The organism is Vibrio sp. 10N.222.51.C5, assembly GCF_041474575.1.
Lineage (GTDB): Bacteria > Pseudomonadota > Gammaproteobacteria > Enterobacterales > Vibrionaceae > Vibrio > Vibrio crassostreae_C.
The window spans coordinates 1-57671 of the sequence record NZ_JBFRUJ010000003.1; the positions used below are offsets into that span (position 1 = coordinate 1).

Annotated in this window: 50 protein-coding genes and 1 tRNA gene (1 of these 51 running past the window's edge); 24 read left to right on the forward strand and 27 right to left on the reverse strand. The window is 44.6% G+C overall.

Going from position 1 to position 57671, the window contains the following annotated elements; translation table 11 throughout:
* Positions 1-50: 50 nt before the first annotated feature.
* The 3 genes from AB4558_RS00420 to folB are packed head-to-tail and all read right to left on the reverse strand — an operon-like array spanning position 51 to position 1708.
* A complete protein-coding gene (locus tag AB4558_RS00420; protein WP_010434624.1) occupies positions 51-854 on the reverse strand; it encodes an undecaprenyl-diphosphate phosphatase in 804 nt (267 codons plus the stop codon).
* Positions 855-869: 15 nt separating this feature from the next.
* Positions 870-1352 (reverse strand): 2-amino-4-hydroxy-6-hydroxymethyldihydropteridine diphosphokinase, encoded by a 483-nt coding sequence (gene folK / locus AB4558_RS00425; protein WP_017062921.1) that lies wholly within the window; start codon positions 1350-1352, stop codon positions 870-872.
* On the reverse strand, positions 1349-1708 hold the full coding sequence (gene folB, locus AB4558_RS00430) for a dihydroneopterin aldolase (protein WP_017061412.1): 360 nt from the start codon (positions 1706-1708) through the stop codon (positions 1349-1351). Before folB ends, folK begins: the two co-directional genes overlap by 4 nt.
* A gap of 138 nt (positions 1709-1846) precedes the next feature.
* On the opposite strand from folB, the gene plsY reads away from it, so the two are divergent.
* Positions 1847-2443, forward strand: coding sequence for a glycerol-3-phosphate 1-O-acyltransferase PlsY (gene plsY / locus AB4558_RS00435; RefSeq protein WP_009847793.1), 597 nt, complete (start codon positions 1847-1849; stop codon positions 2441-2443).
* A 43-nt stretch (positions 2444-2486) separates the two neighbouring features.
* Here plsY and AB4558_RS00440 read toward each other — a convergent pair whose 3' ends face one another.
* Both AB4558_RS00440 and tsaD read right to left on the reverse strand, forming a co-directional pair.
* Entirely contained in the window at positions 2487-3302 is an 816-nt protein-coding gene (locus AB4558_RS00440) for an alpha/beta fold hydrolase (protein ID WP_372157657.1), read from the reverse strand.
* Between the two features lie 106 nt (positions 3303-3408).
* Positions 3409-4425, reverse strand: coding sequence for a tRNA (adenosine(37)-N6)-threonylcarbamoyltransferase complex transferase subunit TsaD (gene tsaD, locus AB4558_RS00445; RefSeq protein WP_017061410.1), 1017 nt, complete (start codon positions 4423-4425; stop codon positions 3409-3411).
* Positions 4426-4683: 258 nt separating this feature from the next.
* Between tsaD and rpsU the strand changes: the two genes are divergently transcribed.
* The 6 genes from rpsU (at position 4684) to AB4558_RS00475 (ending at position 10895) form a co-directional block, all read left to right on the forward strand.
* Positions 4684-4899 carry a 30S ribosomal protein S21 gene (gene rpsU / locus AB4558_RS00450; protein WP_004396009.1) on the forward strand — a complete coding sequence of 72 codons (216 nt, stop codon included), beginning with the start codon at positions 4684-4686 and terminating at the stop codon, positions 4897-4899.
* Between the two features lie 25 nt (positions 4900-4924).
* Positions 4925-5368 carry a GatB/YqeY domain-containing protein gene (locus AB4558_RS00455; RefSeq protein ID WP_017061409.1) on the forward strand — a complete coding sequence of 148 codons (444 nt, stop codon included), beginning with the start codon at positions 4925-4927 and terminating at the stop codon, positions 5366-5368.
* Between the two features lie 119 nt (positions 5369-5487).
* The gene (dnaG, locus tag AB4558_RS00460; RefSeq protein ID WP_372054842.1) at positions 5488-7239 is read left to right on the forward strand and encodes a DNA primase; all 1752 of its coding nucleotides are present in this window, start codon (positions 5488-5490) and stop codon (positions 7237-7239) included.
* Positions 7240-7338: 99 nt separating this feature from the next.
* A complete protein-coding gene (rpoD, locus tag AB4558_RS00465; RefSeq protein ID WP_048614894.1) occupies positions 7339-9183 on the forward strand; it encodes an RNA polymerase sigma factor RpoD in 1845 nt (614 codons plus the stop codon).
* A gap of 163 nt (positions 9184-9346) precedes the next feature.
* A tRNA-Ile gene (locus tag AB4558_RS00470) sits at positions 9347-9422 on the forward strand.
* Between the two features lie 204 nt (positions 9423-9626).
* Positions 9627-10895: an O-acetylhomoserine aminocarboxypropyltransferase/cysteine synthase family protein gene (locus AB4558_RS00475; protein ID WP_017061406.1), complete on the forward strand. Its 1269-nt coding sequence runs from the start codon at positions 9627-9629 to the stop codon at positions 10893-10895.
* A gap of 102 nt (positions 10896-10997) precedes the next feature.
* Here AB4558_RS00475 and glmS read toward each other — a convergent pair whose 3' ends face one another.
* Together glmS and AB4558_RS00485 are read right to left on the reverse strand one after the other, a co-directional pair.
* A complete protein-coding gene (gene glmS, locus AB4558_RS00480) occupies positions 10998-12830 on the reverse strand; it encodes a glutamine--fructose-6-phosphate transaminase (isomerizing) (protein WP_017067690.1) in 1833 nt (610 codons plus the stop codon).
* Between the two features lie 107 nt (positions 12831-12937).
* Complete coding sequence (locus AB4558_RS00485) at positions 12938-13708, reverse strand: DeoR/GlpR family DNA-binding transcription regulator (protein WP_017061404.1); 771 nt, start codon at positions 13706-13708, stop codon at positions 12938-12940.
* Between the two features lie 429 nt (positions 13709-14137).
* Here AB4558_RS00485 and pykF point away from each other — a divergent pair, with 429 nt between their 5' ends.
* Both pykF and AB4558_RS00495 read left to right on the forward strand, forming a co-directional pair.
* Entirely contained in the window at positions 14138-15550 is a 1413-nt protein-coding gene (gene pykF, locus AB4558_RS00490) for a pyruvate kinase PykF (protein WP_017061403.1), read from the forward strand.
* Between the two features lie 176 nt (positions 15551-15726).
* The gene (locus tag AB4558_RS00495; protein ID WP_080582236.1) at positions 15727-16398 is read left to right on the forward strand and encodes a GntR family transcriptional regulator; all 672 of its coding nucleotides are present in this window, start codon (positions 15727-15729) and stop codon (positions 16396-16398) included.
* A 580-nt stretch (positions 16399-16978) separates the two neighbouring features.
* Here the strand turns inward: AB4558_RS00495 and AB4558_RS00500 are convergent.
* From AB4558_RS00500 to AB4558_RS00545, 10 genes are all read right to left on the reverse strand, one after another.
* Positions 16979-18862, reverse strand: coding sequence for a diguanylate cyclase (locus AB4558_RS00500; protein ID WP_372073176.1), 1884 nt, complete (start codon positions 18860-18862; stop codon positions 16979-16981).
* 113 nt (positions 18863-18975) lie between these two features.
* Positions 18976-19470: an acetolactate synthase small subunit gene (ilvN, locus tag AB4558_RS00505; RefSeq protein WP_008219984.1), complete on the reverse strand. Its 495-nt coding sequence runs from the start codon at positions 19468-19470 to the stop codon at positions 18976-18978.
* A 1-nt stretch (position 19471) separates the two neighbouring features.
* Positions 19472-21229: an acetolactate synthase 3 large subunit gene (locus AB4558_RS00510; RefSeq protein WP_017062926.1), complete on the reverse strand. Its 1758-nt coding sequence runs from the start codon at positions 21227-21229 to the stop codon at positions 19472-19474.
* A gap of 461 nt (positions 21230-21690) precedes the next feature.
* The gene (locus AB4558_RS00515; RefSeq protein WP_372073174.1) at positions 21691-23499 is read right to left on the reverse strand and encodes a long-chain fatty acid--CoA ligase; all 1809 of its coding nucleotides are present in this window, start codon (positions 23497-23499) and stop codon (positions 21691-21693) included.
* 202 nt (positions 23500-23701) lie between these two features.
* Positions 23702-24661: a transcriptional regulator LeuO gene (gene leuO, locus AB4558_RS00520; protein ID WP_017061397.1), complete on the reverse strand. Its 960-nt coding sequence runs from the start codon at positions 24659-24661 to the stop codon at positions 23702-23704.
* A gap of 346 nt (positions 24662-25007) precedes the next feature.
* On the reverse strand, positions 25008-26063 hold the full coding sequence (locus tag AB4558_RS00525) for an MJ1255/VC2487 family glycosyltransferase (protein ID WP_017068817.1): 1056 nt from the start codon (positions 26061-26063) through the stop codon (positions 25008-25010).
* A 54-nt stretch (positions 26064-26117) separates the two neighbouring features.
* Positions 26118-26642 (reverse strand): phosphatase PAP2 family protein, encoded by a 525-nt coding sequence (locus AB4558_RS00530; protein WP_017062930.1) that lies wholly within the window; start codon positions 26640-26642, stop codon positions 26118-26120.
* Positions 26643-26935: 293 nt separating this feature from the next.
* Entirely contained in the window at positions 26936-30043 is a 3108-nt protein-coding gene (locus AB4558_RS00535; protein WP_372073172.1) for an efflux RND transporter permease subunit, read from the reverse strand.
* Positions 30040-31377, reverse strand: coding sequence for an efflux RND transporter periplasmic adaptor subunit (locus tag AB4558_RS00540; protein ID WP_372073170.1), 1338 nt, complete (start codon positions 31375-31377; stop codon positions 30040-30042). The genes AB4558_RS00535 and AB4558_RS00540 overlap by 4 nt, the downstream gene beginning before the upstream one ends.
* A complete protein-coding gene (locus AB4558_RS00545; protein ID WP_372115725.1) occupies positions 31377-32036 on the reverse strand; it encodes a TetR/AcrR family transcriptional regulator in 660 nt (219 codons plus the stop codon). The genes AB4558_RS00540 and AB4558_RS00545 overlap by 1 nt, the downstream gene beginning before the upstream one ends.
* Before the next feature lie 568 nt (positions 32037-32604).
* Here AB4558_RS00545 and leuA point away from each other — a divergent pair.
* The 5 genes from leuA (at position 32605) to AB4558_RS00570 (ending at position 38464) form a co-directional block, all read left to right on the forward strand.
* Positions 32605-34152: a 2-isopropylmalate synthase gene (gene leuA / locus AB4558_RS00550; RefSeq protein ID WP_017066940.1), complete on the forward strand. Its 1548-nt coding sequence runs from the start codon at positions 32605-32607 to the stop codon at positions 34150-34152.
* Between the two features lie 98 nt (positions 34153-34250).
* Positions 34251-35342, forward strand: coding sequence for a 3-isopropylmalate dehydrogenase (gene leuB, locus AB4558_RS00555; RefSeq protein ID WP_017061390.1), 1092 nt, complete (start codon positions 34251-34253; stop codon positions 35340-35342).
* A 117-nt stretch (positions 35343-35459) separates the two neighbouring features.
* Positions 35460-36872: a 3-isopropylmalate dehydratase large subunit gene (leuC, locus tag AB4558_RS00560; protein WP_372073167.1), complete on the forward strand. Its 1413-nt coding sequence runs from the start codon at positions 35460-35462 to the stop codon at positions 36870-36872.
* Positions 36873-36886: 14 nt separating this feature from the next.
* Positions 36887-37489 carry a 3-isopropylmalate dehydratase small subunit gene (gene leuD, locus AB4558_RS00565; RefSeq protein ID WP_017062937.1) on the forward strand — a complete coding sequence of 201 codons (603 nt, stop codon included), beginning with the start codon at positions 36887-36889 and terminating at the stop codon, positions 37487-37489.
* 192 nt (positions 37490-37681) lie between these two features.
* On the forward strand, positions 37682-38464 hold the full coding sequence (locus AB4558_RS00570; protein WP_372073165.1) for a DUF547 domain-containing protein: 783 nt from the start codon (positions 37682-37684) through the stop codon (positions 38462-38464).
* A 95-nt stretch (positions 38465-38559) separates the two neighbouring features.
* Here the strand turns inward: AB4558_RS00570 and AB4558_RS00575 are convergent, their stop codons facing one another.
* Both AB4558_RS00575 and djlA read right to left on the reverse strand, forming a co-directional pair.
* Positions 38560-39105 carry a DUF924 family protein gene (locus AB4558_RS00575; RefSeq protein WP_372073163.1) on the reverse strand — a complete coding sequence of 182 codons (546 nt, stop codon included), beginning with the start codon at positions 39103-39105 and terminating at the stop codon, positions 38560-38562.
* Between the two features lie 57 nt (positions 39106-39162).
* Positions 39163-40017 (reverse strand): co-chaperone DjlA, encoded by an 855-nt coding sequence (gene djlA, locus AB4558_RS00580; RefSeq protein ID WP_017061385.1) that lies wholly within the window; start codon positions 40015-40017, stop codon positions 39163-39165.
* Positions 40018-40166: 149 nt separating this feature from the next.
* On the opposite strand from djlA, the gene lptD reads away from it, so the two are divergent.
* The 6 genes from lptD (at position 40167) to AB4558_RS00610 (ending at position 46923) form a co-directional block, all read left to right on the forward strand.
* Positions 40167-42488: an LPS assembly protein LptD gene (gene lptD / locus AB4558_RS00585; RefSeq protein WP_372073161.1), complete on the forward strand. Its 2322-nt coding sequence runs from the start codon at positions 40167-40169 to the stop codon at positions 42486-42488.
* A 43-nt stretch (positions 42489-42531) separates the two neighbouring features.
* A complete protein-coding gene (gene surA / locus AB4558_RS00590) occupies positions 42532-43830 on the forward strand; it encodes a peptidylprolyl isomerase SurA (protein ID WP_136979300.1) in 1299 nt (432 codons plus the stop codon).
* Positions 43817-44809 carry a 4-hydroxythreonine-4-phosphate dehydrogenase PdxA gene (pdxA, locus tag AB4558_RS00595; protein ID WP_017061382.1) on the forward strand — a complete coding sequence of 331 codons (993 nt, stop codon included), beginning with the start codon at positions 43817-43819 and terminating at the stop codon, positions 44807-44809. Before surA ends, pdxA begins: the two co-directional genes overlap by 14 nt.
* Complete coding sequence (gene rsmA / locus AB4558_RS00600; RefSeq protein WP_017062942.1) at positions 44806-45621, forward strand: 16S rRNA (adenine(1518)-N(6)/adenine(1519)-N(6))-dimethyltransferase RsmA; 816 nt, start codon at positions 44806-44808, stop codon at positions 45619-45621. The genes pdxA and rsmA overlap by 4 nt, the downstream gene beginning before the upstream one ends.
* An 88-nt stretch (positions 45622-45709) precedes the next feature.
* Complete coding sequence (gene apaG, locus AB4558_RS00605; protein WP_004735899.1) at positions 45710-46090, forward strand: Co2+/Mg2+ efflux protein ApaG; 381 nt, start codon at positions 45710-45712, stop codon at positions 46088-46090.
* A gap of 29 nt (positions 46091-46119) precedes the next feature.
* Complete coding sequence (locus AB4558_RS00610) at positions 46120-46923, forward strand: symmetrical bis(5'-nucleosyl)-tetraphosphatase (protein ID WP_017062943.1); 804 nt, start codon at positions 46120-46122, stop codon at positions 46921-46923.
* Positions 46924-46997: 74 nt separating this feature from the next.
* On the opposite strand, the gene folA is transcribed toward AB4558_RS00610, so the two are convergent.
* The 6 genes from folA to rplU form a co-directional block, all read right to left on the reverse strand.
* Positions 46998-47477 (reverse strand): type 3 dihydrofolate reductase, encoded by a 480-nt coding sequence (folA, locus tag AB4558_RS00615; protein WP_017062944.1) that lies wholly within the window; start codon positions 47475-47477, stop codon positions 46998-47000.
* A 36-nt stretch (positions 47478-47513) separates the two neighbouring features.
* Positions 47514-47987 (reverse strand): threonine/serine exporter family protein, encoded by a 474-nt coding sequence (locus AB4558_RS00620; protein ID WP_017062945.1) that lies wholly within the window; start codon positions 47985-47987, stop codon positions 47514-47516.
* Positions 47987-48754 carry a threonine/serine exporter ThrE family protein gene (locus AB4558_RS00625; RefSeq protein WP_017061378.1) on the reverse strand — a complete coding sequence of 256 codons (768 nt, stop codon included), beginning with the start codon at positions 48752-48754 and terminating at the stop codon, positions 47987-47989. Before AB4558_RS00625 ends, AB4558_RS00620 begins: the two co-directional genes overlap by 1 nt.
* A 164-nt stretch (positions 48755-48918) precedes the next feature.
* Positions 48919-50091 carry an Obg family GTPase CgtA gene (gene cgtA, locus AB4558_RS00630; protein ID WP_017061377.1) on the reverse strand — a complete coding sequence of 391 codons (1173 nt, stop codon included), beginning with the start codon at positions 50089-50091 and terminating at the stop codon, positions 48919-48921.
* 305 nt (positions 50092-50396) lie between these two features.
* Entirely contained in the window at positions 50397-50654 is a 258-nt protein-coding gene (gene rpmA, locus AB4558_RS00635; protein WP_004735905.1) for a 50S ribosomal protein L27, read from the reverse strand.
* A gap of 19 nt (positions 50655-50673) precedes the next feature.
* The gene (gene rplU / locus AB4558_RS00640; RefSeq protein ID WP_004740823.1) at positions 50674-50985 is read right to left on the reverse strand and encodes a 50S ribosomal protein L21; all 312 of its coding nucleotides are present in this window, start codon (positions 50983-50985) and stop codon (positions 50674-50676) included.
* A gap of 268 nt (positions 50986-51253) precedes the next feature.
* Here rplU and ispB point away from each other — a divergent pair, with 268 nt between their 5' ends.
* Positions 51254-52225 (forward strand): octaprenyl diphosphate synthase, encoded by a 972-nt coding sequence (ispB, locus tag AB4558_RS00645; protein ID WP_017061376.1) that lies wholly within the window; start codon positions 51254-51256, stop codon positions 52223-52225.
* Positions 52226-52328: 103 nt separating this feature from the next.
* Here the strand turns inward: ispB and AB4558_RS00650 are convergent, their stop codons facing one another.
* On the reverse strand, positions 52329-52520 hold the full coding sequence (locus tag AB4558_RS00650) for a hypothetical protein (RefSeq protein ID WP_017061375.1): 192 nt from the start codon (positions 52518-52520) through the stop codon (positions 52329-52331).
* A 124-nt stretch (positions 52521-52644) separates the two neighbouring features.
* Positions 52645-53580, reverse strand: coding sequence for a malate dehydrogenase (gene mdh, locus AB4558_RS00655; protein WP_009847834.1), 936 nt, complete (start codon positions 53578-53580; stop codon positions 52645-52647).
* Positions 53581-53912: 332 nt separating this feature from the next.
* On the opposite strand from mdh, the gene argR reads away from it, so the two are divergent.
* From argR to AB4558_RS00670, 3 genes are all read left to right on the forward strand, one after another.
* Complete coding sequence (gene argR / locus AB4558_RS00660) at positions 53913-54383, forward strand: transcriptional regulator ArgR (RefSeq protein ID WP_004740827.1); 471 nt, start codon at positions 53913-53915, stop codon at positions 54381-54383.
* Positions 54384-54725: 342 nt separating this feature from the next.
* Positions 54726-55694 (forward strand): TAXI family TRAP transporter solute-binding subunit, encoded by a 969-nt coding sequence (locus tag AB4558_RS00665; RefSeq protein ID WP_017061374.1) that lies wholly within the window; start codon positions 54726-54728, stop codon positions 55692-55694.
* Positions 55695-55949: 255 nt separating this feature from the next.
* A protein-coding gene (locus AB4558_RS00670; RefSeq protein WP_372073158.1) for a TRAP transporter permease crosses the window boundary here: on the forward strand, positions 55950-57671 show its 5' portion. 858 nt of this gene lie beyond the right edge of the window; only the first 1722 of its 2580 coding nucleotides appear in the window; it begins with the start codon at positions 55950-55952; its stop codon lies beyond the right edge, outside the window.

Sequence of the window (57671 nt, forward strand, 5' to 3'; positions counted from 1 at the left end):
CGTATTTTAGGACGAGACAATTCTTACAGCGAGACCGTTGCCTGTGTCTGTTACTGCATCATTAAGAAAGCAAATAGACCACAACCTAGAATCAGGCGGTAGATAACGAACGGTGTCATGCCCATACGAGAGATAAGCTTCAAGAAAAAGTGGATACAGATGTAAGCACTGATGAAAGACACCGCAACGCCCGTTAGCAAAGTGCCAACATGGATTGGATCACCGCTTGTCACCAACTTAAGACCTAAATAACCACCAGCCAGAGTGATGATTGGGATAGACATCAAGAAAGAGAATCGAGCCGCCGCTTCACGTGTGAAACCAAGGTAAAGCGCCGCGGTAATGGTTGCGCCAGAACGAGACGTGCCCGGAATGATCGCCATTGCTTGAGCAAGACCAATAAACAGCGCCTTTTTCCAACCCGCTTGGTATTCGTCATCGCGCAGGCTTGAGTTCTTGTCCACCCACCATAACAATAGACCAAAGATAATCGTTGTCGTCGCGATCACCCACGCACTGCGTAAGTAAAGCTCAACAATATCTTTCATCAACAAGCCAAAGATACACGCAGGAATCGTCGCGAGAATGATCATCCACGCTAACTTCGCTTCTTTACTACGATCGCCTTTAAACACTGAACCAAAGAATGCGCTCAACAGAGAGACCACTTCTTTACGGAAATAGATAACAACAGCTGCCAAAGTACCAACGTGGACAGCGACATCAAAAGCCAAACCTTGATCTTCCCAGCCTAAAACAGCTGAAGGAAGGATTAGGTGTGCAGAACTGGAAATAGGTAAAAACTCTGTAAAGCCTTGCACCAACGCCAATATAAACGCTTCAAAATAACTCATTACTTACCTTAAAAATTATAGTTTTATATCTACGACAGAGAGCGAGTCTAATTGCTGCATCTTCTGCCATATTTCACTGACGGTTCTTCCGTCTTGCGGGATCACTCGCGCAGGACAAAGATCATAAAGCGGCTGTGTTACAAAAGGATATTTGTAGATATCACTGCGTGGTAATTCTGGTTCACACTCAGAAACCTCCTCTCCAAACAGCACAATATCAAGATCGAGTTTTCGATCTTGTAGTTTGTGCGCATCTTGAGAGCGACCCCATTTAAACTCAATTTTACGCAGCTGCTGTGAAAATTCAGTCAATGAGAGTGACGTGTCGAGCTCTATCACAAAGTTATAAAACGGATGGCTATTAAAACCGACGGGCTCACAGTGATAGATTTTAGAGCATTTAAGGTTAGTCCCTAACGATTGAAGCTCTGTCCATGCCACCCTTGCATGCTTGTCGCGGTCTATGTTCGTGCCAACACCAACATAGGCTACTGTCATGCTTGACCTCGTTCGATGATCACACCAACGGCTTTTGCTTGTGGCACTGCGCCAGGTTTAGCCAATCGGATTTTAATCCACGGCACAGAGAACTGAGTCATAATAAGCTCTGCGACTTCTTCAGCAACACGTTCTACGAGTAGAAAACGGCCATTTGCAATGTGCTCAAGTACTGCAGTGCTCACTTTCGAATAATCCAAAGCATCAACCACATCATCACTCTTGCCTGCTGGGCGGTTGTCATGAGCCATTTCAATATCAAGCACCAGTTTCTGTTTGATCTCTTGCTCCCAATCGTAAACACCGATCGTTGTAATTACTTCTAGCTGCTCAATGAAAACTTTATCCAGTGCCATGACTTGTCCTTTTAGAGGTCGGATACCCAAATTGGGGAAAAAAACGTATTATTTGCGTAATTCGAGATATGATATCAATTACTCTTGGATTGAGCATTATTTTCCCATCGTTAGGCGTATAACCGTTAAAGGACAGACATGACCCCATTGGCACTTATCATGATCATTGCTGCCTACTTACTAGGTTCAATCTCTAGTGCGGTCTTGATATGCCGAGTTTTGAGGCTCCCAGATCCTCGAACAGTAGGTTCTAACAACCCAGGAGCAACCAATGTCCTGCGTGTTGGCGGTAAAGGCGCAGCAGCTGCCGTCCTTTTGTGTGACATGCTGAAAGGCACTATCCCTGTCTGGCTTGGCTACTACCTCAAGATCGACCCAATCATTCTTGGGGTTGTGGCAATTGCGGCGTGTCTTGGCCATATGTATCCGATCTTCTTCCACTTCAAAGGTGGTAAAGGCGTGGCAACCGCACTTGGCGCTATCGCTCCAATAGGATTCGATCTAACCGGAATGATCATGGCGACTTGGTTAGTTGTGGCGTTTTTGTTTCGTTACTCTTCTTTAGCGGCACTGGTTACTGTGCTACTTGCCCCTTTCTACGCTTGGTTAGTCAAACCTCAATACACATTGCCAGTAGCCATGCTGTGCTGTTTGATCGTGTTACGTCACCACCAGAATATCCGCCGCCTACTCGATGGCAGCGAACCAAAACTCGGACAAAAAAAATCGGCTTAAACTGTCACGTCTAAGCCGAACCATAATATTCAGTATTTAAAGCTTATAGCAGATGTTTATCTAAAAACGTCTTCAGCATTGTGTTCACAAACTCTGGTTGCTCTAACGAGCTAATATGACCTGCGCCAGGAATCACCACTAATTCACTGCCCGTAATGCAATCGTGCATTAGGTATGACTCAAGTACCGGACGTGGTTTATCTTCTTGTCCTACCGCAATCAACACAGGTAGCGCGAAGTTCTCTACTGATTCGATCATATCACGACGTCCAAAGACCATTCGACCGATGCGCGCCACTTCTTCCGCTTTATCACCCTTAAGTTCAGATAACTGCTGAGTAAAACCTTCCACTAAAGCTGGCGTGTGGGTTTGAGCATCGTTTGCGAAGAACAGTGGAACCACAGCTTCAACAATCGGTTGAGGAACCATCTTAGTTTGAGTGATGGTATCTAACATGCTGAAGTACTTTGCGTGAGCAACTTCTGGTTCTAAACCCACAAAAGTATCCATTAGAACCAAAGACTTAATACGTGCAGGTGCAAGTTCCGCTAACTCAGTCCCCCACATACCGCCAACCGATAAGCCAACCACTGAGAATTCTTCGATCTCTAAATGATCAAGCAGAGCCAAAACGTGCTGAGCGTAATCTTTCAAGTTACGCATCGAAGTGGGTGCTGCTTGAGATTCACCATGAGACCAAAGCTCTGGAACAATACAGCGATACTGAGTTTTTAACGCTTCGATCTGCGGCTTCCACATTGCACTATCCCAAAGGTAGCTGTGGCCGAGTACAACAACAGGGCCTTGACCTTCATCTAGGTACGCCATCGATTGATTGTCTACTGTGAACTTGTTCATTTTCTTCCCTAATCTCTATCAGCAATTATTTATCGACATACAGTCGGTAAGCTAGGATATAAAAACGGCCGCACAAGGCGACCGTTTATCGATACACTATAGTCAATTACGCAATTGGCTCTAGCTGGTCAATAGGCCAACGCGGTGTGGCATGAACAGACAAATCAGCCGTTTCGCCATTCTTTAGGCGCTGCATGCCCGCATAAGCGATCATCGCACCGTTATCTGTACAGAACTCAGTGCGTGGGTAGTACACCTCACCACCGACTTTCTTAGCAAGCGCCTCAAGCTCAACGCGCAGTTGTTTGTTGGCACTTACACCGCCAGCAATAACTATACGTTTCATGCCCGTTTCAACCAAGGCACGCTTACACTTGATTACTAAGGTTGCACAAACGGCTTCTTGAAACGCGTAAGCAATATCAGCACGAGTTTGGTCATCATTATCGTTATCACGAATGGTATTCGCTGCGAACGTCTTCAAACCAGAAAAGCTCATATCTAGACCCGGACGATCGGTCATTGGACGCGGGAACTTAAAACGACCCGGAGTGCCTTTTTCCGCCAAACGAGATAACAGTGGACCACCAGGGTAATCTAAGCCCATCAGTTTCGCGGTTTTATCAAACGCTTCACCCGCTGCATCATCAATCGATTCACCAAGGATTCGGTATTCACCAATACCTTTCACTTCTACCATCATGGTATGGCCGCCAGAAACCAGCAGAGCCACAAATGGGAATGGTGGTGGGTTATCTTCTAGCATTGGCGCAAGAAGGTGACCTTCCATATGGTGAACAGGCACTGCAGGCACTCCCCACGCATAAGCAATACTGCGACCAATCGTTGCACCAACCAGCAGTGCACCCACTAAACCAGGGCCAGCCGTGTAAGCCACACCATCAATGTCTTTCGACGTTAGGTTCGCTTCAGCTAATGCCGCTTTAATAAGAGGAATTGTTTTTTTCACGTGGTCACGTGAAGCTAGCTCAGGTACCACACCACCGTAATCGGCGTGCAGCTTTACTTGGCTATATAATTGATGAGAAAGCAGCCCTTGCTCATCATCATAAATCGCGATTCCTGTTTCATCACAAGAGGTTTCAATACCAATAATGCGCATAATTTTCTCGGCACGCTTTCGTCTAAAATGGGAAATTAGCGCAATATTACCCTGCCTAAGCTCTTCAAACAAATATTGTACAGACTATAATCGACAAAGTGCTTTACAAAGCCACTGTGATCGGATTAAAATTCCGCACCATTTTTGATCAAGCTGGTTAATGGCCAAACGCGAATAGAGAGTTAGCTCGATGGGTAACTTCTCTGATTTGGTACTGAGTAGCCAGCGATAATGAATAACCCCTGAGGTGAAAGGCATATGCCAATAGTTAAAGTACGTGAAAACGAACCGTTCGACGTTGCACTACGTCGTTTCAAGCGCTCTTGTGAAAAAGCAGGTATCCTTTCTGAAGTTCGCCGTCGCGAGCACTACGAAAAGCCAACTACAGTTCGCAAACGCGCTAAAGCAGCAGCTCAAAAGCGTCACGCTAAGAAGCTAGCTCGCGAAAACGCACGTCGCGTTCGCCTGTACTAATAACTTAATCCATAAGGACTGAGTTATGGCTCTTATTGAACAACTCAAAGAAGAGCAAAAATTAGCGATGAAAGCCAAGGACAAACCGCGCCTTGGCACTATCCGCTTAGCTCTTTCAGCAATTAAGCAACGTGAAGTTGACGAACGGATCACTCTGAACGACGACGACATTCTTGCTGTATTAGTTAAAATGGTTAAGCAACGTCGCGATTCTGTTGCTCAATATGAATCAGCAAATCGTCAAGATCTTGCTGACGTGGAAAAAGCAGAAATTACGGTACTTGAAGGCTTTATGCCTCAACCGCTAAGTGATGAAGAAGTTATTGCACTACTTGATAGCGCAATCGCCGAAGCTCAACCAGCGGGCATGCAAGACATGGGTAAAGTAATGGCTATCTTGAAACCACAAATTCAAGGGCGTGCAGATATGGGTAAAGTTAGTGGTTTAGTTCGTTCTAAACTCGCTTAATCCCAAATCAAATTGCAACAAGCCGTGCAATCCTTCGGAACGCACGGCTTGTTTGTATCTGTAACCTATTCAAACTATTATTATCCACACTCTCAGTTAGTGCATTTTTCTAAGGTTTTATGGCAGGACACATCCCGCGTAGTTTCATTGATGATCTCCTAGCGCGTCTCGACATTGTCGACATAGTGGACGCACGCGTGAAACTTAAGAAAAAAGGCAAAAACTATGGTGCTTGTTGCCCATTCCACAACGAAAAGACCCCTTCTTTTAGCGTAAGCCAAGAAAAACAGTTTTATCACTGCTTTGGTTGTGGCGTACACGGTAATGCTATCGACTTCATTATGGAGTTCGAACGTCTCGATTTTGTTGAAGCGATTGAAGAGCTTGCCTCTTTCTTAGGCCTCGATGTTCCTAGAGAGCAACGTAGCGGCGAGATATCAACAGCACCAAGAGCCAACAGCGAACAAAAACGTAACCTCTACGATTTGATGGGCGGCATCAGTAATTTTTACCGCTCTCAACTGAAAATATCAGCCAACAAACCTGCGATTGATTACCTAAAGAATCGTGGCCTTTCGGGCGAGATCGTCCAGAAGTTTGGCATTGGTTATGTGGCCGATGAGTGGGACTTAGTTCGTAAGAACTTTGGCCAACAGAAAGAAGCCCAAGACATGCTCGTAACTGGCGGCATGTTAATTGAGAACGATAAAGGTAACCGATACGACCGATTCCGTGGACGCGTAATGTTCCCGATTCGCGATCGTCGTGGCCGTGTGATTGGTTTTGGTGGTCGTGTATTAGAAGACGGTACTCCAAAATATCTCAACTCACCAGAAACGCCTATCTTCCATAAAGGTAAAGAGCTTTACGGCCTTTATGAAGTGCTGCAAGCCTACCGTGAACCGCCGCAAATACTTGTGGTTGAAGGTTACATGGATGTCGTGGCATTAGCGCAATATGGTGTTGATTACTCAGTAGCATCACTGGGCACATCGACAACCGGTGACCACGTTCAAATGCTGTTCCGCCAAACCAGCACAGTGGTTTGTTGTTACGATGGTGACCGAGCAGGTAAAGAAGCCGCGTGGCGCGCACTAGAAAATGCCCTTGAGTACCTGAAAACCGGTAACACACTCAAGTTTCTATTCTTGCCCGACGGTGAAGACCCAGACAGCTATATAAGAGAACACGGCAAAGCCGCTTTCGAACAGCTTGTTCAAAATGCGACACCGCTTTCGACCTATTTGTTCGATAACCTGATTGAAATACACAAGTTAAACTTGGGAACAACCGAAGGGAAATCGGCACTGCGCGCACACGCTAGCGCATTGATTAACAAAATCCCTGACAGTTACTTCCAAGAGTTGCTCGAAAAATTGCTCGATGAGCGCACTGGATTTGATAACCAATTGAGACGAGCGCGTGTTCATACACAGAACCCGATACCTCAACCGCATAAAGAGCTGAAACGCACTCCAATGCGTGAAGTTATCGCTTTGCTTATCCAAAATCCGAGCTATGCTGATATGGTACCGGATTTATCAAGTGTCAAAGGCTTACAGCTGCCTGGACTAAGTTTATTCGTCGAAGTACTTGATAAATGCCATGCGCATCCCCATATCAACACAGGCCAATTATTAGAGCATTGGCGACACAATAAACATGAGGCTCTTCTGTCTCGTCTCGCGAGCTGGGAAATCCCCCTCGACGAAGACAATCAAGAAGACATATTTTTAGACTCATTGGACAATATACTTGCCCAGTGCGTTGAAAAACAAATTGAAAACCTGCAGGCCAAAGCAAGAAGCGTCGGTTTATCAGCCGAAGAAAAAAGGGAGCTACTAGCTTTAATGCTAGATCTAAAAGCGTAACCCTGTTTGATTAGTCAGCATTTAATAAATTTGTTAACATAATTGGTTTGCATTTGAGAATGCAACGTCCTTCACCAGACCTGAAGTTGGATATCATCTATGGATCAAAATCCGCAGTCACAGCTTAAATTACTTGTTATTAAAGGCAAGGAACAAGGCTATCTGACCTACGCCGAAGTAAACGACCACCTACCTGCAGAAATCGTGGATTCTGAACAGGTAGAAGACATCATTCAAATGATTAACGACATGGGTATCAAGGTAGTTGAAACTGCACCTGATGCTGATGATCTAGCACTTAATGATGACGATGCCAATATAGATGAAGATGCAGCCGAAGCTGCAGCTGCTGCGCTTTCAAGCGTAGAAAGCGAGATTGGCCGTACTACTGACCCAGTTCGTATGTACATGCGTGAAATGGGTACAGTTGAACTACTGACTCGTGAAGGCGAAATCGACATTGCGAAGCGTATTGAAGATGGTATCAATACAGTTCAACTATCGGTTGCTGAGTACCCAGGCACTATTCCATACATCTTGGAACAGTTTGACCGCGTACAAGCAGAAGAGATTCGCTTAACAGACCTAATCAATGGCTTTGTTGACCCAGACGACGATGGCACAGCTGCGCCAACGGCGACTCACATCGGTTCAGAACTTGCTGAAACTGATCTGGAAGACGAAGACAAAGAAGACGCAGAAGACGACGAGGAAGAGGAAGAAGAAGATACAGGTATCGATCCTGAACTTGCTCTTGAGAAGTTCACAGCACTTCGTACTAGCTACCAGAATCGTCAACTAGCGATCAACGAGTACGGCCATGAAAGCCCGAAAGCAATGCTTGCAACGACAATGATGCAAGACGTATTCAAAGAGTTCCGTCTAACACCAAAACAGTTTGATTACCTAGTAAACGAACTGCGTAACTCTATGGATCGTGTACGTACTCAAGAACGCCTAATCATGCGTCAAACGGTTGAGTACGGCAAAATGCCGAAGAAATCTTTCATTGCTCTATTTACTGGCAACGAATCTAGCGAAGCATGGTTGGATGAAGTTCTTGCTTCAGACAAGCCATACGCAGAAAAGATTAAACGTAACGAGCACGACATCCGTCGCTCTATCCAAAAACTGGATATGATCGAACGTGAAACGTCTCTTACTGTTCAAAGCATCAAAGATATCAGCCGTCGCATGTCTATCGGTGAAGCGAAAGCTCGTCGTGCGAAGAAAGAGATGGTTGAAGCGAACTTACGTCTAGTAATCTCGATTGCTAAGAAGTACACAAACCGTGGTCTACAATTCCTGGATCTAATCCAAGAAGGTAACATCGGTCTGATGAAAGCGGTAGATAAGTTTGAATACCGTCGTGGTTACAAGTTCTCTACTTACGCTACTTGGTGGATCCGTCAAGCAATCACTCGTTCGATTGCCGACCAAGCTCGTACTATCCGTATTCCGGTTCACATGATCGAAACGATCAACAAACTAAACCGTATCTCTCGTCAAATGCTACAAGAGATGGGTCGTGAACCACTTCCGGAAGAACTGGCTGAACGCATGCAAATGCCTGAAGACAAGATCCGTAAAGTACTGAAAATCGCTAAAGAGCCAATCTCAATGGAGACACCAATCGGTGACGACGAAGATTCGCACCTAGGTGATTTCATCGAGGATACAACGTTAGAACTACCTTTAGACTCTGCAACGGCAACAAGCCTACGCGGTGCAACTAAAGACGTTCTTGCTGGCCTAACACCTCGTGAAGCTAAAGTACTGCGTATGCGTTTCGGTATCGACATGAACACTGACCACACTCTTGAAGAAGTGGGCAAGCAGTTCGACGTAACTCGTGAACGTATCCGTCAGATCGAAGCAAAAGCACTGCGTAAACTTCGTCACCCAAGCCGCTCAGAAACTCTGCGTAGCTTCCTAGACGAGTAATCGCACACTCAAGTGTGGTTAGCTTTTAAGCATAAATAAGAAAAGGTGAGCGTTGGCTCACCTTTTTTTTATCTGTGTGATTTAAGTGGCTAAGATGTAAGCGGAATTGCCCCTTATAGTGTCTAGACACCATTGAACGCTTCCCCTATAATCTATGCCCTACGGCCCCTTAGCTCAGTGGTTAGAGCGCACGACTCATAATCGTTCGGTCCCCAGTTCAAATCTGGGAGGGGCCACCAAATTAGAAAAGCCAGAACAGTTCACGCTGCTCTGGCTTTTTGCTTTTCTGATTCAGTACCAATCACACCCTGCACTTCCGAACCAAAAACGAATCGTCCCGCACACAATTCCAATTGCCTCTCTGTGACTAAACATACTTTTCTTTTATAAAAAAATCGGCAATATGAGAGTACATAAATCGCTCAATAGTTCAGGGAAGACTCATGAAAGACGAAACACTCTCGATTCACTTCGGTTACGACACTGATCCAACAACCAAATCGGTTGCCACTCCAATCTACCAAACCGTCGCGTACGAATTCGATGACGCACAACACGGCGCCGACCTGTTTAACCTTGCGGTGCCAGGTAATATCTACACACGGATAATGAATCCAACCAATGATGTGTTAGAAAAACGCATGGCAGCCTTAGAAGGGGGGATTGCAGGCTTAGTGGTAAGTGCGGGCAGTGCTGCGATCAACTACGCGATTCAGACGTTGGCGCAAATCGGTGACAACATTGTCTCAACGCCTCAGCTTTACGGTGGTACTTACACCCTATTTGCTCACATGTTGCCAAACCAAGGAATTGAAGTTCGTTTTGCTAAAGACGACAAACCAGAAAGCTTAGCGGCACTGATCGATGAAAAAACCAAGGCGGTTTACTGTGAAAGTATCGGTAACCCAGCAGGTAATATTATCGACTTAGAGCGTGTTGCTGAACTTGCTCACGCACAAGGTGTACCTGTGATTGTTGATAACACGGTGGCGACGCCTGTACTGTGTAAACCTATCGATTTTGGTGCTGACATCGTGGTGCACTCACTAACTAAATACGTGGGTGGTCACGGTACAACGTTAGGTGGCGTGATTGTCGACTCAGGTAAATTCCCATGGGCACAGCACAAGGACCGCTTCCCTGTGTTTAATCAGCCAGAGCCTTCTTATCATGGCGTGGTTTATACCGAGGCCTTTGGTGAGGCTGCGTTTATTGGTCGTGCTAGAACGGTTCCCCTACGTAATACAGGTGCAGCACTGTCACCAATGAATGCTTTCATGTTGATGCAAGGTTTGGAGACGTTGTCGCTACGCATGGAGCGACACACAGAGAATGCCTTGAAAGTAGCGGAATACCTCAAGCAACACGAGAAAGTCAGTTGGGTAAGTTACGCTGGCCTGCCTGATTCAGAATTCTATCCACTCGCTGAAAAGTACATGCAAGGTAAGCCATCGGCCATTCTATCTTTTGGTTTAAAAGACGGTTATGAAGCCGGTGTTCGCTTCTATGATGCACTGCAAATCTTCAAGCGCTTAGTTAACATTGGCGATGCGAAATCTCTCGCTTGTCACCCAGCTTCGACGACACACCGTCAACTAAGCGAAGCTGAACAGAAACAAGCCGGTGTATCACCGGAGATGATTCGCCTATCAGTAGGTATCGAGCACATTGACGATATCTTGGCTGACCTAGAGCAAGCACTGAGCGCTTAATGACGCTACAGCTAGCTCTAACACTGATCGTTAACTAACAGACATAAAAAAGCCCATCACAGGATGGGCTTCTTATTATCTATATCTTAGGTAAGCTGTCGATTACTCAACTGTTACCGCTTTCGCTAGGTTACGAGGTTGGTCAACGTCGGTACCTTTTATTAGTGCGACATGGTAAGACAGCAGCTGCATCGGTACTGTGTAGTAGATAGGCGCTGTTACTTCACTTACGTGAGGCATCTTGATGATCTTCATGTTCTCATCGCTTTCAAAGCCCGCATCTTCATCAGCGAATACGTAAAGTAGACCGCCACGAGCACGCACTTCTTCAACGTTCGATTTCAGCTTCTCTAGCAAGTCGTTGCTTGGTGCAATAACGACTACAGGCATATCTGCATCGATAAGAGCCAAAGGACCGTGCTTAAGCTCACCAGCTGCGTATGCTTCTGCGTGGATGTAAGAGATCTCTTTCAGTTTAAGAGACGCTTCCATCGCGATTGGGTAGAACTCACCACGACCCAAGAACAGTGTGTGATGCTTATCAGCAAAATCAGGTGCCAGTGCTTCAATTTCTTTATCGAACGCTAATGCTTTCTCGATATCAGCAGGCAGTTGGTGAAGTGCTTGAACGATTTCCGCTTCTTTTTCTTCATTGATACGACCTTGTAGACGACCAATTGACGTTACCATCATCAGCATCGCTGCTAGTTGAGTTGTGAAAGCTTTAGTAGAAGCAACACCGATCTCTGTTCCTGCGCGAGTCATGAAGGCAAAATCAGATTCACGAACCAGTGAAGAACCCGCAACGTTACAGATAGTCATTGCAGACATATAACCCTTCTCTTTTGCAAGACGAAGTGCAGCAAGCGTATCCGCCGTTTCACCAGATTGAGACAGAGTCACCAATAGGCTGTTCGGACGAACAACGAAATCACGGTAACGGAATTCAGAAGCAATCTCTACGTCACAGCTTACGCCAGCTAGAGATTCAAACCAGTAACGCGCTGCCATGCCTGAGTTGTAAGACGTACCACATGCGATGATCTGCACGTGTTCAACCTTGCTTAGGATCTCTTCAGCTTTAACGCCGATCGCGTTAGTGATAACCGAAGTGTCAGAGATACGGCCTTCCATTGTATTGATCAGCGCTGTTGGCTGCTCGAAGATCTCTTTCTGCATGAAGTGGCGGTATTGACCTTTGTCACCTGCGTCGTGTTCAGCGTTTGACTCAACGATTTCACGCTCAACACGCTCACCCGCTACATCAAATACCGTAACATCACGACGAGTTACCTCAGCAACATCACCTTCTTCTAGGTACATGAAGCGACGAGTTACGCTCAGTAGCGCCAGTTGATCAGAAGCAAGGAAGTTCTCGCCGACACCAAAACCGATAACGATCGGGCTACCAGAACGAGCTACAACGATACGGCTAGGATCTTTACGATCAACCGCAACTGTGCCGTACGCACCGTCTAATTGTTTTGCTGTTTTCTGTAGCGCTTCAACCAAAGAAGCTGAAGTGCGAAGTTCCCACTCAACTAAGTGAGCAATAACTTCTGTATCCGTTTGTGAAGTAAATACGTAACCACGCTCTTGCAGCATAGCGCGCAGTGCTTCGTGGTTTTCGATAATGCCATTGTGTACAACGGCAATATCACCAGACATGTGTGGGTGTGCGTTCGCTTCAGACGGCTCACCATGTGTCGCCCAACGTGTATGAGCGATACCTGTACCGCCAATCACTTGTTGCTCTTCTACTGCGTCAGCTAGCTCTTGTACTTTACCTAGGCGGCGTACACGAGTTAGGTTAGATGCAGTATCGACGACAGCGACACCAGCTGAATCGTAGCCACGGTATTCTAGACGACGAAGGCCTTCTACTAAAATTTCAGCTACATCACGCTGTGCTACTGCACCAACAATTCCACACATAGTTTCACTCCATCAATTTTGTTTTATTCCTATTGGCAGCAAGCAAAGGCCAAATCTTCATTAAGATCAATTATAGGAAGGTAAATGCATAATACTTAAATTTGTTTTTACGCTGGATCGGTCAGGATCACTCGAACATCATGTGATTCGATACTTGCTTTGGATTCTTCGCCTAAGTCTGTATCGGTAATTAAGATGTCAATGTGTTCCCATGCCAGCTCTAAGTTCGGGATCTTTCGTCCCACCTTTTCCGACTCAACCATCACGATCACTTCTCGTGACACTTCAGCCATTACTTTGCTCAGGCCAACCAGTTCGTTAAACGTGGTTGTGCCTCTATCGAGGTCGATACCATCAGCCCCAATAAATAGTTGGTCAAAATCGTAAGCACGAAGTACCGACTCTGCAACTTTGCCTTGGAAAGAGTCCGAATGGGTATCCCAAGTGCCGCCAGTCATTAATAACGTCGGCTCGCTTTCAAGCTCATTAAGCGCATTAGCAACGTGCAATGAGTTGGTCATAACAACCAAGCCACGCTTAGCATTAAGCTGCTGAATTAGAGCACCGGTCGTACTGCCACTATCGATCACGATGCGGTTATGGTCGCGAATTAAATCTGCAGCGGCTTTTGCCAATGAAATCTTTCGAGTCGAAACTTGTTGACCCAGCTCTTCGTTGACAACCTCTTTCGGTAACGAAATCGCACCACCATAACGGCGTAAAAGCTGACCGTTTTTCTCTAAAGACGCCAAGTCCTTTCTAATAGTGACTTCTGAGGTTTCGAACTTAGCGGATAATTCATCAACACTAACCTCCCCTTTTTCATTCACTAGGTTAGAAATTGCATGTCTTCTGAGCTGGGTGTTTCGTTTCGACATTTAAAAAAGGCCATTAAGTTTCGATATGAAACATATTATAGTTACAACGAAACTATTTAGTCCATTTATTTTGATCCAAAAAATTAATAAATAGCGATAAAACCTTGTCCTAAGACAATTGTTAAGCAGTGATATTGAACTCATTAGGTGGTAGAATCCGCACCCGAAAAGAAAAAAAATTACAAAACTGACTGTTATTTTTTTGCAACTTACCCCCTATATAGTGGGGTAAGTCACAGAAAACCGATATTGAATCAAAATCTTTTAGTCATAAAATGACTAAAATTGATGAAAGACTTACAACTCTGAAGGACATATTGGAAGTCCCGCGCTTTTACACAACAGGCACAAAATGTTGATGTAGCGGACCAATCTTCAGAACTTAAATAAATTTCAAATTGTAACAATACTTACCGGAGAGTACCTTCCATGAAAAAGACCAAAATCGTATGTACGATTGGCCCTAAAACTGAATCTGTAGAGAAGCTAACTGAACTAGTAGATGCTGGCATGAACGTTATGCGTCTTAACTTCTCTCACGGTGATTTCGCAGAGCACGGCACTCGTATCGCGAACTTCCGTAAAGTAATGGAAAACAAAGGTGAGCAACTTGCTATCCTTCTAGATACTAAAGGTCCAGAAATCCGTACTATCAAACTTGAAGATGGTAACGACGTAGATCTAGTAGCTGGTCAAGAGTTCACTTTCACAACTGACGCAACAGTTGTTGGTAACAAAGACGTAGTAGCAGTAACTTACCTAGGTTTCGCTAAAGACCTAACAGCAGGTAACACTATCCTTGTTGATGACGGCCTAATCGAAATGGAAGTTATCGCAACAACAGAAACTGAAGTTAAGTGTAAAGTTCTTAACAACGGTGCTCTAGGCGAAAACAAAGGTGTTAACCTTCCTGGCGTTTCTGTTCAACTTCCTGCTCTTTCTGAGAAAGACAAAGCTGACCTTAAGTTTGGTTGTGAGCAAGGCGTAGATTTCGTTGCTGCTTCTTTCATCCGTAAAGAAGAAGACGTTAAAGAAATCCGTGAGCTTCTAAACGCTAACGGCGGCGAGAACATCCACATCATTTCTAAGATTGAAAACCAAGAAGGTGTAGATAACTTCGATTCAATCCTTGAAGCTTCTGACGGCATCATGGTTGCTCGTGGTGACCTAGGTGTTGAAATCCCAGCTGAAGAAGTAATCTTCGCTCAGAAGATGATGATCGAGAAGTGTAACCGTGCACGTAAGATGGTTATCACTGCAACTCAAATGCTTGACTCTATGATCAGCAACCCACGTCCAACTCGTGCTGAAGCGGGTGACGTTGCGAACGCAATCATGGATGGTACTGATGCAGTAATGCTTTCTGGTGAAACTGCTAAAGGTAAGTACCCAGTTGAAGCTGTTACTATCATGGCTCAAATCGCGAACCGTACTGATTCAGCTCTTAAAGCTGAGCTAGGTTCTCGTCTAGACAGCCCACGTCTACGCATCACTGAAGCAGTATGTAAAGGCGCTGTAGACACAGCAGAGAAGCTAGCTGCTCCTCTAATCGTTGTTGCAACTGAAGGCGGTAAATCTGCACGTTCAGTACGTAAGTACTTCCCAACTGCAAACATCCTAGCTCTAACAACTAACGAAAAGACAGCTGCACAGCTAGTTCTTACTAAAGGTGTTAAGCCAGTTCTTGTTGACTCTATCGAGAACACAGACGCGTTCTACATCAACGGTAAAGAAATCGCTCTACAATCTGGCCTAGGTAACAAAGGCGACATCGTAGTTATGGTTTCTGGTGCTCTAGTAGCTTCTGGTACTACAAACACGGCATCTGTTCACGTTCTATAAGAATGAACCGATTCGCATAAAATATAAAAGAGGGCTTCGGCCCTCTTTTTTTATGAAACAAAATCTTGCCTAACTTTTCAGTACGCTGTATTATCAATCACAATAGAACTACGTACTGTTAACCTCCAACTGACTCTTTCTAAGAGACGGATTAGCAGACTAGAAATCATATATAGATGAGGTTTGTAATGTCTAGTCCTACGCTCACTGACAAAGTATCAAAGATGATTCGCCAAGATATTCTTAATGGTGAGTTAACCCCAGGCCAAAAGCTTGTTGTTGCTGATCTAAAAGCACGCTACAACGTTGGCGCATCCCCTATTCGCGAAGCCTTGGTACAGTTATCTTGGAGCAAATACGTAAAGCTAGAGCCACAAAAAGGCTGCTGGGTATCTCCTGTATCAAAGAAAGAACTGAATGACCTATACGAAAGCCTTCGTGTTGTATCATCGGTTCTGCTTAAAAAAGCGATTGCAGCAGGTGATGAGAGCTGGGAACTGGATGTACTAACGTCTTACCATAAACTATCGCGAGTACAGTACGTATCTGAAGAGTTTGACTGTGTAGAATGGGAAGAGCGCCACCAGCAATTCCATGTCGCACTGCTTGAAGGTGCAGATTCAGAGAACATGTTTAAGTTCTTTGATGACCTAATTAACCAAGTGAAACGTTACCGCTTCCTCGCTATGTCTGCAGAAAGCGCATCAGATGATCTGTTCAATATTGATGAACACGAAATGATCATGAAACTAGTACTGTCTAAGAATGTAGAACAAGCGACTGAACTGCTTGATCAACACCTGCTAGGTTCAATGAAACGAATTGAAGAAGTTATCGAAGCGGCATAACGCTAAAGTAGCTTCTAACCAAATAAAAACGGAGCCCAATGGCTCCGTTTTTTGTTTCCAGTATTACGACTGAACTACCACCCAAAAAACTCTTTGTGATGAGTATTGAGTAGCACAACCATAGGTAAAAAATACAAAGCACTCAATTGAAAGCCAAGAATGGCTAATGTGCCTATGGTTAACCTCACTAAAAAATCGACAAACATACCACGCCTCTTTTAACCAGACTGTATGATCCCCAAACTCTTGCTCCAGCTAACCTAATTCTACTGCTGCCTTTCAAACCATTGAAAAGGCTAGCTAATCAGTTGAATTAAGTTAACGGTGTCATCCTTTTACATCTGGTAAACACTCTATTTATTACACCGTTAAGCACGATGTAATCTGAAGCAAGGTAGTTTACTTATTGTTCATTTTAGCTCAAATTTCCACCAGCATTAGACTTTAGTCTAACTGTATAGATTTTGTGACATAGATCGCTCAAAAGTGAGATTCCTATAAAAAGGGGGAGAGATAAAGTGAGTCGGGGCCAGCTTGAAGAGGTGAAGCAAAGAGAAGACAGGACTAGATAGAAGCGAACCTAAGCGACATCATCGTAGCTAGGACACATAGAGACCGTATTACGACCAGACGATTTAGATTCGTAAAGCGCAACATCGGCACACTTGTATGAGCGAGTACTGTTACTTGTTAAATCAGTAAAGCCAACACTCACCGTTACCTTAGTTCCGGCTGCCAGTTCAATCTCTATTCGCAAGCGATCCAATACGCGCTTTGCTTCTGGCAGAGACGTGTGTGGCATCAAGAGTGCAAACTCTTCTCCTCCGACACGTGCAACAAAGTCCGTCCCACGAAGGCTATCTTGCAGAAGTTTAGCAACACCAGCGATCACACGGTCACCTTCGTCGTGGCCAAGCTCATCATTGATTCGCTTGAAGTTATCGATGTCCACCAAGGCTAAGCAGGTGGTCGCTTCGATCGGGTAACGCTCAACTAAGCGAGAATAGTAGGCCAGCTGCTCTTCGAATTTTCGTCGGTTCCAGAGATTACTCAAAGAGTCACGTTCACTTAAAATCCTCAAACGTACCTCAAGCTCCTTCCTTACGGAAATATCAACCAACGAGGTGATGTAGTAACTGACTTTGCCTGAATTGTTTTTGACCGCATGCACTCGCATGATCGCAGTAAAAGGAATACGCAGCTTGTTCTTACACTGAACCTCCCCTTCCCATACTTCTTCTTGCTCTAAATGACTCCAAATAGCCGAGCTTGAGAGCACTTGGTCGGTATTATCAAGCAGCAACTGCAATGCATTCTGACCGATAACTTGTTTTTTGCAGTACCCAGTCATGTTCTCAAATTCGTTGTTGATCATCATTGTGCGGTGCTGCTTGTCAGAGATCATCACTGCAGACATACCATTCAATGCGGCGCGTGCCAATTTACTCTCTAGGCTTCGGCGTCGGCAGTGCGTCACCAGGTAAGCAAACGGGAAAGCGAATATCAGCACCGTAATCAGAACAATGATCTCTTCATGGGCCAAATCATCTAGATCACGCTCAGCCCGATCCATCAGTTGCTTTTGATTAAGTTGAATCAGTAAATGGACCTTTTGACTGTTCGCGAGCATAACCGTGTTAAAGGCAAACAAATTACCATCTTCAAAAACGTATCCCACCTGATCATTGGAGATCGCATCCCACGTCTTCGGCGCGATATTTTTCAGGTTATAGCCTTTTCTTTCAGGAATAGAGTCTCCGAACAACTTACCGCTGTTGTTACTCGCGATGAAGTAACCCGCGTCATTGAGAACTTCTGCTCTAAGATCGTTATCTGGTGAAAAGCTCAGACGCGACGATAAGCCCCATACATCAAGATTGATGACGAGGTAGCCTACTCTTTCGTCAGGGGTTTCTACTGGGGTAAAGACACGGATTACCGGCGAATAAGGGAAGGTGACTTCACCATGCTCAGTTTCAAGCTCAATACCCCAACCGCCAATCTGTTCGGCTTCTAGTTTTTGAGCGTATTGGAAGTAGTTAGAATCCGACCTATCTTGCAGCTGTTGAGGAAACGTCACTCTACCGGTATCAGAGGAATAGTTAACACGCACCAATTCTTTGCCAGTGACATCTAACAGATGGATTTGTGTATACCACTTCTGGTTCACGAGAACAGATTGCCAGACCTCTTCAAGTAGATGTTTGGTTTGGTCTGAGGGAGAGGAAGCAAAGTTAACCAAGCTCTGGCTATGACTGAGTAGCTCCATGACCGAGACTAACTGAGTCTTGAGAAGATCATAATCTCGCTTGGCATACACTAACTGATGAACGGCTTGCTTAGCTGAGTAGTCAAAGCTCTGCTGTTTTACTTCTTTGTAGCGCTGCAAATAATACAGACATACTGCAGAAGACAATATGATAGAGATAATCAGCAATGTAATTATTGATTTTTTATTTCGCATTGCTAACTCAGATGAATGGAAGTGCAGCGCGGGATTATAGCACTCTAAAAAATTAACAAAATAAAAGCCGCTTAAAAAAGCGGCTTTAAAGTTATTTTTTAAAGACTTATCGTCTAGGCTTTCAACGCACGTTCGCCTCGTGCGATGCCAACAACACCACTTCGAGCTACTTCAAGCACTTCCGTCACTTCAGACAGCGCCTGAATGAAGGCATCCAGTTTCTCGCTAGTACCCGCCATTTGAACCGTATATTGAGAAGCCGTAACATCAACGATCTGACCACGGAAGATATCCGCTGTGCGCTTCACTTCCGCACGAGCAAAGCCGCTCGCACGTACTTTTACCATCAACAGCTCACGTTCAATGTGTTCAAGTTCAGACACTTCTTGTACTTTAAGTACGTCGATTAGCTTATGCAGTTGTTTCTGAATCTGCTCAAGCTGCATTTCGCTCGAGTTAGTAGTGACGTTCAAACGAGACAGCGTCGGATCATCGGTTGGAGATACGTTCAAAGACTCGATGTTGTAGCCACGCTGAGAAAACAAGCCAACCACACGAGAAAGCGCACCAGGTTGGTTTTCCATTAGTAGTGAAATAATGTGTCTCATATTATGTTCTCTCCGTTTTGCTTAGCCACATGTTATCCATACCCTCGCCTTTGATCTGCATTGGGTATACGTGCTCGGTGTCATCCACACTAATATCGACAAATACCAAACGGTCTTTCATCGCCAGTGCTTTTTCCAAACCTGATTCCAATTCATCCGGAGATGAAATGCGCATACCAACGTGGCCATAAGCCTCAGCGATAGCAGCAAAATCAGGAACAGAGTCCATATATGAGTTAGAGTAACGGCCTTGATAAACAATGTCTTGCCACTGTTTTACCATGCCTAGGAAACGGTTGTTAAGGTTAATAATCTTAACCGGGATATTGTATTGCAGCGCAGTCGACAACTCTTGGATATTCATTTGAATGCTGCCGTCACCGGTTACCACAACCACCTCTTCATCTGGCTTAGCAAACTTAACGCCCATACCAGCAGGCAGGCCAAAGCCCATCGTGCCTAGACCACCAGAGTTAATCCAACGACGTGGCTTGTTAAACGGGTAGTATAAAGCAGCAAACATTTGGTGTTGACCTACGTCAGAAGCAACATAGGCATCGCCATTGGTTACTTTATGCAGTGTTTCAATTACTTGCTGTGGTTTGATGCGCTCAGACGATTTCTCGTAAGCTAGGCAGTCACGCTCTTGCCACTGCTTGATTTCACTCCACCAGCTTTCAATCGCTTCTGCATCGTTAGTGCCGCCTTGCTCAACGAGCAAGTTCACCATGCTCTCTAGAACCTTTTCAGCAGAACCTACAATCGGTAGATCCACTTTTACGTTCTTAGAGATCGAAGATGGGTCGATATCAATGTGCATGATCTTCGCATCAGGGCAGTACTTATCTAGGTTATTAGTCGTTCGATCATCGAAACGTACGCCAATACCAAAGATCAAATCCGCATTGTGCATCGCCATATTGGCTTCATATAAACCATGCATGCCTAACATACCCAAAGAGTTCTTATGGGTGCCAGGGAAAGCGCCAAGCCCCATTAGGGTGCTTACCACAGGTAAATTCAGTGCCTCTGCTAATTTTAACAGCGGCTTATCTGCCTCAGAAATAACCGCACCACCACCGACATAAAGTACCGGCTTCTTCGCTTCAAGAAGGGCTTTTAGCGCCTTTTTGATCTGACCTTTATGACCCGTAACCGTTGGATTATACGAACGCATTTTGAGCGTTTCTGGGTATTCATAAGGAAGCTTGATTTGTGGGTTTAAGATGTCTTTCGGCAGATCAATAACCACAGGACCGGGACGTCCTGTCGTTGAAATATAGAATGCTTTTTTAACGACTTCAGGGATATCTTCCGCTTTCTTAACTAAGAAGCTGTGTTTAACGATCGGGCGTGATACACCCACAATGTCACACTCTTGGAAGGCGTCGTTACCAATAAGGTTATTTGGTACGTTACCAGAAATAACAATCATTGGGATTGAGTCCATGTAGGCTGTTGCAATGCCAGTAACGGTATTGGTCGCACCTGGACCAGAACACACAAGTACTACACCCGGTTTACCGGTAGAACGAGTATAGCCATCTGCCATGTGGGTAGCGGCTTGTTCGTGTCGCACTAATACGTGTTTAATTTCAGCAGTTTTAGCATGCAACGCATCGTAGATATCAAGTACAGAACCACCTGGGTAACCAAAGATTTGTTCTACACCCTCTTCAATTAGAGACTGCACCACCATCTCAGCGCCGGATAACATTTCAGCGCCGGATGACATGGCTGTTTCAGGTTTTGTTGTCATATTGCTCTCCTCACCAGTTTCCAATCATATTTGGTGAACATGTTGGGCTGGTTTTTTCATAGTCTAGGGCTTATTCGTAGCCTAATTCGAAATACTTCCACTTTTTCGGCTATGGCTGTCTGTCGTGATAACAACAAACAGTAATACGAAACAACTTTAACGCTTTATTATCATCTGGTCTAACACCTGTTATTCGGCAACTGTGCCAAAAAACCAACTATTAGCTCAAAGCATTAAATAAAACCCAACCCAGACCCCCACACTAGGCTTAAACACTAGTTAACGAACAAAAAAAAGCACTTAATATTTCAATAGATCACTATTTATCGATAAACAGCGAGTCTGCTGGTGTGCGCTTTCGCACATTGTGCTGTGTCATTAGATACAAAAAATCCCCCTAAAAATGCAATCACATTCGTAGGGGGATTTTTAAACAACTGAAAATTTATCTAAGCAGAAAACTACTTATCTTTCGGCTTTTCAGTGTACATTTCTTCGATTTCGTCTTGATACTTATCGTTGATAACCTTACGGCGCAGTTTCTGGGTCGGCGTCAGTTCGCCATCATCCATAGAAAACGCTTTTGGTAGCAGTTTGAATTTCTTCACTTGCTCAAACTTAGCCAGTTCTTGCTGTAGGTCATTCACACGCTTTTCTAGCATCTCGACGATTTGGTGGTGCTTAACAAGTTCAACGCGATCGTGATACTTGATATTAAGCTCTTTGGCGTACTCTTCTAGCGAGTCATAACAAGGAACAATCAGCGCAGAAACGAATTTGCGTGTATCAGCGATAACAGCAATCTGTTCGATAAAGTGATCTTTACCAATCGCACCTTCAACCACTTGCGGGGCAATATACTTACCACCAGAAGTTTTCATCAGCTCTTTGATACGATCAGTAATGAACAGGTTACCATTTTCATCAAAATGACCCGCATCACCGGTTTTCAAGAAACCGTGCTCATCGAATGTCTTAGCTGTCTCTTCTGGCATCTTGTAGTAGCCACGCATCACCATTGGACCGCGAACAAGAATCTCGTCCTTAGCACCAATCTTAACTTCTGCGCCCGGCATCGACATACCGATAGAATCAGGGTTAAAGCAGCGGTCATCCCAGCAAGACACCGTTGCTGTGGTTTCTGTCATGCCGTAGCCAAGTTTTACGTTGATGCCGATAGCATGGAAGAAACGACCAATCGTCTCATCAAGCTTCGCGCCACCACAAGGCATGAAGTTGATATTACCGCCCAGCAGCGCACGCAATTTAGAGAGTACTAGCTTATCTGCTAATGCATGGCTCTTCTTCAGCATTAGCGAAGGAGTGCGACCTTCTTGGTGACAAACAGAGAGTTTCGCTCCCATGTTCACCGCCCAAGTAAATAGAACCTTGCGGATAAACGGCGCTTTCGAAACCTTCTCGTGAATCGCAGAGAAAATCTTCTCGTAGAAACGTGGAACCGCACACATTACGGTTGGCTTCACGTCGCTCAGCGCGTCACGCACCTGCATGGTATCTTGCAAGTAACAGTTGGTTGCGCCTTTATAGAGAACGTAGAACGTCCACGCACGCTCAAATACGTGAGATAGAGGTAAGAAACACAATGAGATATCGTCTTTGCTTAAACTTAGACGCTCATCGTGGCCTTCTAACTGGTAGCCAATGTTGGTGTAATCAAGCATTACGCCTTTTGGCTGACCTGTGGTACCAGAGGTATAGATAAGAGTTAGTAGGTCGTCCATGCTTGCATCTGCAAGACGAGCATCAAGTTCAGCTTGCTGAGCTTCAACACCGCGCGCCATGAAATCAGCCCAAGATACCGCAAAGCTATGGCCTTGAAGATCGATATCATCAGACATCGCGACAACCACTTCTAGCTGTTCACACTCTTCGAATAGGCTCACCGCCGCGTCAAATTGAACTTGCTCACCAACGAATAAGATCTTCACATCCGCATTTTGGATGATGTAAGACGACTGTGCTGCTGTGTTGGTTGGATAAATCGGCACAGTCACAAGACGAGCTTGTAAAGATGCAAAATCTGCCACGGTCCATTGAGGCATATTATTTGAATAGATACCGATCTTATCTTGAACTCTCAGTCCCTGAGCCAATAGTGCTAATGAAAGCGTATCGATTTGTTGTCCAAACTGTTCCCAGCTAATGCCTTGCCATACATTGTCTACTTTGTGCTTCAAAGCTGTACGGTTGCCGCCTTGGGCAATTTGGTCACGAAGTCTTTTTACGATATGAAAATCTAAATTGGCCATCTCTTTACCTTTAGGCTTACACCTGTAAGCTTTTTTGAGCGCACAAGTGTACCTCTGATCATGGAAAAGGCAACTGATGAAGCTCAAAGTTATAAGTAATAGTACGTCTAACGCTTAGTTTTCTACCTACTAAAATAGCGCGCATAAAAAAGCCCTAAGCCAGTCTCCTAGCTTAGGGCTTATAAATCATAGGGATTAGTGTCTAGTTAAGTGCCACTACTTCGCCACAGATCATCATTAACTGATCTCGTAACCAAATGTGTCCTTTATCCTTTTCACTTGATTCGTGCCAGCTTAGGAAGCCAGAAATCGCCGCATTATCGAATGGGAAATCTAGAATCTGAAGCTGCTCTTTGTTTGCTGCATGTTCTACCATCCAACGAGGAGCAATTGTTACTAGTTCAGATTGGCCTACAACGTAAAGAACGTTGCTTAAACTCGTACCTTCGTAGAAAGGCGTGCAATCTAGGTCACGGTAAGCTTGCTCAGAGAAGCTACGTTGACCATGGATGCGAGACAGTTTTGCGTGCTTTTCGTTAAGCAGCTCTGCCGCAGAAACTTCACCGTTGATACGTGGGTGAGAAGCAGAAGCAACCACAACTAATTCGTCTTGGAAGATTTCAGTGCTTGAGAAGCCTTGCTCATCAAAACGAGCGTAATCAATAACGAAGTCGATTTCTTGGTAGCGCATACGCTCAGAAAGTTGACGATCGAATTCAGCATCCATGTGCAGTTTCACGCTAGGTGCTTGCTCGTTGATTGTCGACATAATCTTAGGAGCAAAACGCATATCACAAGGGCTGCAAATCGCTAGTTTGAACAGGCGAGAAGACGACTCTGGAGAGAACACAGAACTTGGTAGTTCGTTGCGTACTAACTGTAGCGCTTGGCGGATTGGACCAAACAACTGACGAGCACGTTGAGTCGGTTGAATACCACGACCTTGACGCATGAATAGTTCGTCGTTAAACATCACTTTTAGACGAGCAACAGCGTTACTTACAGCAGGCTGAGACATACCCAGATTGTGAGCTGCACGTGTAATGTTTTGCTCTTGCATAACTGCATCAAATACAGTCAAAAGATTTAAGTCGACTCCACGAAGTGTGCTTTCCATTCTGTAGCTTGCAATAGCACTCATTGCGTCTTTCTTATCTAACATTCAAGTTGCCTCTTGTCGGTTCGACAGCGTTAAATTGGTAATGGTATGAGAATAGATAACCACTAATTCTTATATTTATCAGACCGATGTTTTTCGGATTGACATTACTATTAACCAATGCATCTCGAGCTACCAACAAGATTGATAAAGAATAATTTTATTTTACCTTAATGATTAAACAACATCTAAAAATCAATTATTTATAGAGTTATAAAAAAACATAAAATGCGTTACTTATGAGTTTAATTTCGACTTATTTAGCTGTTCTATCGTTTGGTTACATTTGTTACAATTTATTGAACTCGTGAATTATTCAACCGGCCAATTCAGAAATAGCACTTATGAGTTAGGTGAGCGATGCATAACTTGGAAAGTCGACCTTGTCCCAAAGTTGCTTTCTTAAATCATCTTGATTAGACCAATTCCCTGCTAATACCCACTCAACGAGTGCACTTGCCACGTCTGGATAGGTGACCACTTCGGCCTGTTTTTCACTGAGCCAAGCGCGCAAGATAGCCGCATCTAAAAACGTCATGGTTTGAGCTAACCCAAGGGCCTCTAGCGTCGCCACATTGCTCTGTTGTTCGAACTGTCCTTCGAGTGGTTTGAGAAGCAATTTCTTCCCCAAAGTTAGGGCTTCAGATGGCAATTCAAAGCCGCCATTTGCGACCACACCAGAGCACTGATTGAGGTCGAATTGAAAGCCCGCATGACTCAGTGGTTTGAACTCAATATTTTCAACTCGGCTATGCTCAATCACATCCGGGTGGTAACAGACAAAGTTTTGCGAAATGAACTTCATCAGCAGCTCTGAGATCGACTCAAGATCCTCAAATGGCAAATAGACCAACGTAAAGTCTTGTGCTGTTTTGGTTTGTTGCTCACCAACCAGCGTGTGAACGATAGGCGGCAAAATCGGCTGTTCAAAGTGATACCAGTGCAAGCCAATAGAGTGCTCGGTTGGGGCGAAATGTTGAATCACTGAATGTTCAATCCAGTTGCCCCCTTCTTTGGGTACATCATAACGAAACGCATTCTGGTGGCTTATCCCAATGCATGGCACACCTTGTCTCTTAGCCGCCCATGCAGTGACAGGCTCAAAATCATTAATCACTAAGTCATAAGGCGTAAGATCGATCTGGTTAATCTCACGGAGAAATCGCCAGATGTTGTTCTTCATGAATGTTTTGCCGTATTTAACCTGCCCCTGCTCGCTGTAAAAAGTTAAGCCGCTGCGGGTCTGATAGTTGCCAAACGCTTCCATCGAAAAGTATTTGCTCTCATCTCGCCCAGAGAACAGAAAATCGACATCAATATTTTGCTGACGAAAAGCGACGGCCATTGCTCTCGCTCGAGCGATGTGCCCATTTCCTGTGCCTTGTACGCCATATAAAATTTTCATGCATGTTCCTTTAAATTTACCACTTAAGCTCGGCAGTGGTTGCCAACAAAATAATTACAGGATGAAGCTGATAGCGAGGCTGGTACAAGCGATGCCCAAGGCTGCGCCAATCAGTACGTCCGTTAAAAAGTGCACACCGAGCAGGATTCGAGAGCCTGCAATCGCAGTTGCCCACACCAAGCTAAAGAGGTACAAGCTCGGATAGAAATGCCCGATTAGGGTCGCCATAACAAAAGCAGCAGCGGAATGCCCTGAAGGCAGACTGTATTTATCGGATGGCACAATATGAGAGTGAAGTAGTGAAGAGAATTCAGCTGGTCGACGGCGCTTGAGGGTATTTTTAGCAAACCAGTAAATAGGCAGTTCGATTGCGAAGGCGGTTAAGCCCACCAAAAGAAAGTCTCGACCGGTGTTGCTATCGACCAGCAGTGCAATCAAGGCAATCAAAACATAAAGGTGTCCATCTCCAGTATGAGACACCGCTTTACTGAGCGTTGCATGTTGCCCGCCATAGCGGTTGTTTAAACAGAAAACAGAAAATGCCACATCCCAGCGGACAATAGGTTCGATAGTACGCATACGATCTCCTTAACAATCCTTATTCAGTTAAGGCTCAAGTTATGCCCAACAAATGACAGTTAAGTGACGTTTTGAATGAACTAAAATGAAATTTCCCATGCTTGATAGACAGGTCAATGGATCAAGTCAAGATGGCGATAGAAGTGACCGATAAAAATAAAGCGACCCAAGGCCGCTTTATTCTTCTATGTTTTCAATTCTTTATATAAGCAAGCAAACGCTACTTCTATCGTGTCAATGGTTATAGCGTTCGCTAATGATAATAGAGCTCGCAAATAATTAAACGCTAAAGGCTATAGCGCTAGTGGCTCGTGCTTTTTAACCAAACCGAAATCCGCCAATATCGCGTAAGCAGCAGGGATCATAAACAGCACCAGTAAGGTCGAGGCAAATATGCCGAATACGATCGAAATAACCAATGGCTGGATAACCTGAGCCTGTAAGCTAGTTTCCGTCAACAGCGGTAGCAAACCTGCCGCAGTCGTCATTGAGGTCAAGAATACCGCTCGGAAACGCTCACGACTGGCTTTTACCACCGAGTCATGCACGCTATCTCCCTCATCGACATGGTGACGAATGTACTGCACCAACAAGATGGAATCATTAACCACAATCCCGGCAAGCGACACAAAGCCCATCATGCTTGGCATACTCAAAGAATGGCCAAGTATCCAGTGACCAACGACCACCCCAATAAAAGCGAGTGGAATCGCTAACATCACGACCACAGGCTCTAAGTAGCTTCGGAATTGATAACTAAGAATCGCAAACACGCCGAATAAGCCGAGCAAGAACCCTTTGCCCATCGAAGCCCCCGTCTTGGCTGCATCCTTGGCCTCCCCTTCGAAATCAAAGCGTAAACCCGGGTACTTCTGAATAAGTTTGGCGGCTTCATCTTTTTGGAACTGAGCCAGAATCGCGGATGAACTCGCTTTCTTATTATCAATATCACCAAAGATACTGATGGTTCTCAGCCCATCAATACGCTGAATTCGCACGTAGTTACGCTGGAAATCTAATGTCGCCAACGTTGCTAGCGGGATCTGACTGCCATCTGCGGTAATGATTGGGAAGTTAGCTAGCTGCTGTATGTCGCCCGCTTGCTCCTTATCAAGACGCACTTCAATCGAGATATTTTCAACGCCGATTTGAATCTCATCCGCCGTTTGCCCAAAGAAAGCCGCTCGTAACTGAGACGCAATCATCTGCCCATTCACATTGTAGGTTTCGGCTCCAGGGCGCAGCTTAACCAAAATCTCTTCTTTACCCATGCGCATATCATCAAGCACGCCGTGCACCCCATCGAACTGATTAAGGTACTCCTGAATATCCAAAGAAGCGGATTTCAATGCGCTCAGGTCATCGTGTTTGGCGCGGATTTCAATAGCACGACCGCCCGGCCCCATAGTCGGTTGCTTGAACACCAATGAAATAGGATCCGCTAAATCGCCAATATCCTCTCGCCACGCATCAATGAAATCATCGATAACCGTATTACGGCTCTCTGCTCCGCGTAAGTCTAAACGCACAGTGGCTAAATGTGGGCCTGATTCATTGGCGTCTGCGTTGGCATTGAATTGGCTGGTGATATGCTCAACCAATTTATTACCGTCCTCAGCCTCTTCGCTCCATTGCTCATTCAAACGCTCAGCAGAAGCGACAATTTTGTCGACGACTCTCTCGGTTTGAGACAATGATGCGCCCGGCGGAAGAATGATACGCGCCTCGGCAATATCACCATCCAGCTCAGGGAAAGGTTGGAACTTAACAACGCCACCAGCAATCAAGGCTACCGAAAGCAACAGCAGGGTCAGCACTCCGCCCATAAAGGCGTAGCGGAATGTCACCACTTTCTCAACCATGTTCATCAAGGTGGTATTACGAAAGTTCTCAAACTTCTCTAACAACACAACTTTGAAGCGCAGCGCTGGCTTGTCATTCTTTTCTTTGTGTAATGAATGAGACAAGTGATTAGGCAGAATCAGGAAGGCTTCAATCAAGCTCAACGAGAGCACTAATATCAATACTTGAGGAACAGCCTTAAGCACCGCGCCCATTTCCCCATCGAGAAACAGCAAGCTACCGAAAATACACACCGTAGTTAAGAAAGAAGATAAGACTCCGGGAAGCACTTTCTTAACGCCGTTGTACACCGCATCATCAACGTTTTGCCCCCGATCTAAATGGGACGCTATCGATTCGGCAATCACGATGGCGTCATCCATCATGATACCAATCGCCATCAACAGTCCGACCAGCGACATAATGTTAATCGACAAACCTAAGTTCGCCATTAAGAACAAGCCACCAAGGAAGGCAACAGGTAAGCCAGCTGCAACCCAGAATGAATAGCGTAAACTGAAGAACAGCCACATGGTGGCAAATACCAGCACAATACCTTGCCAGCCATTGCGAACCATCATGGTAAGGCGATCCCACAGCACAGAGGAGAGATCGTTGGTCATTTGTAGCGTCACACCATCAGGGGCAATCGCGCTTTGATCTTCAACGAATCGTGTTACGTTCTCTTTGATTCGCAGCGCATCGTCTTCTTTGTTCTTACTGATCTTAAGCAGAGCCGATGGCTTGCCATCAAACAACACCTTCTGTTCATCAAGCTCAAAGCGGTCGGTTATTTTTGCAATGTCCCTCAGACGGATCACTGATCCATTAGGCGCAGAGCCAACCACGATGCTTTCCAGCTCAACCGGTGTAATTCGTCTTTCATCAAAACGAATCAAAAAATTCTTGTCTGGTGTTTCAACGTTACCGCTTGGCAGTTTTACATTCTGACGGCCAATCTGGTCTGCGATATCACCGACACTCAAACCCAGCTGGCGAATGGCTTGGGTATCCAGTTCAACACGGTATTGATGATCAGAGAAGCCGCTAACATCGACCAGTGAAACATCATAATCAAGCTTCATGATACGTTTGAGGTCTTCAGCGTAGGCCTTAAGCTCCGGCCACGACGTTTCTGCTGTGATGGCGATATCAACAACCGGTTCATTCCAATCTAGCTCTTGAACAACAGGCGATTCAATCTCAGTAGGGAAGTCATTGATCGAGTTGATTTGAGTTTGCACATCCACCAGCATTCGACCGATATCCGCTTTCTCATTCAACTTCAGGATTAGACGTGCGCTACCTTCGATGGCTTCACACTGAGTCTCTTCAATGTTAGCGAGGCCATCGACGGCATCTTCCATTCGTACACACAAGCTTTCTTCCACTTCTTGTGGTGATGCACCGGGATAAACGATGGCAGCCATAATATAAGGCGGATCATAAGCGGGGAAGGTTTCACGCTTGATGGTTGATAATGAGCTTATACCCATGATCAATAACCCAAGCATCAACAAGTTTGCCGCTGTTGGGTGCCTAGAAAAGAACTTGATCATGACGCACTCTCCTGAGTATCCGATTCAAGCTTAACTTCTGTAGAGTTCGACTCTTTCAGTAACATGCCTTCGATAGCTGGCAGGACGTCATTAAGAACCAATTTATCTCCCGTTTGTAGCTCGCCACTCACAACCACTTGGTTATCTCTGCGATAAAGCACTTCAACACTCACCACTTGCAAGCGCTGATTGTCATCCATCAGGTAAACCTTATCACCGTGCAGTGCTCGCTCAGGAACCACCCAACTCAGATTGGCTACACCCTCAATCTCAGCTTTTACGAACATACCGTTGACCAAAGGGGTCGCATTGCTTGGCTGCAGTTGTGAATAGTCTTGAGCGATCTCGAGAATAATTCCGGCTGTCGCTTGGTTTTCATCAACCGTCTCACTGATTCTTGCCACCTTCGCAGGCCACCTCAGGTTCAGGTTACCGCTGTTAAGTTGAATCGTCGCTTTGATTGGCGCTTCATAAGGATTAGGGATACCTGCAGCATCGCGAGGGAATTGATTAAAGCTCGAGGCTAAAGTTTGCATATCGTGAATAGAAAGTTGCGCCTCCACTTCCATGACATTAATTCCGTGAGCAACAAACATCTCTTGCTGAAGGTTAACAACTTGGTTTTGTTCGATATCAACCTGAGCAATTCTCATCGCTCTTGGCAAAATGATGGTGGTCTTATCGAGAGAGCGCTGCGCCTCTTTTACTTTAGACACATTGACCTTTATCACCGCTTCCGCAACGCGTTTTTCATCAGGCATTAAAGCGATTTGGTTCGCGATATCTAGCACTAGCTTTTGTTGAGATAAAGCACTTTGTTGTTGCAGGTCGACATCCGATTGAGAAGTCAGCCCTTTCTTACGCAGATCTTGTTTACGTTGTAGCTCTTTATTGCTGATCACCAAACGATTCTTTTCGATCTTAAGAGTCTGATTAAGGTTGTCTTCTTCTTGATTCAATTTCGCTAATGAGGTTTGGCTTGATTTTAGATCCGCCTCTGCTTGTATCAGTTTCAATTCGTAATCCAATGGATCAACCTTGAGCACGACCGTTCCTGCAGGGATCACCTGGCCTTTTTCAAGATCTGGATGTCGATACACGATCTGTCCTGTCACCTCAGCAATCGCTTTCCATTCAACTTTAGGCACTACTTTGCCAAAGCCGACCGCTAACGGCGCTATCAGTTGTTGTTCTAGGCTCACAGTATCAACTAAGCGAGCCCTATCACCCGCAGGTTTGGTTGGAAGATCCGGCTTCAAGTTAATCGCGGCGACAAGGCCAATAACACCAACCGCAAGTGCTGGAAAGAAGAGTAGTTTTTTATTTATTTTCATTATCTTTGGTCCTGCACGGAAGAAGGGCTCGGTGCGTTAATAAAGCCTTCAGCCATCAATTGAATGTTGTGTTCGATTAAACGATTAAGAAATTCTTCATTAATCTCAATCCCATGAATTGCCAATAAAGGCGGCGGAGCGATGAAAGGAAACACCATCAAGCTTACATACGAAATACGGCACAATTTTGGATCCATGTTCTGTTTTAAGATGCCTTGTTCAACCAACTTTTCAAAAATGACATCTTGGGCTGGCTTTGCAACATCGAGGAAAACCTTTTCGAGCAACTCTCTTTGCACTTCAGAGGGAGGCATATTCATCACTTGGGCTATCAAGCGAGGAAACTTCGGCACTTTGACCATCTCTTTGTAGTAAGTCCGCATTAAATCAAGAAAGTTCTCATGACTGCTTTCATCAACGAGTCTCTGCATTTGTAATTGCATAGGGCGTAATGTTTCACGCAGCATCGCCTCAAACAATCCGGCTTTACTGCCAAAGTAATAGCGAATCATCGCAATATTCACACCCGCTCGCTCAGCAACTAAGCGAGTCGATACCTTGTCGTACGGTTGAACCACGAACAGATCTCGAGCGTGCTCAATGAGTAACTGCCGTACATCTAGATTCTGTTGAGGTCGCCCTGCTTTACGCGCTGCCATCACTGAGACCTATCCCTATAATTAATCACACGATTAATTATAGGGATAAATCGACATGGTTGTAGAAGATTAATTACTCACTATTTAATCAAATGATTAATTAATTTAGCCACCCTTTTAATTTTATTGGTGAATCGTTCCATCAAAAAGATTTACTACAAAGTTTTAACCTACACATCAGCCAAACGATAAACTAACCGCCCAGTACAAAACACTCAATCAGCTGATAACACCAGCAAACAACACGCAAGCAGCACAAACCAAAAAAAAACACCGCCAAAGCACGCTGATATTGGATTTTCTTGTTTGACGCTCAGAATAAATTGCGGTAAATATGGTGTTAACAGTTTATTTACGGATATTTGTGTAATGAGTTTTTCTTCTTCTCGACTGCTGAAACTTCTCCTTATCGTGAACCAATCGCGCGGGTAAGTTGTGGGTCAAGAACTACACAAATATTAAAACCCGCGCTGAGCGGGTTTTTTTGTAACTGGCACTTTTAAAAGAACATCATTCTTAATAATAATTTGGATAGCAATCGATTCATTATCGATATAAGGAAGCACCCATGAACGATCAAGTGATAATTTTTGACACGACCTTACGTGATGGCGAGCAAGCGTTGGCTGCAAGCTTAACGGTAAAAGAGAAATTACAGATCGCTTATGCACTTGAACGACTGGGTGTAGATGTTATTGAAGCGGGCTTTCCGGTGTCATCACCAGGCGACTTTGAGTCAGTACAAACCATCGCAAAAAATATTAAAGACAGCCGAATCTGTGCACTTTCTCGTGCTGTAGCGAAGGATATCGATGCCGCTGCAGAAGCGTTAAAAGTCGCTGAGCAGTTCCGTATTCACACCTTCATTTCTACATCAACGGTTCACGTGCAAGATAAATTACGCCGTAGCTACGACGATGTTGTCGATATGGCAGTAAAAGCGGTAAAGCATGCGCGCAACTACACAGACGATGTTGAGTTCTCTTGTGAAGATGCAGGTCGTACGCCTATCGATAACCTATGTCGTATGGTTGAAGCGGCAATCAACGCGGGCGCGAAAACCATCAACATTCCAGACACAGTGGGCTACACAGTACCTAACGAGTTTGGTGGCATTATCAAAACGCTATTTGATCGCGTTCCAAACATCGACCAAGCAATCATCTCTGTTCACTGTCACGATGACTTGGGTATGTCGGTTGCTAACTCAATTGCTGCGGTACAAGCCGGTGCTCGTCAAGTTGAAGGTACTATTAACGGTATCGGTGAGCGTGCGGGCAACTGTTCTTTAGAAGAAATCGCAATGATCATCAAAACTCGCCAAGAGTTACTAGGTGTTCATACTGGTTTGGATCATCAAGAGATTCACCGTACCAGTAAGTTGGTTAGCCAGCTTTGCCACATGCCAATTCAAGACAACAAAGCAATCGTCGGTGCTAACGCATTCAGCCACTCTTCAGGTATCCACCAAGACGGCATGCTTAAGAACAAGAACACTTACGAGATCATGACTCCTGAGTCTATTGGCTTGAAAAACAAAGCATTGAACCTAACCAGCCGCAGTGGTCGTGCAGCCGTTAAGAGCCACATGGACGCAATGGGCTACAAAGACAATGAGTACAACCTAGATTCATTGTACGAAGACTTTTTGAAACTGGCTGACCGTAAAGGCCAAGTATTCGATTACGACCTAGAAGCACTAATGCACTTCGCAAATCTACGTGACGAAGATGACTTCTATAAACTTAACTACCTAAGCGTACAATCTGGTAGTGTTATGTCTACCACCAGCATCAAGCTGCAATGTGGTGATGAAGAGAAATGCGAAGCGGCTGTCGGTAACGGCCCGGTTGATGCTTTATACCAATGTATCTACCGCTTAACGGGTTACGAAATTGCATTGGATAAATTCGACCTTACCGCGAAAGGTGAAGGCGAAGATGGCTTAGGCCAAGCTGATATTATTGCGAACTACAAAGGCCGCAAGTACCACGGTACAGGCGTTTCAACGGATATCGTTGAGGCCTCTGGTCAGGCGCTACTGCACGTTATTAATAGCATTCAACGCGCAGACACCATTGCTGAAATGAAACAGCAAAGAATCGCAACAGTTTAAACACCCAATAACAGAGCCCTAGAGCCGATGTTATTGGCTTTAGGGACAAAATTTAAAACGAGCTAAATAGCTCAGTAACAAAGAATTAAAGGATTAACATGACTGATAAATCATACAAAATTGCCGTACTACCTGGTGATGGCATTGGCCCAGAAGTAATGCAACAAGCGCATAAAGTGCTAGACGCGATCGAAAAGAAGCACGCGATTAGCTTTTCTCGCGAAGAGTATGATGTTGGTGGTATTGCAATTGATAACCACGGCTGTCCACTTCCAGAAGCAACAGTCACTGGCTGTGAAGAATCTGACGCAGTACTTTTTGGTTCTGTTGGCGGTCCTAAATGGGAACACCTTCCACCAAACGATCAACCAGAGCGTGGTGCCCTACTTCCTCTACGTAAGCACTTCCAACTGTTCTGTAACCTACGTCCTGCGCAAATCCACAAGGGTTTAGAGTCTTTCTCTCCTTTACGTGCTGACATTTCAGGTAATGGTTTCGACATCGTGGTAGTCCGTGAGCTAACAGGCGGTATCTACTTCGGCCAACCTAAAGGCCGTGAAGGCGAAGGCGCAACGGAGAAAGCTTTTGATACCGAGGTTTACCACCGCTACGAAATCGAACGTATTGCAAAGATTGCTTTTGAATCTGCACGCCTACGTAACAAAAATGTTTACTCAATCGATAAAGCGAACGTTCTACAGAGCTCTATCCTATGGCGTGAAGTCGTTGAAGAGATCGCAAAAGATTACCCAGATGTAACGCTAAACCACATGTACATCGACAACGCGACCATGCAGCTAATCAAAGACCCATCTCAGTTTGACGTAATGCTATGTTCAAACATCTTTGGTGACATCATCTCTGATGAGTGCGCAATGATCACTGGCTCTATGGGTATGCTTCCTTCTGCAAGTTTAAATGAAAGCAACTTCGGCCTATACGAACCAGCAGGTGGCAGCGCACCAGATATCGCAGGTAAGAACATCGCAAACCCAGTCGCGCAAATCCTTTCTGCAGCCCTAATGCTTCGTTACAGCCTAGGCGAAGAAGCGGCAGCACAAGACATCGAAGCAGCGGTTTCTAAAGCACTTTCTGCAGGCGAGCTAACGGCAGACCTTGCTGGCAAAAACCAAGCGCTGACTACCTCTGAAATGGGTGACAAGATCGCTGAGTACATCTTAGCTTCATAAGCTAAAGGCTCCGATTAGAAGCAAGTACATAAGAATAATATCAAGCCAAGTCAGCGTAAACCGCATGACTTGGCTCGAAACAAACACTGGGACTGATGCTCCCAAGGAAGAAAAGCTATGTCGACAAACCAGCACGCAAAAACCTTATACGAAAAAGTTTATGACGCTCACGTTGCGGTTGCAGCGAAGGGCGAAACACCAATTCTTTATATCGATCGTCACTTAGTTCACGAAGTAACGTCACCTCAAGCATTTGATGGCTTGCGTGAGAAAGGCCGCAAAGTTCGCCAAGTTGGCAAGACTTTCGCGACCATGGATCACAACGTATCGACACAAACTAAAGACATCAACGCTTCTGGTGAGATGGCTCGTATCCAAATGGAAACGCTATCGAAGAACTGTGAAGAGTTTGGTGTCACGCTTTACGACCTAAACCACAAATACCAAGGTATTGTGCACGTAATGGGCCCTGAGCTAGGTATTACTCTGCCGGGCATGACCATCGTATGTGGTGACTCGCACACGGCGACACACGGTGCATTTGGTTCACTAGCATTCGGTATCGGCACTTCAGAAGTGGAGCACGTTCTAGCTACGCAAACGCTAAAACAAGCTCGCGCTAAAACCATGAAGATCGAAGTAAAAGGCAAGGTTACTCCTGGCATCACTGCAAAAGACATCGTGCTAGCGATCATCGGTAAAACAACGGCTGCTGGCGGTACTGGCTACGTAGTTGAATTCTGTGGTGAGGCAATTACCGACCTTACGATGGAAGGTCGTATGACAGTATGTAACATGGCAATCGAGCTTGGCGCTAAAGCAGGCTTAATCGCTCCAGATGCAACGACATACGAGTACATCAAAGGTCGTAAGTTCTCTCCAGAAGGCGAAGACCTAGAAGCAGCAATCGAATACTGGGATACGTTAAAAACCGATGCTGATGCAGAATTCGATGCAGTTGTTACATTAGAAGCGGCAGACATCAAACCACAAGTCACTTGGGGTACCAACCCAGGTCAGGTTATCTCAGTAGACACACCAATCCCTGCACCAGAAAGCTTCGCAGACCCTGTAGAAAAAGCATCAGCTGAAAAAGCGCTGGCTTACATGGGTCTTGAAGCCGGTAAATCTCTATCTGATTACAACGTAGATAAAGTGTTCGTGGGTTCTTGTACTAACTCTCGTATCGAAGACATGCGTGCAGCAGCAGCGGTAGCGAAAGGCCGTCAAGTAGCAAAACATGTGCAAGCGCTTATCGTTCCGGGCTCTGAGCAAGTAAAAGCTCAAGCTGAAGCTGAAGGTTTGGATGTTATCTTCAAAGAAGCCGGTTTTGAGTGGCGCCTACCAGGTTGTTCTATGTGTCTTGCAATGAACAACGACCGCCTAGGTCCACAAGAGCGCTGCGCTTCTACATCAAACCGTAACTTTGAAGGTCGCCAAGGCCGTGATGGTCGTACGCACCTAGTTAGCCCTGCAATGGCTGCCGCGGCAGCGATCGCTGGTCACTTTGTCGATATTCGTGAACTTTAATTAGAGGATTTAACATGTCAGGTTTTCAACAACACACCGGATTAGTCGTTCCTCTAGATACGGCCAACATCGATACTGATGCGATCATTCCAAAGCAGTTTCTACAGAAAGTAAACCGCATCGGTTTTGGTAAGCACTTGTTCCACGATTGGCGCTTCCTAGACGATGCAGGCCAACAGCCAAACCCTGATTTTGTAATGAACGAAGCTCGCTACCAAGGCGCTTCAATTCTTTTAGCTCGTGAAAACTTCGGTTGTGGTTCATCTCGTGAACACGCACCGTGGGCGCTTGCCGATTACGGTATCCAAGTAATGATCGCACCAAGCTTTGCCGACATTTTCTACGGTAACTCGATCAACAACCAAATGGTGCCAGTTCGATTGACTGAGCAAGAAGTGGATGAGCTATTCCAATTCGTTGAAGCGAATGAAGGTGCAGAAATTACGGTTGATCTAGAAGCAATGAAAGTCAGCGCGAACGGCAAAGAGTACTCGTTTGAAATTGATGAGTTCCGTCGTCACTGCTTACTGAATGGCCTAGATAACATCGGCCTAACACTTCAACACGCCGATAAGATTTCAGAGTTTGAAGCTAAGATTCCTAGCTTCCTAAAATAAGAAGTCTTGAAATAGAATCGCACTGTTTTGTGTACACATAAAAGGTTGGCCTAATGCCAACCTTTTTTATTTGGCTGAGTTTTTAGCTTAACTTAATGTGTTTATTAAGCTCTGCTCTGTTATTTAACTGAAGAGCCATGAAAGAAAATCGCAAAGCATAAGGTCTTAGTAGTCAGTCATCAGGAGAATGCCATGAAACAACTACTCGTTATTATCAGCCTACTTTTCTCAACCTTAGCTTGGTCTGCGCCTAAATCCGATCTTTGGTCATACTGGAAGCAAAGCGACGAAACCAACCTAGAACAGGTATCTCATCAAGATTGGCAGCAATTCCTCGATAGCTACTTGGTTAAACAGGGGCAAAATACGTTAGTTAGCTATAAAGCGGTGAACACTGCCGATAAGACCAAACTTAAGCAATACATCAAGCAACTCGAACAGGTGAATCCGCTCAACTATTCAAAAGCGGAGCAGTATGCCTACTGGGTTAATCTATATAACGCCGTGACTGTCGATTTGATTCTTGATGCCTACCCGATCAAATCAATAACTAAACTTGGCGGACTATTTAGTTTCGGTCCGTGGGGGGATGATGTGGTAGTCGTTAATGGGAAATCACTGACACTCAATGACATTGAACACCGAATCCTAAGACCAATTTGGCAAGATCCTCGCACGCATTATGCAGTGAACTGTGCCAGCCTAGGTTGCCCTAACTTACAACCTGACGCTTTTACCTCTAAAAATACTGAAGCCTTGCTAGAGCAAGCTGCAACTGAGTTTGTAAGCAGTGACAAAGGCGTGATGGTTACAAACAATAAGCTTCAACTATCATCGATTTACGAATGGTTTGCTGTGGATTTTGGTACGAAGAAACAGCTTATTCAGCACTTAGAACAATATCGAATTGAAGCAGTAACCAATACTCAAAACATCAGTTATGAATACGATTGGTCGCTCAACCAAGCAAACTAGCTCTAAGGCTAAAGTTGATCACTAAAGTAAAAAAGAGGCGAGAGGTTTTTATTAACCTCTAGCCTCTTCTCAATTCTTTGACCGTATATCAACAATTAAAAGCTTGAGTCTGGTTGCTGTAAGAACTCAATCTCTTCGGGAGTCGAAGCTCGCCCTAACACCTCATTACGGTGCGGATAGCGACCAAAACGCTCAATGATCACCTTGTGCTTAAACTCAAAATCAAGGTTATTCTCTAGCCCTGTCTGGGAAAAAAGCAGCACCGCTTGTTCATGCATCAGCAAAGATTCGCTGTGCATATAAGGCATGTAGAGGAAGCTTTTCTGTTGTTGATTGAGTTGGTGATCAAAGCCACTCGCTACCGCTTCTTGAGCTAGAACCAACGCCATAGGATCTGCAGTAAACGCATCTGGACTATTTCTACCAAGATTCCGAGAAAACTGGTCAAGCACGATAATCTCAGCCAAGCGACCCTCTGCTGTCTGACGCCATTCAAATAACTCACCTTGAATGGCGGCTTTGTGCAGTTCAGAAAAACGAGACGCTATCAAAGCGTCAATCTCGGCGCCGCCAGTAAACCAATCTTTAGGCGTCAATTCATCGAACCAAAACTCTAGAACATTCTGATACGTTAACGTCATATAATTCCCTTTAATAAAAAACCGAGTAACTTTGTTATTACTCGGTTTGGTGTTCGATTACTTAAAACCTTTGACCTTCTTTATCAGGTCATAAGCATTTTGAATTTCTTGCGATTTTTCTTTCGCAACATTCATCATCTCAGGCGGTAAGCCCTTCGCCATCAGTTTATCTGGGTGATGCTCATTCATCAATTTACGGTAGGCTTTCTTCACCTCTTTACCATCAGCACTTTCACTCACACCAAGAACCTTATATGCATCGCCAAGCTGGTTCTGTTGCGAAGCCTGTTGCCAACCTGATGATTGCCCATGGCCTTGATGCCCCCCAAAGCTTCCACCTTGCTGTTGGAAACGGAACGCAGCTTCTTGCATCTGCAAGCGGCGTTCTAGTTGTGCTGCCGAAAACCCAAGCCCTTGCGCTATTTTATGCAGAACTTGACGTTCACTCGGGTGCAAACTTCCATCCGCAAATGCGGCAGATACCTGAAGCTCTAGAAAGAACTGCAGAAGATCAAAACGACCACCCGATGAGATTTTAACTCGCTCAAGTACGTCGTTCAGAGGGAAGTCGCTCTCTTTGCCGTCACGGAATGCATCTTGCGCTGCTTTACGCTGTTCGCCATGCAGGTTCATACGCTCCATCATGGTAGAAGCGAGTTGAATCTCTTCTGGCGTTACCTGCCCTTTCGCTTTAGCAACGTGCCCCATAACCGCAAAAGCGGATTTAAAAAACTCGTTCTGTCTTTCTGCTTGGCTTGGACCTCGACCAAAACCAGAGCTATTGAAGCCTGATTGGTTCAATCCGCGAGCTTTATCGAATTGGTGTCCTAAAAACAGACCAAAAACTAAACCGAGTGGCCCTCCAAATAAAAAGCCAAAAAACGCGCCCAAAATTTTGCCAAATATTTGCATTATGTGTTCTCTATCTATGAATTTTATCTGAGTAATGCTGTCTGATGATGCTGAATGCTATTATTTCCTTTATCATAAGGAAAATGCTTTATTAATTGGATTGATACTAGATCAACCCTTCATCTAGTGACACAGGATAGTTCAACTTCATGCAATCTTTTTCCCGCACCTTGTTAGCCGCGTCTATAAGTACGGCGTTATACGTGTCGACAACTCAAGCTGAAACAATCACCGATAGTAGTGTGCAGGAAATGCCCTCTATAGATCAATGCTTGATCGAGCCCGCTGCAGAAAACGAGACACAGCTACCCGCTCATGTTGAGTCAGATCGCTTAGAAGCTATCAATGGTGACAAAGCAATATATTCAGGTGACGTAGTCGTTACGCAAGGGAACAAGACCATCCTTGCCGATAACGTAACCCTGCACCAACAAGAAAATATCGTTGTAGCTGAAGGCAACGTAAACTTTAGTGATGGTCAAATCAAATCTATCTCAGACAGAGCGACCAATAATCTGACTACAGATGAAATGACGCTTGAGAACACCGATTACGAATTCCTTTGCGAGCCCGGTCGCGGAGATGCTGTTTATATTGCAAAAACAGGTAAAGCGGTTTATGAGATTGAAGATGGCTCCATTACCTCTTGCCCTATCGGCGATAATGCTTGGCGTCTAAGAGCATCGAGCATCAGTGTCGACCAAGACGAAGAACAAGCCACTTTTTATAATCCACGTTTTGAAATCCAAAGTGTTCCCGTCTTTTACTTACCTTACTTAACAGTACCGGTGGGTGATACACGTAAAACCGGTTTCTTGTACCCAACAGTTTCGTATGGTTCAAGCGATGGTTTTGAAGCTGAAATTCCTGTTTATTGGAACTTAGCACCAGACTACGATTTGGAAACTACCTTCAAGTACATGCAAGAGCGTGGCACTCAACTCAACAGTAAATTCAGATATTTAAGCGATTTTGGTTCCGGTAGTATCGAGTCTGAATATTTACCAGACGATCAAAAGTACACTGATCTAGGCGATCGTTGGGGTTTCCAACTAGAACATTCAGGAATATTCCAACAATCTTGGTTATTCGAAATTGATTACTCTAAAGTCAGTGATATTGACTACTTTTCGGACATGAGCTCAAATATCGGTAACCGTGAAGATGGACAACTGCTTCAAGAAGGGCAAGCAACATACCGTTCTCAAAATTGGGATGCGTCTGTACTTGTTCGAGACTTCCAAGTTCTTACCACCAGCAATAACTTGCCTTATCGTCTAATGCCACAACTCGAGTATAACTACTATGCTCCAGAGGTAATGGATTACCTAGATTTTGACTTAATCAGTCATATATCAATGTTCGATACCGACGCATCAGGTAAACCTTCTGCGACTCGTGTTCATGTTGAGCCTGGTATCACCATCCCTCTAGGCAATACTTGGGGCACATGGACAACAGAAGCTCGACTACTTGGTACATACTACCAACAGGATCTGAATGACATTGATAGTGAGTATGAAGATTTAGAGGAATCAGTAACACGTGTAATACCTGAGTTTAGAAGCCACGCAGGTATCGTTCTTGAACGTGATACAAAAATTGTAGGTAATTACACTCAAACACTCGAACCTCAAGTTCAGTACCTTTACGTGCCAGAAGAAGATCAAAGCGAAATTGGTCTTTACGATACAACACTACTACAGACTGATTACTATGGCTTATTCAGAAGCCGCAAATACAGTGGCGTAGACCGTATTGCTTCAGCAAACCAAATCAGCTACGGCGCCTCATCTCGTTTCTTTGATGATGAATATAAAGAGCGCCTCAATATCTCTTTCGGTCAAATTTTTTATATCGACAAAGATACAAAACAGACTTTAGACAACGACGATTCAGGCAAAAAAACTAATTACTCGTCTTGGGCTATTGAAATGGATTTCAACTATGATGACTACCTGTTCTACCATGGTGGCGTGCAATACGATATCGATACTACTGCAATGCAACTTGCAAACAGCACATTAGAATATCGCTTCGCAGGCGGTTACATACAAACCAACTACCGCTATGTAACAGAAGAGTACATAAATGAAACTGTAGATTTTGACGTATCATCCATAACAAGAGATGGTATTTCGCAAGCGGGTTTACTTGGTTCCTACCAAATTTCACCGAAATGGAGCACCAGTGCTCAATATTTCTATGACTTAACCACACAAGAAGATCTAGAGTGGTTAGCTCGTTTAAACTATAGATCGGATTGTTGGTACATCGGCTTTACCTATAGTAACCGTTTGACAAATAACATTAGTGACCCGAATACCACACCTGAATACGAAAACAACTTCAGTGTGAACTTCGGTATTGTTGGCTTTGGTACCAATATCGGATCTGATTCCGGCGCTATTGGTGATAGCAGTTCAGATAACTCTTTGAGCTACGGTCGCCCATTCTTCTTAAATAACTAATTTTCTTTATTGATAAAACGTCAGTAAATTTAAAGGATTACACATGACATTGTGGAAACGCACATTAATTGCTATCGCAGCGACTTGTACTTTATCAACAAGCTTTGCAGCGCCAGTCGAGCTAGACAGCGTAAAAGTTATCGTTAACGAAGGCGTTATCTTACAAAGCGACATCGATGCCTCGATGAAGACGCTGCGCGCAAACGCTAAGAAAAGCGGGCAAACATTGCCATCGCAAGATGTGCTCAATGAGCAAGTACTAGAAAAACTGATCATCGATACTATTCAAACTCAAGAAGCAGAACGTATCGGTGTTCGTATTGATGATGCTCGACTTGATCAAGCAATTGAAGGTATCGCTAAAGACAACAACCAAACGGTAGAACAACTTACCGCATCGGTTGCTGAAGAAGGCCTTAGCTACAATGCATTTCGAGAGCAAGTAAGAAAAGAGATTGCAGCAAGTGAAGCTCGTAACGCCTTAGTTCGTCGCCGTATCAATATTCTTCCTGCGGAAGTTGATAACCTAGCAGATATCTTAGCGCAAGAGACTAACGCGACCGTTCAATATAAAATTGGCCACATTCAACTGCGCTTTAATGATGACCAAACCAAAGAAGAGTTAGAAGCTCAAGCTACTGAACTGGTTGAAGAACTGAACTCAGGCAAAGATTTCAGCACCATGGCATATACTTACTCTAAGGGTCCTAAAGCGCTGCAAGGTGGTGATTGGGGTTGGATGCGTAAAGAAGAGATGCCAACCATTTTTGCTGACCAAATCAAAATGCAAAATAAAGGCAGCATCATCGGTCCTTTCCGTAGCGGTGTAGGTTTCCACATTCTAAAAATTGAAGATGTGAAAGGCTTAGAAACCGTAGCAGTAACGGAAGTGAATGCTCGTCATATCTTGATTAAGCCAACCGTAATCTTGAGTGACGATGGCGCGAAAGAACAACTTGAAAAGATCACGCGCCGCGTAAACGCAGGTGAAGCGAGCTTTGGCGACCTTGCACAGCAATACAGCCAAGATCCAGGTTCTGCAGTACAAGATGGTGAGCTAGGCTACCAAACACCAGATTTGTATGTACCAGAATTCAAACACCAAGTAGAAACGCTACCAGAAGGCAAAATCAGTGCGCCATTCAAAACCGTACACGGTTGGCACATTGTTGAAGTACTAGACCGTCGCGAAGTCGACCGTACCGATTCAGCTTTGAAAAACAAAGCTTACCAAATTCTATTTAACCGTAAATTCAACGAAGAAGCTGGTGCTTGGCTACAAGAAGTAAGAGCAAGTGCCTTTGTTGAGATGGTTGAGGACGACCAAGATGACAACAACTAAACGTATTGTCATAACCGCAGGTGAACCAGCAGGGATAGGCCCAGATTTAACTTTGGCTCTATCTCAAGAAAGTTGGCCTCATCAACTCGTGGTTTGTGCTGATAAAACACTGCTATCCGAGCGAGCTAAAATTCTTGGTATCGAAGTCGATCTTCTGGACTACGATGCAAATGCAGCTAAGCAACCGCAACGCGCTGGCACACTGGTAGTGAAACACGTTCCACTTGCTAAAACGGCAGTTGCAGGTCAACTCAATGAGGCTAATGGTCATTACGTATTAAATACTTTAGAAACCGCAGCAATTGGCTGTATGAATGATGAATTTGATGCTATTGTCACCGGCCCCGTTCACAAGGGTGTAATTAACCGAGCTGGCGTTGCTTTTAGCGGCCATACCGAGTTCTTTGCAGAGAAGTCCAATACACCACTGGTGGTGATGATGTTGGCAACTGAAGGGCTGCGTGTTGCGCTAGTAACAACGCACATCCCACTAGCTTATGTATCTCAAGCTGTGACCGAAGACAGATTAGAGCAAATTATTGCTATTCTAAATAAAGACTTGGTTGAAAAATTTGCTATTGAGAAACCAACTATCTATGTGTGTGGCTTGAATCCACATGCTGGTGAAGATGGTTGTTTAGGGCGTGAAGAGATTGAAACTATCACCCCGACGCTAGAAAAAATTCGCCAAAAAGATGGCATCAATTTAGTTGGCCCATTGCCAGCAGACACCATCTTTAATGAAAAATATTTGCAAGATGCAGATGCTGTTTTAGGTATGTATCACGACCAAGTACTCCCGGTATTGAAATACAAAGGGTTTGGTCGCTCAGTGAACATCACGCTTGGCTTACCGTTTATTCGCACATCAGTCGACCACGGTACCGCCTTAGACTTGGCAGGGAAAGGCCAAGCCGATACAGGGAGCTTTAGAACAGCGCTCACGCACGCCATTGAATTAGTAGAGAAAAAGCAATGAGAAATGATGTCCACTTAGGGCACAAAGCGCGTAAACGTTTTGGTCAAAACTTCCTTAACGATCCATACATTATTGATGGCATCGTATCGAGTATTAACCCACTACCAGGTCAAAACTTGGTAGAGATCGGTCCTGGTCTAGGCGCAATTACTGAGCCTGTGGGTAAGCTTGTCGATAAATTTACTGTTATCGAATTGGATAGAGACCTTGCAGAACGTCTTCGTAACCATCCAGATCTTGCGGACAAGCTAACGATCCGTGAAGGCGATGCGATGAAGTTCGATTTCCAAGAACTGGTTAAGCCAAACAATAAGCTACGCATCTTTGGTAACTTGCCATATAACATCTCTACACCATTGATGTTCCACCTTTTTGAATTCCATAAAGACGTGCAAGACATGCACTTTATGCTTCAAAAAGAAGTGGTTAACCGTCTAGCTGCTGGCCCTGGCAGTAAAGCTTACGGTCGTCTTACTGTAATGGCTCAATACTACTGTAAAGTAACGCCTGTGTTAGAAGTTCCACCAACGGCCTTCGTTCCGCCACCGAAAGTAGACTCAGCAGTCGTGCGCCTACAGCCATACGAAGTGCTGCCTTATCCGGCAAAAGATCTGAAATGGCTAGATCGCGTATGTCGTGAAGGCTTTAACCAACGTCGTAAAACAGTTCGTAACTGCTACAAGAGCTTAATCGATAAGGAAGTGCTTGAAGAGCTAGGTATCAACCCAAGCATGCGTCCTGAGAACTTAACGCTCGAGCAGTTTGTCGACATGGCAAACTGGTTGTACGACAGTCATAACGCTGACAAATAAATAAAAAAGGCTCCTACACTTCGGTTAGGAGCCTTTTTTATGTAATACTTTAATTACATTAAGTATATCAACAACAAAAGGTGCGAATATGGATATATCTACGCCTTGTATCAAATGCCAGGTTCACTCTAAGTACATAGAAGAACAATCTGAGCCAACGAAGAATCGTTATGTCTTCGCCTACATTATTACCATCAAAAATCTAAGTAAAACAACGGTGCAACTTATGTCTCGCCGCTGGTTAATTACCGACTCTAACGGCAAGCAGCTCACCATTGAGGGTGATGGTGTAGTTGGCCAACAACCCGTGATTGAAGCCAACGACGAGTACACCTACACAAGTGGTACGGTCATCGAAACCCCTGTTGGCGTTATGCAAGGTCACTATGTGATGACCGATAACAAGGGCATTGATTTTATTACCGAAGTTGACCCATTCAGACTCGCAATCCCTAATATTCTTAATTAGCCGTACATCCGTATCTACAGGAAATTATTGTGTCGAATTACATTGTCGGAGACATCCAAGGGTGCTTCGACGAACTTCAAGGACTACTTGAAAAAATTAACTTTGATAAACACCAAGATACTTTATGGGTCGCCGGAGACTTAGTTGCTCGAGGCCCTAAATCATTGGAGACGTTACGCTTTATTCGTAACCTTGGTGACGCAGCTAAGGTTGTATTAGGCAACCACGACTTACATCTTCTGGCGGTGTCCTTAGGACTATTTCCAGCGAAACCAAAAGATAAGACTCAAGCGATTCTTGATGCTGAAGATCGTGAACTGCTAATCGAATGGTTAAGACAACAGCCTTTGCTTCAAGAACACCCAGAGTTCGTGATGTGCCATGCGGGTATCTCACCGCAGTGGAATCTAGAAAGAGCACGTGTTGAAAATCGAGAGATCGTATCCTTGTTAAAGTCCGATAAATGGCAATGGCTAATCGAAAACATGTACAGCAACGCGCCTGATTTATGGCATCAGGATTTACATGATATTGAGCGCTATCGCTATGCGATCAATAGCCTGACAAGAATGCGTTTCTGTTTTGAAGATGGCCGTCTCGACATGGCATGTAAGCTACCACCGAATGAGATTACCGATGAACCATTAGTGCCATGGTTTGACCTTCCGCAACGCATAAAGCTCGATAAAACCGTTGTTTTTGGACACTGGGCTGCGCTTGAAGGCTATAACGGAAAAGACGTAATTGGACTTGATACTGGATGCGTCTGGGGAGGTGAATTGACAATTCTTCGCTGGGAAGATAAACAGTTTTTCACTCAGAAAGCGCTATAAAGATACGAGAAACTTGCGCTACCTTGGTAGGGTAACGCAAGCATTTTTCAGAGACGAGCTATTGATAACCACAGTTAACGCTCGAGAATCACAAACTCCATGTTGTGTTTGTTTTTCTCGTCAGCTTGATAGCTCTCGTTAAAGCTCTGCTTCCAACCTTCACCCCAGTCAGGAAATTGTGTATCTCCATCGACGGCGAAATCGATGTAAGTCAGATACAACTTGTCCGCTTTAGGTAAGCAGCTCTCATAAATAGAGCCGCCACCAATGATCATCACCTCTTCAACATCACTGAGTAGCTCTAGAGCCTGTTCAATAGAAGTTACCGTCGTTACACCTTCAATCTTTAAACTCTCATCACGGCTGATTACGACATTCAACCGACCCGGCAAAGGGCGTCCAATAGAATCGTAGGTCTTACGTCCCATCACGACTGGTTTACCCATAGTCGAGCGTTTAAACCATGCAAAATCCGCAGGTAAATGCCAAGGCATCTGATTGTCTTTACCAATTATACGGTTGTTTGCCATTGCCGCTATCATGCTGATGATCATAAATCGAAAGTCCTGTCCCTAAAAAGAAAATTAACGCTAAACGATAGGTCTACGGCGATAGAATAACAGCCCTGGCACAGCTAAGCCAACCGCCAACCCTGCGATAATGAACATCGATTTTAAAAAGTTCTCCATCAACATTGCCAACAACTCAGGCGTGTAGCCTGCCCTGTTAATCTCCACCATCGCAATCATCGCCTTGAAGGCGAACACACCTGGCACCATAGGAATTAGAGCTGCAACCGTAAACACCTTCGGATGTGCTAACAGTTTATGTGACCAATGAACCCCTATCATACCAACCACGGTTGCGGCGAAGAACGTCGCCCATTCGATTGGAATACCAAAGTGCATCATCAGATACCGGCTACCATGACCGATAGAACCACCGAGTGCACAATAAATTAAAGCACGTTGCGGAACGTTAAACACCAATGCAAACCCAACCGCAGGAATAGCGGCGAAAAACATATCGTTGAGCAGACCTAAAAACAGTTCGAAAATACTCATTAGCTTGCCCACCCCCAAACATCTGATAGACTCATCGCCGCGACAATGCCCAAGCTCGTCGCCAGAGTTAATAAGCTGGCCATGGTAAAGCGCGCTAACCCCATATTAATATGGCCTTTAAGCATATCAGCGACGGAGTTAATCAGAGGAAAACCAGGTACTAACATTAATACAGATGAAGCCATCACGATCGTGGGTTGGCCGCCAATATTGTAAAGTACGGCTTGAGCTGAAATGGTCGTGGTAACGAATGCTGTGATAGCAAAGTTTAATAGCGGATTGAAATGGCGGTGCCCAATCTCTTGCCTGACGATCATACCGCAAGCTGAAGCAATAAAAGTCATCATGAAGACTTGCCAGTCTCCGCCCGCAAGGTGGCTAAAAGAGGCGCACGACAACCCTATCATCACAACCACTAACCAACGGTTGTAGCGCTCGGGGCTGATGTTTTGAATCTTTTTATACGCCAAATCATAATCGAGAATTCCCTTCTCCATCATGATGCAAATGCGTTGAATGTCGGTGATAACCTGCATGTTAATGCCACGATCAGCACAACTTCGAGTAGTGGTAATACAGTGATCATCCATTACGGTAGTTACAACAAGCGCATTGGCTGACAGTGCGACTTCAACCTCATTCACCCCACAAGCAATACCGATGCGACGCATGATATCGCCGACCAGTGTGCTCTCTGCCCCGTGCGCCAATAACATTTGTCCTGATTGAGCGACGAGTCTTGAGATCGCTCTTTGCTTTGATGCCATGATTTCCTTCCCATAGGCGTTAATTATCTAAAGATAAATTTTGCATAAAAAACAGTAAGACGTCATGATTTAGATACAAAAAAACCGCAATTTTCATTGCGGTTTAATAAAACTATCAGTGTACTCGTAAGAAGCGACCGATGCGTTATGAGAAACTAAGAGGATTAGTCACGAACATAGATAACATGGCCGTCATCCTCTTCGTCATCCCAATCGTCCCAATCGTCGTCATCTTCAGTAACGACATTCTTACCGCTCATCGCATCTTTATGGTAGTCATCCCACATAAAGTCTACTTTTTCTTCTTCTTCAACTTCTACAACTTCACGAGGTAGGTTTTCCATAAACTCACCTAGTTTGAAGCAAAGATCTTTGGTGCCGATTTTATTCACAGCAGAGATCTTGAAGTACTCGCCTTCCCAGCCCAAAGCATCGATGATTTCTTGAATCTTTTCGTCTGCTTCGTCTTCTGGCATTAGGTCAACTTTATTGAACACTAACCAGCGAGGTTTTTGTGAAACTTTTTCACTGTATTGCTCAAGCTCATCGATGATCGTTAGTGCATTCTGAATAGGATCAGATTGATCGATCGGCATAATGTCGATCATATGCAGAAGAACACGACAACGCTCAAGGTGCTTAAGGAATCGGATACCAAGGCCAGCGCCATCAGCTGCGCCTTCGATTAGTCCTGGGATATCGGCAACAACGAAGCTCTTTTCAGGGACAACACTTACCACACCCAAGCTTGGGATCAAAGTAGTGAACGGGTAATCAGCCACTTTTGGTTTCGCAGCAGATACTGAACGAATAAAAGTAGATTTACCTGCGTTTGGTAGGCCAAGCATACCAACGTCAGCTAATAGAAGAAGCTCTAAACGCAGTTCACGAACTTCGCCTTTAGTACCCATTGTCTTTTGACGAGGAGCGCGGTTAACAGACGATTTAAAACGCGTGTTACCAAGACCGTGCCAACCACCTTTACCAACCATTACTTTCTTGCCGTGTTCAGCAACTTCAGCAACGATTTCGTTGGTGTGGATATCAACTGCACGCGTACCAACTGGTACTTTCAGCGTAATGTCTTTACCACGTTTACCAGTACAGTTACCGCCGCGACCATTCTCGCCACGCTCTGCATTGTAAAAACGTTGGAAACGGTAATCGATCAGTGTGTTTAAGTTCTCATCCGCTTGGATGTAAACATCACCGCCGTCACCACCGTCGCCGCCATCAGGACCACCTTTAGCGACGAATTTTTCGCGCCAAAAGCTAACTGTACCATTACCGCCATCACCGGCTTCTATTTTTACTACCGCTTCATCAACGAATTTCATTTTTTAACTCCGCACTTACGTTGCGTTACCACTCATCAAGGAGTGATATAAATTCTAGCAGATCCGTGTTTAGATCGATCACCTAAGATCTAGGCCGACCTGCAACCAAGGAACAAATAAGGAGAGGTTCTTTGCTTCTTATTTCTTAAAAACTAATCTGTTTATCAAAAAATAAAACGGCTTCTCAAAACCAAAACAAGAGCGTCTGCTTTTTTATTCTTGCTATAAATAAAAAACCCTGCCGAATCGGCAGGGCTTTTGAATTCAGCTTGAAAGCTAATAAAATAATCTAGTTAAAGATTAAATTACTCAGCTTCGATGCTTACAAACTTACGGTTTTTAGGACCTTTAACAGCAAATTTCACCTTACCTTCAGTAAGAGCGAAAAGAGTGTGGTCTTTACCGATGCCAACGTTTGTGCCAGCGTGGAACTTAGTACCACGTTGACGAACGATGATGTTACCTGCAAGAACAGATTCACCACCAAAACGCTTAACACCAAGACGTTTGCTTTCTGAATCGCGGCCGTTATTAGTAGAACCGCCAGCTTTTTTATGTGCCATTGTTAAACTCTCCTAATACTTAAGCGTTAATGCCAGTGATTTTCACTTCAGTGAACCACTGACGGTGACCAGCTTGCTTACGCGAGTGCTTACGACGACGGAACTTAACGATTTTTACTTTATCGCCACGACCGTGTTGTACTACTTCTGCAGTAACCTTGCCACCTTCAACAAGAGGTGCACCAACAGCGATTTCTTCGCCGTTAGCAACAAGAAGAACTTTATCAAATTCAACAGTTGCACCAGTTTCAACGTCTAATTTCTCTAAACGAAGTGTTTGACCTTCGCTTACTCGGTGTTGTTTGCCACCAGATTGGAAAACAGCGTACATATTTTACTCCGCTTTTTCCGCACAGCCTATGGTTGTTAATTGTACAACTCGGGTGTGCGCTAAACTAATCAATAGGGCGCAGATTCTACGGGAATCATGGCGCTATGACAAGCCATATTTTTAAAAAATTGGCGAAAACCTGTTCGCCAAAGAAAAGTGCGGCAATCATGCCCTTTAGCGATGTATTAATCAACGTTTTTTAGTGTATTATTCAACAATTAAATACAACGTATAAGCCTTACAGGGTCTAACTTCAGCCGGATGAACAATGGATTTTAAAGCTATCCAAACGCTTACTGCCAATGATATGGCAAAAGTGAATGAAACAATTCAAGCCCAACTTAATTCTGACGTAAGTTTAATCAACCAGCTTGGTTTTTATATCGTTAGCGGTGGTGGCAAACGCCTACGCCCTTTGCTTGCTCTTTTATCTGCTCGCGCACTTGGTTATCAAGGTGAAGCTCATATCACCTCTGCAGCCTTTATCGAGTTTATTCACACCGCAACCCTGCTTCACGACGATGTTGTCGATGAATCAGACATGAGACGCGGTAAAGCGACGGCCAATGCCGCTTTTGGTAATGCCGCTAGCGTTTTGGTGGGTGACTTTATCTACACACGCTCATTCCAAATGATGACAACGCTAGGATCTTTAAAGATCCTTGAGCTAATGAGTGAAGCGGTAAACGTGATTGCCGAGGGTGAAGTTCAACAATTAATGAACTGCAATAACCCAGACACCACAGAAGAAAGCTACATGCAGGTGATCTACTCTAAGACTGCTCGTTTGTTCGAAGCTGCGACCCAAATCGGTGCGATTCTTACTGAGTCATCACCAGAGATCGAAACAGCAATGCAGAACTATGGTAAATACCTAGGCACCGCTTTCCAACTGATTGACGATGTGATGGATTACACTGCAGATGGTAAAGAGATGGGTAAAAACGTTGGTGACGATCTAGCCGAAGGCAAACCAACACTGCCTCTACTTTACGCAATGCATAATGGCTCTCCTGAACAAGCAAGCATGATTCGTGAAGCGATTGAGAAAGCGAACGGCATGGAACGTCTTGACGATATTATGGCTGTAATGAAAGAGACAGGCTCTTTAGAGTACACAACAAATAAAGCCTACGAAGAGGCCGATAAAGCCATCGCTGAGCTTTCTGTACTTCCTGACTCAGAATATAAGCAAGCGCTAACCACGCTCGCACACTTAGCTGTTAAACGCAGTAAGTAAGCAGGTTAATAGACAACTCGCTTCTAGCTTCTATATAAATAACAAAAAGAGCCTCAGGGCTCTTTTTTTTGGTTTTCAACAAATATTTGTAGGTGAGCCAAATTCAATATCGACTGGCTTCTAATGATAACGGCAGTTGTGCTTCAATCTCTTCAAGCTCTTCCATTGGCACCGCGTACTGCTCATGCCCGTTGTAAGTCTCTACTAGCGCGTACTGCTCTTGCTCATCAATTACCAATACTTTTCCTAAGTGCCCCAAATATTCGACATTCATACCCTTCTGAACAGTAGCCATAACATTTACCTTCACATTAATTGTAAAGCTAAATACGAGTAGCTTGAACTTCAGGATCAAAAAAGCCGATCATAATGACCGGCCCTTATTAATTAGCTTAAGTCTGAGTTAAATAGCGTTTCGCTTATTTAGCGAATTCAACACCAATCTCGATGTCACCATTTAGCGTTTCAAGCATGCTATCTAAAGCGTTACGTTCGAAGTCACTTAGCTCACCGTAGCTAAGGATCGCTTCAGCGCCCTCTTTGCCTAGTTTAACTGGCTGTGCGAAGAATGGAGCGTGCTCGCCTTCACCTTCAACGTATGCACATTCAATCACGTTTTCTTCACCTTGAAGTGCTTTAACTAGTGCAAGACCGAAACGACAAGCCGCTTGACCCATAGACAGTGTCGCACTGCCGCCGCCAGCTTTAGCTTCTACTACTTCTGTACCTGCATTTTGGATGCGAGTCGTTAGTGCTGCGATTTCTTCGTCAGTGAACTCTACACCTTCAACTTGAGAAAGTAGAGGAAGAATCGTTACGCCTGAGTGGCCACCGATAACAGGAACACGGATGTCGCCTGGATCTTTGTCTTTTAGTTCAGCAACGAACGTTTCAGAACGAATCACATCAAGAGTCGTAATACCGAATAGACGACGCTTGTCGTAAACGCCCGCTTTCTTCAGTACTTCAGCCGCGATTGGCACTGTTGTGTTTACTGGGTTAGTAATGATACCAACACAAGCAGTCGGACAAGTAACTGCGATTTTCTCTGCAAGAGACTTAACAATGCCAGCGTTCACATTGAAAAGATCCGCACGATCCATACCAGGCTTACGAGCAACACCCGCTGAAATAAGTACAACATCCGCACCTTCTAGTGCTGGTGTTGGATCTTCACCCGCGTAACCTTTGATCGAAACAGGCGTTGGGATATGGCTAAGATCGGCAGCAACACCCGGTGTTACCGGAGCGATGTCGTAAAGTGCAAGATCTGAACCAGCAGGTAGGCGGTTCTTAAGTAGTAGGGCTAGGGCTTGACCGATGCCACCAGCGGCACCAATAACAGCTACTTTCATTGTTATTCTCCTTGAGAGCTTTCTCTTATAGATTCTTTGTAGGGTAATTCTTGAGCTAAATCTAAGTTAAAAAACTATATTAATCACAAAGTGATTACAATCAATTAACGCTAGCTTTGCGACTTCGCGCAAGTCAATAAAACCGTGCTACACAGCAAGTTCGCATTATGGCGATAATCGACTGAAATAACAAAATAAGTCGTCGCAAATAACACATTATTCTATTAAATATTTACAGTGATATGACTAACAAATTACAGGGATGTTTTGGCTAAAATTGAATATGTATGCGAAAATATGCAAACATCTTTGTTAATGAATAAGAATGACATATGCGCAATACAGAAAAGCAAGACAACTTAGTTCGTGCATTTAAAGCCTTACTAAAAGAAGAACGTTTTGGCTCACAAGGCGAAATTGTGGATGCCCTAAAACACGAAGGTTTTGAAAGCATCAACCAGTCTAAAGTCTCGCGTATGTTAACCAAGTTTGGTGCCGTTCGAACTCGTAACGCAAAAATGGAGATGGTTTACTGTCTTCCTGCTGAGCTAGGTGTTCCGACCGTTTCTAGCTCTTTACGAGAATTAGTACTAGATATTGACCACAACAATGCATTGGTGGTGATACACACAGGTCCTGGTGCGGCGCAGCTGATTGCTCGTTTATTAGACTCACTAGGTAAGTCGGAAGGTATACTGGGCGTAGTCGCAGGTGATGATACTATCTTCATTACCCCAACGTTATCGGTTACCACTAAGCAACTGTTTGATTCAGTGTGTGAACTGTTTGAATACGCAGGATAATTGATCGCTGTTTCATAACTATCAGCCTTATTAATGGATCACGAGTATCTATTTGCTTCGTGATCCAAATCACATCCTAGAATATCCATACCTCCCTTCCAAAATCACACTAAACTATTGATTTTAAAAAATTCAGTAGTAAATCAAACACGAGATCCAGACATCATTTGTTAGATTTTTCAGCTATATCTTTTAACATTCGAGTAATTTTCTGCCAATTTTTGATATTATTCAGCCACTTTTTCATCACATGGATTGAAAAAGGTGCCGTTTCCAAATAGGAAACTCCTGAAGCAACTACACTTGTTTCAGGGTTAATAATGAATAAAGGAAGGGAAATTCATGGCATTTACCAAACTTATTAAAGTTGGTGCTATTGCAGCTGCTGTAATGGGCGCTGGCGCTGTTAACGCTCAAGAGTTCATCACGATTGGTACTGGTTCAGTTACGGGTGTTTACTACCCAACTGGTGGTGCGATTTGTAAGCTAGTGAACAAGGGCCGCAAAGACCACAACATTCGTTGTTCTGTAGAGTCTACTGGTGGTTCAATCTACAACGTTAACACCATCCGTGCTGGTGAACTAGATTTCGGTGTTGTTCAATCGGACTGGCAATACCACGGCTACAACGGTACAAGTAAGTTCAAAGATCAGGGCGAATACAAGAAACTTCGCGCGATGTTCTCTCTACATACAGAACCGTTCAACATCATCGCTCGTACTGATGCTGGCATCAACAATGTGTCTGACCTAGCAGGTAAGCGTGTAAACATTGGTAACCCAGGTTCTGGTGACCGTGCAACGATGGGTGTTGTAATGGACGCTATGGGCTGGACTAACGACAGCTTCAAACTTGCTTCTGAACTTAAAGGTTCTGAGCGTTCACAAGCACTTTGTGATAACAAGATTGATGCATTCATCTACATGGTTGGTCACCCGAACGGATCAATCAAAGAAGCAACAACGTCTTGTGATGCAAAACTGGTTTCAGCAACAGGTCCACAGATCGACAAGATCGTAGCTGAAAACCCATACTACGCTTACAGCACAGTTCCTGCTGGTATGTACCGTGGTACTGACGCTGACGTAAACAGCTTCGGTGTTGCAGCTACTATGGTAACAACTTCAGACGTTTCTGAAGAAGTTGCATACAACGTTGCTAAGGCAGTATTTGAAAACTTTGACACTTTCAAACGCCTACACCCAGCATTTGCTAACCTGAAAAAAGAAGACATGGTTAAAGCGGGTATCTCTATCCCTCTTCACCCAGGCGCAGCAAAATACTACAAAGAAGTGGGCCTTCTAAAGTAACTCTACTTTAAGCCTACTACACCAATAAGGAGGCTAGCCCTCCTTATTGGCTTTTCACGTTTTATAAAAATAATTTAAGTGAAAAGAACAGCCCTTTAAGTTTCTCCAATTTGGAGGACTTACCTTCGTATCAAGCCTAAGACAAAGACGAACAAAAAACGCATTTCCCTATCCATTCACTACACTAGATAGGAAATAAATAACGTTTGGTTGTTCGTAAGAAAAGGCAGACCATCAATAATAAGGATAAAGTACATGACGCAGACAACATCACCGTCTCCAGATGTGCAAGAAATGGTGGCACAATCAGATACTGGTGCGCGTAGCCCTCGTGGTATCCAAGGCCGTATTTTATGGTTTGTGCCTCTATGTTGGTCACTGTTCCAACTTTGGTATGCATCTCCGCTGCCGTTCATTTTTAACTTCGCAATTTTAAACGACACTGAAGCTCGAGCAATTCACCTTACGTTTGCTATTTTCCTAGCCTTTACCGCTTATCCAGCCATGAAGAATTCGCCTAGGGATCGCATCCCCGCAGTCGATTGGATATTAGCGCTTGTAGGTAGCTTTTCAGCTTCTTATATCTATATTTTCTATACTGAACTCGCTGAGCGATCGGGCGCACCAACAACATTCGATATTGTTGCGGCTGTATTCGGTATGGTTTTACTGCTTGAAGCAACACGACGCGCTTTGGGTCCACCTCTTATGGTTGTGGCAGCAGTATTCCTACTTTATACCTTTGGCGGCCCTCACATGCCGGACGTTATTGCCCACAAAGGTGCGAGCCTGAACAAGGCAATGTCGCATCTGTGGCTAACAACTGAAGGTGTATTCGGTGTGGCACTTGGCGTATCAACGTCATTCGTATTCTTGTTTGTACTGTTTGGTGCAATGCTAGAACGTGCTGGCGCCGGTGCTTACTTTATTAAAGTTGCATTCTCACTGCTTGGTCACATGAAAGGCGGCCCAGCGAAAGCAGCCGTTGTCGCATCAGGTCTGTCTGGTTTGGTATCAGGTTCATCTATCGCGAACGTGGTAACCACGGGTACCTTTACTATCCCGCTAATGAAGCGTGTTGGTTTCCCGGGCACAAAAGCCGGTGCGGTAGAAGTCGCGGCTTCAACCAATGGTCAATTAACACCACCTATCATGGGTGCAGCAGCCTTCTTGATGGTTGAGTATGTGGGCATTTCGTATGTAGAAGTAATCAAAGCCGCGCTACTGCCCGCTCTGATCTCTTACATCGCTCTGATTTACATTGTTCATCTAGAAGCATGTAAAGCAGGTATGACTGGCCTACCTCGTCGCCACACACCAACTATCGTACAAAGCTTACTGTCTTTCACGGGTACCATTTTAGGTCTGTGTGTCATCAGCGCTGCGGTTTACTACGGTGTGGGTTGGACGAAAGATGTATTTGGCGATGCGGCAACACCAATCGTAACTGTGGCGCTATTGATCGCTTATGTTGCTCTGGTTCGCGTATCTGCAAAATACGCAGCTGAAGGCGGCATGGAAATCGATGCTGATCTAAAAGAAGTTCCGGATCCAGGCCCAACGATTAAATCAGGTTTACACTTCCTACTGCCTATCGTAGTGCTAGTTTGGTGTCTGACGGTTGAACGTTTCTCTCCAGGTCTGTCGGCATTCTGGGCGACCGTGTTCATGATCTTCATTCTGATCACTCAGCGTCCGTTAATGACTCTGATGAACAAATCAGACGATCTTGCAGAGCAAACTAAAGCTGGCTTCGTTGATCTCGCAGAGAGCTTGGTTTCAGGCGCACGTAACATGATTGGTATCGGTGTCGCGACAGCGGCTGCAGGTACGGTTGTAGGCGTGGTGACTCTAACGGGTATCGGTCTAGTAATGACGGACTTCGTTGAGTTTATCTCAGGCGGTAGCATCATTCTTATGTTGCTATTCACTGCAGTAATCAGCTTGATCTTAGGTATGGGCTTGCCAACAACGGCG

Coding starts and splice junctions, on each gene's coding strand:
- AB4558_RS00420 (WP_010434624.1), bottom strand. CDS start 854: ATGAGTTATTTTGAAGCGTTTATATTGGCGTTGGTGCAAGGCTTTACA.
- folK (WP_017062921.1), bottom strand. CDS start 1,352: ATGACAGTAGCCTATGTTGGTGTTGGCACGAACATAGACCGCGACAAG.
- folB (WP_017061412.1), bottom strand. CDS start 1,708: ATGGCACTGGATAAAGTTTTCATTGAGCAGCTAGAAGTAATTACAACG.
- plsY (WP_009847793.1), top strand. CDS start 1,847: ATGACCCCATTGGCACTTATCATGATCATTGCTGCCTACTTACTAGGT.
- AB4558_RS00440 (WP_372157657.1), bottom strand. CDS start 3,302: ATGAACAAGTTCACAGTAGACAATCAATCGATGGCGTACCTAGATGAA.
- tsaD (WP_017061410.1), bottom strand. CDS start 4,425: ATGCGCATTATTGGTATTGAAACCTCTTGTGATGAAACAGGAATCGCG.
- rpsU (WP_004396009.1), top strand. CDS start 4,684: ATGCCAATAGTTAAAGTACGTGAAAACGAACCGTTCGACGTTGCACTA.
- AB4558_RS00455 (WP_017061409.1), top strand. CDS start 4,925: ATGGCTCTTATTGAACAACTCAAAGAAGAGCAAAAATTAGCGATGAAA.
- dnaG (WP_372054842.1), top strand. CDS start 5,488: ATGGCAGGACACATCCCGCGTAGTTTCATTGATGATCTCCTAGCGCGT.
- rpoD (WP_048614894.1), top strand. CDS start 7,339: ATGGATCAAAATCCGCAGTCACAGCTTAAATTACTTGTTATTAAAGGC.
- AB4558_RS00475 (WP_017061406.1), top strand. CDS start 9,627: ATGAAAGACGAAACACTCTCGATTCACTTCGGTTACGACACTGATCCA.
- glmS (WP_017067690.1), bottom strand. CDS start 12,830: ATGTGTGGAATTGTTGGTGCAGTAGCACAGCGTGATGTAGCTGAAATT.
- AB4558_RS00485 (WP_017061404.1), bottom strand. CDS start 13,708: ATGTCGAAACGAAACACCCAGCTCAGAAGACATGCAATTTCTAACCTA.
- pykF (WP_017061403.1), top strand. CDS start 14,138: ATGAAAAAGACCAAAATCGTATGTACGATTGGCCCTAAAACTGAATCT.
- AB4558_RS00495 (WP_080582236.1), top strand. CDS start 15,727: ATGAGGTTTGTAATGTCTAGTCCTACGCTCACTGACAAAGTATCAAAG.
- AB4558_RS00500 (WP_372073176.1), bottom strand. CDS start 18,862: ATGCGAAATAAAAAATCAATAATTACATTGCTGATTATCTCTATCATA.
- ilvN (WP_008219984.1), bottom strand. CDS start 19,470: ATGAGACACATTATTTCACTACTAATGGAAAACCAACCTGGTGCGCTT.
- AB4558_RS00510 (WP_017062926.1), bottom strand. CDS start 21,229: ATGACAACAAAACCTGAAACAGCCATGTCATCCGGCGCTGAAATGTTA.
- AB4558_RS00515 (WP_372073174.1), bottom strand. CDS start 23,499: ATGGCCAATTTAGATTTTCATATCGTAAAAAGACTTCGTGACCAAATT.
- leuO (WP_017061397.1), bottom strand. CDS start 24,661: ATGTTAGATAAGAAAGACGCAATGAGTGCTATTGCAAGCTACAGAATG.
- AB4558_RS00525 (WP_017068817.1), bottom strand. CDS start 26,063: ATGAAAATTTTATATGGCGTACAAGGCACAGGAAATGGGCACATCGCT.
- AB4558_RS00530 (WP_017062930.1), bottom strand. CDS start 26,642: ATGCGTACTATCGAACCTATTGTCCGCTGGGATGTGGCATTTTCTGTT.
- AB4558_RS00535 (WP_372073172.1), bottom strand. CDS start 30,043: ATGATCAAGTTCTTTTCTAGGCACCCAACAGCGGCAAACTTGTTGATG.
- AB4558_RS00540 (WP_372073170.1), bottom strand. CDS start 31,377: ATGAAAATAAATAAAAAACTACTCTTCTTTCCAGCACTTGCGGTTGGT.
- AB4558_RS00545 (WP_372115725.1), bottom strand. CDS start 32,036: ATGGCAGCGCGTAAAGCAGGGCGACCTCAACAGAATCTAGATGTACGG.
- leuA (WP_017066940.1), top strand. CDS start 32,605: ATGAACGATCAAGTGATAATTTTTGACACGACCTTACGTGATGGCGAG.
- leuB (WP_017061390.1), top strand. CDS start 34,251: ATGACTGATAAATCATACAAAATTGCCGTACTACCTGGTGATGGCATT.
- leuC (WP_372073167.1), top strand. CDS start 35,460: ATGTCGACAAACCAGCACGCAAAAACCTTATACGAAAAAGTTTATGAC.
- leuD (WP_017062937.1), top strand. CDS start 36,887: ATGTCAGGTTTTCAACAACACACCGGATTAGTCGTTCCTCTAGATACG.
- AB4558_RS00570 (WP_372073165.1), top strand. CDS start 37,682: ATGAAACAACTACTCGTTATTATCAGCCTACTTTTCTCAACCTTAGCT.
- AB4558_RS00575 (WP_372073163.1), bottom strand. CDS start 39,105: ATGACGTTAACGTATCAGAATGTTCTAGAGTTTTGGTTCGATGAATTG.
- djlA (WP_017061385.1), bottom strand. CDS start 40,017: ATGCAAATATTTGGCAAAATTTTGGGCGCGTTTTTTGGCTTTTTATTT.
- lptD (WP_372073161.1), top strand. CDS start 40,167: ATGCAATCTTTTTCCCGCACCTTGTTAGCCGCGTCTATAAGTACGGCG.
- surA (WP_136979300.1), top strand. CDS start 42,532: ATGACATTGTGGAAACGCACATTAATTGCTATCGCAGCGACTTGTACT.
- pdxA (WP_017061382.1), top strand. CDS start 43,817: ATGACAACAACTAAACGTATTGTCATAACCGCAGGTGAACCAGCAGGG.
- rsmA (WP_017062942.1), top strand. CDS start 44,806: ATGAGAAATGATGTCCACTTAGGGCACAAAGCGCGTAAACGTTTTGGT.
- apaG (WP_004735899.1), top strand. CDS start 45,710: ATGGATATATCTACGCCTTGTATCAAATGCCAGGTTCACTCTAAGTAC.
- folA (WP_017062944.1), bottom strand. CDS start 47,477: ATGATCATCAGCATGATAGCGGCAATGGCAAACAACCGTATAATTGGT.
- AB4558_RS00620 (WP_017062945.1), bottom strand. CDS start 47,987: ATGAGTATTTTCGAACTGTTTTTAGGTCTGCTCAACGATATGTTTTTC.
- AB4558_RS00625 (WP_017061378.1), bottom strand. CDS start 48,754: ATGGCATCAAAGCAAAGAGCGATCTCAAGACTCGTCGCTCAATCAGGA.
- cgtA (WP_017061377.1), bottom strand. CDS start 50,091: ATGAAATTCGTTGATGAAGCGGTAGTAAAAATAGAAGCCGGTGATGGC.
- rpmA (WP_004735905.1), bottom strand. CDS start 50,654: ATGGCACATAAAAAAGCTGGCGGTTCTACTAATAACGGCCGCGATTCA.
- rplU (WP_004740823.1), bottom strand. CDS start 50,985: ATGTACGCTGTTTTCCAATCTGGTGGCAAACAACACCGAGTAAGCGAA.
- ispB (WP_017061376.1), top strand. CDS start 51,254: ATGGATTTTAAAGCTATCCAAACGCTTACTGCCAATGATATGGCAAAA.
- AB4558_RS00650 (WP_017061375.1), bottom strand. CDS start 52,520: ATGGCTACTGTTCAGAAGGGTATGAATGTCGAATATTTGGGGCACTTA.
- mdh (WP_009847834.1), bottom strand. CDS start 53,580: ATGAAAGTAGCTGTTATTGGTGCCGCTGGTGGCATCGGTCAAGCCCTA.
- argR (WP_004740827.1), top strand. CDS start 53,913: ATGCGCAATACAGAAAAGCAAGACAACTTAGTTCGTGCATTTAAAGCC.
- AB4558_RS00665 (WP_017061374.1), top strand. CDS start 54,726: ATGGCATTTACCAAACTTATTAAAGTTGGTGCTATTGCAGCTGCTGTA.